At 71.2% G+C, this 55,938-nt stretch carries 56 protein-coding genes and 1 pseudogene (1 of these 57 running past the window's edge); 35 read left to right on the top strand and 22 right to left on the bottom strand.

The features are described 5' to 3' along the window. The first annotated feature begins 327 nt into the window (after positions 1 to 327). From AC4BDD_RS31910 to AC4BDD_RS31885, 6 genes are all read left to right on the top strand, one after another. The gene (locus tag AC4BDD_RS31910; RefSeq protein ID WP_490692121.1) at positions 328 to 1,005 is read left to right on the top strand and encodes a ScbR family autoregulator-binding transcription factor; all 678 of its coding nucleotides are present in this window, start codon (positions 328 to 330) and stop codon (positions 1,003 to 1,005) included. A gap of 115 nt (positions 1,006 to 1,120) precedes the next feature. Beyond that, a complete protein-coding gene (locus AC4BDD_RS31905) occupies positions 1,121 to 2,365 on the top strand; it encodes a cytochrome P450 family protein (protein WP_490692120.1) in 1,245 nt (414 codons plus the stop codon). A 158-nt stretch (positions 2,366 to 2,523) separates the two neighbouring features. Continuing rightward, positions 2,524 to 2,733 (top strand): acyl-CoA carboxylase subunit epsilon, encoded by a 210-nt coding sequence (locus AC4BDD_RS31900; RefSeq protein WP_490692119.1) that lies wholly within the window; start codon positions 2,524 to 2,526, stop codon positions 2,731 to 2,733. 133 nt (positions 2,734 to 2,866) lie between these two features. Further along, positions 2,867 to 4,459: an acyl-CoA carboxylase subunit beta gene (locus AC4BDD_RS31895; RefSeq protein ID WP_490692118.1), complete on the top strand. Its 1,593-nt coding sequence runs from the start codon at positions 2,867 to 2,869 to the stop codon at positions 4,457 to 4,459. A 31-nt stretch (positions 4,460 to 4,490) separates the two neighbouring features. Beyond that, positions 4,491 to 5,093 carry a ScbR family autoregulator-binding transcription factor gene (locus tag AC4BDD_RS31890; protein ID WP_490692117.1) on the top strand — a complete coding sequence of 201 codons (603 nt, stop codon included), beginning with the start codon at positions 4,491 to 4,493 and terminating at the stop codon, positions 5,091 to 5,093. A 525-nt stretch (positions 5,094 to 5,618) separates the two neighbouring features. After that, positions 5,619 to 6,449, top strand: coding sequence for an AfsR/SARP family transcriptional regulator (locus AC4BDD_RS31885; protein ID WP_490692116.1), 831 nt, complete (start codon positions 5,619 to 5,621; stop codon positions 6,447 to 6,449). 85 nt (positions 6,450 to 6,534) lie between these two features. On the opposite strand, the gene AC4BDD_RS31880 is transcribed toward AC4BDD_RS31885, so the two are convergent. Then, the gene (locus AC4BDD_RS31880; RefSeq protein ID WP_490692115.1) at positions 6,535 to 7,590 is read right to left on the bottom strand and encodes an AfsR/SARP family transcriptional regulator; all 1,056 of its coding nucleotides are present in this window, start codon (positions 7,588 to 7,590) and stop codon (positions 6,535 to 6,537) included. A 206-nt stretch (positions 7,591 to 7,796) separates the two neighbouring features. Then, a complete protein-coding gene (locus AC4BDD_RS31875; protein WP_490692114.1) occupies positions 7,797 to 8,087 on the bottom strand; it encodes a hypothetical protein in 291 nt (96 codons plus the stop codon). A 276-nt stretch (positions 8,088 to 8,363) separates the two neighbouring features. Between AC4BDD_RS31875 and AC4BDD_RS31870 the strand changes: the two genes are divergently transcribed. Further along, positions 8,364 to 9,185 (top strand): AfsR/SARP family transcriptional regulator, encoded by an 822-nt coding sequence (locus AC4BDD_RS31870; protein WP_490692113.1) that lies wholly within the window; start codon positions 8,364 to 8,366, stop codon positions 9,183 to 9,185. 83 nt (positions 9,186 to 9,268) lie between these two features. Here AC4BDD_RS31870 and AC4BDD_RS31865 read toward each other — a convergent pair whose 3' ends face one another. Then, a complete protein-coding gene (locus AC4BDD_RS31865; RefSeq protein WP_490692112.1) occupies positions 9,269 to 9,697 on the bottom strand; it encodes a DUF6059 family protein in 429 nt (142 codons plus the stop codon). 104 nt (positions 9,698 to 9,801) lie between these two features. Continuing rightward, complete coding sequence (locus AC4BDD_RS31860; protein WP_490692111.1) at positions 9,802 to 10,557, bottom strand: helix-turn-helix domain-containing protein; 756 nt, start codon at positions 10,555 to 10,557, stop codon at positions 9,802 to 9,804. A gap of 223 nt (positions 10,558 to 10,780) precedes the next feature. On the opposite strand from AC4BDD_RS31860, the gene AC4BDD_RS31855 reads away from it, so the two are divergent. Genes AC4BDD_RS31855 through AC4BDD_RS31845 form a run of 3 tightly spaced genes read left to right on the top strand, consistent with a single transcriptional unit; the run spans position 10,781 to position 13,221 of the window. Then, on the top strand, positions 10,781 to 11,452 hold the full coding sequence (locus AC4BDD_RS31855) for a DUF4097 family beta strand repeat-containing protein (RefSeq protein ID WP_490692110.1): 672 nt from the start codon (positions 10,781 to 10,783) through the stop codon (positions 11,450 to 11,452). A gap of 30 nt (positions 11,453 to 11,482) precedes the next feature. Next, positions 11,483 to 12,439, top strand: a complete 957-nt coding sequence (locus tag AC4BDD_RS31850) for an ATP-binding cassette domain-containing protein (protein WP_490692109.1) — start codon at positions 11,483 to 11,485, stop codon at positions 12,437 to 12,439. Further along, positions 12,436 to 13,221 (top strand): ABC transporter permease, encoded by a 786-nt coding sequence (locus AC4BDD_RS31845; RefSeq protein ID WP_490692108.1) that lies wholly within the window; start codon positions 12,436 to 12,438, stop codon positions 13,219 to 13,221. The genes AC4BDD_RS31850 and AC4BDD_RS31845 overlap by 4 nt, the downstream gene beginning before the upstream one ends. 206 nt (positions 13,222 to 13,427) lie before the next feature. On the opposite strand, the gene AC4BDD_RS31840 is transcribed toward AC4BDD_RS31845, so the two are convergent. Next, complete coding sequence (locus tag AC4BDD_RS31840; RefSeq protein ID WP_490692107.1) at positions 13,428 to 14,159, bottom strand: dienelactone hydrolase family protein; 732 nt, start codon at positions 14,157 to 14,159, stop codon at positions 13,428 to 13,430. 273 nt (positions 14,160 to 14,432) lie between these two features. Here AC4BDD_RS31840 and AC4BDD_RS31835 point away from each other — a divergent pair, with 273 nt between their 5' ends. Then, complete coding sequence (locus tag AC4BDD_RS31835) at positions 14,433 to 17,180, top strand: SRPBCC family protein (protein WP_490692106.1); 2,748 nt, start codon at positions 14,433 to 14,435, stop codon at positions 17,178 to 17,180. A 111-nt stretch (positions 17,181 to 17,291) separates the two neighbouring features. Then, positions 17,292 to 18,107, top strand: coding sequence for a 4'-phosphopantetheinyl transferase family protein (locus tag AC4BDD_RS31830; protein WP_490692105.1), 816 nt, complete (start codon positions 17,292 to 17,294; stop codon positions 18,105 to 18,107). A 24-nt stretch (positions 18,108 to 18,131) separates the two neighbouring features. Here AC4BDD_RS31830 and AC4BDD_RS31825 read toward each other — a convergent pair whose 3' ends face one another. Beyond that, on the bottom strand, positions 18,132 to 18,821 hold the full coding sequence (locus AC4BDD_RS31825; protein WP_490692104.1) for an LbetaH domain-containing protein: 690 nt from the start codon (positions 18,819 to 18,821) through the stop codon (positions 18,132 to 18,134). Between the two features lie 88 nt (positions 18,822 to 18,909). Between AC4BDD_RS31825 and AC4BDD_RS31820 the strand changes: the two genes are divergently transcribed. Beyond that, positions 18,910 to 19,785: a glycosyltransferase family 2 protein gene (locus AC4BDD_RS31820; protein ID WP_490692103.1), complete on the top strand. Its 876-nt coding sequence runs from the start codon at positions 18,910 to 18,912 to the stop codon at positions 19,783 to 19,785. Here AC4BDD_RS31820 and AC4BDD_RS31815 read toward each other — a convergent pair whose 3' ends face one another. Next, on the bottom strand, positions 19,786 to 20,883 hold the full coding sequence (locus AC4BDD_RS31815; RefSeq protein WP_490692102.1) for an NAD-dependent epimerase/dehydratase family protein: 1,098 nt from the start codon (positions 20,881 to 20,883) through the stop codon (positions 19,786 to 19,788). It lies immediately after the preceding gene. Positions 20,884 to 20,915: 32 nt separating this feature from the next. After that, positions 20,916 to 21,158, bottom strand: a complete 243-nt coding sequence (locus tag AC4BDD_RS31810) for a hypothetical protein (protein WP_490692101.1) — start codon at positions 21,156 to 21,158, stop codon at positions 20,916 to 20,918. Between the two features lie 476 nt (positions 21,159 to 21,634). Between AC4BDD_RS31810 and AC4BDD_RS31805 the strand changes: the two genes are divergently transcribed. After that, the gene (locus tag AC4BDD_RS31805; protein ID WP_490692100.1) at positions 21,635 to 21,784 is read left to right on the top strand and encodes a hypothetical protein; all 150 of its coding nucleotides are present in this window, start codon (positions 21,635 to 21,637) and stop codon (positions 21,782 to 21,784) included. Continuing rightward, positions 21,781 to 22,698, top strand: a complete 918-nt coding sequence (locus AC4BDD_RS31800) for a beta-propeller fold lactonase family protein (RefSeq protein ID WP_490692099.1) — start codon at positions 21,781 to 21,783, stop codon at positions 22,696 to 22,698. The genes AC4BDD_RS31805 and AC4BDD_RS31800 overlap by 4 nt, the downstream gene beginning before the upstream one ends. A gap of 114 nt (positions 22,699 to 22,812) precedes the next feature. On the opposite strand, the pseudogene AC4BDD_RS31795 reads toward AC4BDD_RS31800, so the two are convergent. The 7 genes and pseudogenes from AC4BDD_RS31795 to AC4BDD_RS31765 form a co-directional block, all read right to left on the bottom strand. Next, a pseudogene (locus tag AC4BDD_RS31795) lies at positions 22,813 to 23,163 on the bottom strand (GNAT family N-acetyltransferase); the annotation flags it as partial. After that, complete coding sequence (locus AC4BDD_RS31790; protein ID WP_490692098.1) at positions 23,160 to 24,002, bottom strand: serine/threonine-protein kinase; 843 nt, start codon at positions 24,000 to 24,002, stop codon at positions 23,160 to 23,162. The pseudogene AC4BDD_RS31795 and the gene AC4BDD_RS31790, both read right to left, overlap by 4 nt. Beyond that, positions 23,927 to 24,622: a hypothetical protein gene (locus AC4BDD_RS31785; RefSeq protein ID WP_490692097.1), complete on the bottom strand. Its 696-nt coding sequence runs from the start codon at positions 24,620 to 24,622 to the stop codon at positions 23,927 to 23,929. The genes AC4BDD_RS31790 and AC4BDD_RS31785 overlap by 76 nt, the downstream gene beginning before the upstream one ends. Beyond that, complete coding sequence (locus AC4BDD_RS31780; RefSeq protein WP_490692096.1) at positions 24,619 to 25,026, bottom strand: hypothetical protein; 408 nt, start codon at positions 25,024 to 25,026, stop codon at positions 24,619 to 24,621. Before AC4BDD_RS31780 ends, AC4BDD_RS31785 begins: the two co-directional genes overlap by 4 nt. Before the next feature lie 80 nt (positions 25,027 to 25,106). Next, positions 25,107 to 25,355, bottom strand: a complete 249-nt coding sequence (locus tag AC4BDD_RS31775; RefSeq protein ID WP_490692095.1) for a hypothetical protein — start codon at positions 25,353 to 25,355, stop codon at positions 25,107 to 25,109. Next, a complete protein-coding gene (locus AC4BDD_RS31770) occupies positions 25,352 to 25,705 on the bottom strand; it encodes a hypothetical protein (RefSeq protein ID WP_490692094.1) in 354 nt (117 codons plus the stop codon). The genes AC4BDD_RS31775 and AC4BDD_RS31770 overlap by 4 nt, the downstream gene beginning before the upstream one ends. Beyond that, positions 25,702 to 26,016: a hypothetical protein gene (locus tag AC4BDD_RS31765; RefSeq protein ID WP_490692093.1), complete on the bottom strand. Its 315-nt coding sequence runs from the start codon at positions 26,014 to 26,016 to the stop codon at positions 25,702 to 25,704. The genes AC4BDD_RS31770 and AC4BDD_RS31765 overlap by 4 nt, the downstream gene beginning before the upstream one ends. 140 nt (positions 26,017 to 26,156) lie before the next feature. Between AC4BDD_RS31765 and AC4BDD_RS31760 the strand changes: the two genes are divergently transcribed. The 6 genes from AC4BDD_RS31760 to AC4BDD_RS31735 all read left to right on the top strand — a co-directional run bounded on the left by AC4BDD_RS31760 (position 26,157) and on the right by AC4BDD_RS31735 (position 35,952). Beyond that, on the top strand, positions 26,157 to 27,410 hold the full coding sequence (locus tag AC4BDD_RS31760; protein WP_490692092.1) for an NsdA family TPR-like regulatory protein: 1,254 nt from the start codon (positions 26,157 to 26,159) through the stop codon (positions 27,408 to 27,410). 263 nt (positions 27,411 to 27,673) lie between these two features. Further along, the gene (locus AC4BDD_RS31755; protein ID WP_490692091.1) at positions 27,674 to 28,954 is read left to right on the top strand and encodes an acyltransferase family protein; all 1,281 of its coding nucleotides are present in this window, start codon (positions 27,674 to 27,676) and stop codon (positions 28,952 to 28,954) included. Between the two features lie 588 nt (positions 28,955 to 29,542). After that, entirely contained in the window at positions 29,543 to 33,337 is a 3,795-nt protein-coding gene (locus AC4BDD_RS31750) for a condensation domain-containing protein (RefSeq protein ID WP_490692090.1), read from the top strand. 231 nt (positions 33,338 to 33,568) lie between these two features. Then, positions 33,569 to 33,721, top strand: coding sequence for a hypothetical protein (locus AC4BDD_RS31745; RefSeq protein WP_490692089.1), 153 nt, complete (start codon positions 33,569 to 33,571; stop codon positions 33,719 to 33,721). A gap of 176 nt (positions 33,722 to 33,897) precedes the next feature. After that, a complete protein-coding gene (locus AC4BDD_RS31740) occupies positions 33,898 to 35,394 on the top strand; it encodes an MFS transporter (RefSeq protein ID WP_490692088.1) in 1,497 nt (498 codons plus the stop codon). Positions 35,395 to 35,535: 141 nt separating this feature from the next. Continuing rightward, positions 35,536 to 35,952 carry a pyridoxamine 5'-phosphate oxidase family protein gene (locus tag AC4BDD_RS31735; RefSeq protein WP_490692087.1) on the top strand — a complete coding sequence of 139 codons (417 nt, stop codon included), beginning with the start codon at positions 35,536 to 35,538 and terminating at the stop codon, positions 35,950 to 35,952. An 83-nt stretch (positions 35,953 to 36,035) separates the two neighbouring features. Here AC4BDD_RS31735 and AC4BDD_RS31730 read toward each other — a convergent pair whose 3' ends face one another. From AC4BDD_RS31730 to AC4BDD_RS31720, 3 genes are all read right to left on the bottom strand, one after another. Continuing rightward, on the bottom strand, positions 36,036 to 36,959 hold the full coding sequence (locus AC4BDD_RS31730) for an RNA polymerase sigma-70 factor (RefSeq protein ID WP_490692086.1): 924 nt from the start codon (positions 36,957 to 36,959) through the stop codon (positions 36,036 to 36,038). A 67-nt stretch (positions 36,960 to 37,026) separates the two neighbouring features. Then, entirely contained in the window at positions 37,027 to 37,500 is a 474-nt protein-coding gene (locus AC4BDD_RS31725; protein ID WP_490692085.1) for a carboxymuconolactone decarboxylase family protein, read from the bottom strand. A gap of 188 nt (positions 37,501 to 37,688) precedes the next feature. Further along, positions 37,689 to 38,141, bottom strand: a complete 453-nt coding sequence (locus AC4BDD_RS31720; protein ID WP_490692084.1) for a nuclear transport factor 2 family protein — start codon at positions 38,139 to 38,141, stop codon at positions 37,689 to 37,691. Between the two features lie 166 nt (positions 38,142 to 38,307). Between AC4BDD_RS31720 and AC4BDD_RS31715 the strand changes: the two genes are divergently transcribed. Both AC4BDD_RS31715 and AC4BDD_RS31710 read left to right on the top strand, forming a co-directional pair. Next, the gene (locus AC4BDD_RS31715; protein WP_490692083.1) at positions 38,308 to 39,777 is read left to right on the top strand and encodes an FAD-dependent monooxygenase; all 1,470 of its coding nucleotides are present in this window, start codon (positions 38,308 to 38,310) and stop codon (positions 39,775 to 39,777) included. Between the two features lie 65 nt (positions 39,778 to 39,842). Beyond that, positions 39,843 to 40,538: an antibiotic biosynthesis monooxygenase family protein gene (locus AC4BDD_RS31710; RefSeq protein WP_490692082.1), complete on the top strand. Its 696-nt coding sequence runs from the start codon at positions 39,843 to 39,845 to the stop codon at positions 40,536 to 40,538. Positions 40,539 to 40,844: 306 nt separating this feature from the next. Here AC4BDD_RS31710 and AC4BDD_RS31705 read toward each other — a convergent pair whose 3' ends face one another. Next, positions 40,845 to 41,846: a methyltransferase gene (locus AC4BDD_RS31705; protein WP_490692142.1), complete on the bottom strand. Its 1,002-nt coding sequence runs from the start codon at positions 41,844 to 41,846 to the stop codon at positions 40,845 to 40,847. Between the two features lie 821 nt (positions 41,847 to 42,667). On the opposite strand from AC4BDD_RS31705, the gene AC4BDD_RS31700 reads away from it, so the two are divergent. Then, positions 42,668 to 43,699 (top strand): AraC-like ligand-binding domain-containing protein, encoded by a 1,032-nt coding sequence (locus AC4BDD_RS31700; protein ID WP_490692081.1) that lies wholly within the window; start codon positions 42,668 to 42,670, stop codon positions 43,697 to 43,699. Between the two features lie 49 nt (positions 43,700 to 43,748). Further along, on the top strand, positions 43,749 to 44,000 hold the full coding sequence (locus AC4BDD_RS31695) for a hypothetical protein (protein ID WP_490692080.1): 252 nt from the start codon (positions 43,749 to 43,751) through the stop codon (positions 43,998 to 44,000). 82 nt (positions 44,001 to 44,082) lie between these two features. Here AC4BDD_RS31695 and AC4BDD_RS31690 read toward each other — a convergent pair whose 3' ends face one another. The 3 genes from AC4BDD_RS31690 to AC4BDD_RS31680 all read right to left on the bottom strand — a co-directional run bounded on the left by AC4BDD_RS31690 (position 44,083) and on the right by AC4BDD_RS31680 (position 45,082). After that, positions 44,083 to 44,268 carry a hypothetical protein gene (locus AC4BDD_RS31690; RefSeq protein ID WP_490692079.1) on the bottom strand — a complete coding sequence of 62 codons (186 nt, stop codon included), beginning with the start codon at positions 44,266 to 44,268 and terminating at the stop codon, positions 44,083 to 44,085. Between the two features lie 52 nt (positions 44,269 to 44,320). Beyond that, positions 44,321 to 44,635: a hypothetical protein gene (locus AC4BDD_RS31685; RefSeq protein WP_490692078.1), complete on the bottom strand. Its 315-nt coding sequence runs from the start codon at positions 44,633 to 44,635 to the stop codon at positions 44,321 to 44,323. A gap of 249 nt (positions 44,636 to 44,884) precedes the next feature. Continuing rightward, a complete protein-coding gene (locus AC4BDD_RS31680) occupies positions 44,885 to 45,082 on the bottom strand; it encodes a hypothetical protein (RefSeq protein ID WP_490692077.1) in 198 nt (65 codons plus the stop codon). 528 nt (positions 45,083 to 45,610) lie between these two features. On the opposite strand from AC4BDD_RS31680, the gene AC4BDD_RS31675 reads away from it, so the two are divergent. The 10 genes from AC4BDD_RS31675 to AC4BDD_RS31630 all read left to right on the top strand — a co-directional run. After that, entirely contained in the window at positions 45,611 to 45,940 is a 330-nt protein-coding gene (locus tag AC4BDD_RS31675) for a TcmI family type II polyketide cyclase (protein WP_490692076.1), read from the top strand. Continuing rightward, positions 45,937 to 47,208: a beta-ketoacyl-[acyl-carrier-protein] synthase family protein gene (locus AC4BDD_RS31670; RefSeq protein WP_490692075.1), complete on the top strand. Its 1,272-nt coding sequence runs from the start codon at positions 45,937 to 45,939 to the stop codon at positions 47,206 to 47,208. Before AC4BDD_RS31675 ends, AC4BDD_RS31670 begins: the two co-directional genes overlap by 4 nt. Further along, positions 47,205 to 48,473 carry a ketosynthase chain-length factor gene (locus AC4BDD_RS31665; RefSeq protein ID WP_490692074.1) on the top strand — a complete coding sequence of 423 codons (1,269 nt, stop codon included), beginning with the start codon at positions 47,205 to 47,207 and terminating at the stop codon, positions 48,471 to 48,473. The genes AC4BDD_RS31670 and AC4BDD_RS31665 overlap by 4 nt, the downstream gene beginning before the upstream one ends. Positions 48,474 to 48,528: 55 nt before the next feature. Then, positions 48,529 to 48,798: an acyl carrier protein gene (locus tag AC4BDD_RS31660; RefSeq protein ID WP_490692073.1), complete on the top strand. Its 270-nt coding sequence runs from the start codon at positions 48,529 to 48,531 to the stop codon at positions 48,796 to 48,798. A gap of 13 nt (positions 48,799 to 48,811) precedes the next feature. After that, on the top strand, positions 48,812 to 49,609 hold the full coding sequence (fabG, locus tag AC4BDD_RS31655; protein WP_490692072.1) for a 3-oxoacyl-ACP reductase FabG: 798 nt from the start codon (positions 48,812 to 48,814) through the stop codon (positions 49,607 to 49,609). 32 nt (positions 49,610 to 49,641) lie between these two features. After that, positions 49,642 to 50,577, top strand: coding sequence for an aromatase/cyclase (locus AC4BDD_RS31650; protein ID WP_490692071.1), 936 nt, complete (start codon positions 49,642 to 49,644; stop codon positions 50,575 to 50,577). 3 nt (positions 50,578 to 50,580) lie between these two features. After that, on the top strand, positions 50,581 to 52,095 hold the full coding sequence (locus AC4BDD_RS31645; protein ID WP_490692070.1) for an FAD-dependent monooxygenase: 1,515 nt from the start codon (positions 50,581 to 50,583) through the stop codon (positions 52,093 to 52,095). A 199-nt stretch (positions 52,096 to 52,294) separates the two neighbouring features. Further along, positions 52,295 to 53,821 (top strand): FAD-dependent monooxygenase, encoded by a 1,527-nt coding sequence (locus AC4BDD_RS31640; RefSeq protein ID WP_490692069.1) that lies wholly within the window; start codon positions 52,295 to 52,297, stop codon positions 53,819 to 53,821. Then, complete coding sequence (locus AC4BDD_RS31635; RefSeq protein WP_490692068.1) at positions 53,818 to 54,723, top strand: alpha/beta hydrolase; 906 nt, start codon at positions 53,818 to 53,820, stop codon at positions 54,721 to 54,723. Before AC4BDD_RS31640 ends, AC4BDD_RS31635 begins: the two co-directional genes overlap by 4 nt. Positions 54,724 to 54,836: 113 nt before the next feature. Then, on the top strand, positions 54,837 to 55,938 hold the 5' portion of the coding sequence (locus tag AC4BDD_RS31630) for an MFS transporter (protein WP_490692067.1). 170 nt of this gene lie beyond the right edge of the window; 1,102 of the gene's 1,272 nt are visible here — the first part of the coding sequence; it begins with the start codon at positions 54,837 to 54,839; its stop codon lies beyond the right edge, outside the window.

Raw genomic sequence — 55,938 nt, 5'->3', positions numbered from 1 at the left:
TCCGGAAGTGCAGCACAGGAATGGGGTATTCCGGGCTCTGACTGCAGGAAGCTGCCGATCGTGTCGGTGATGAGCCGCCGGCCGAGAAACGATCATGACCCAAAGCCCTTGAAAAACCGGTCACCTGGTTTTATTGTGGCACTCGGCCGATGGGTCGACGTGCGCCTGCCGTCGTGTATCGGGACATCGGGGGGCGGCGCACACGGGGGGAGTGGCGGCTGGCAGGATACGTACCGGACGGTTTTGTTTTTCTCCTCGCGATCCACCCAGGACCTTGAAGAGCCGATGGGTCATGTCCTGGCAGGCGAGGCGGTACGGAGGTGAGTTGTGGCGCGACAGGAGCGGGCCATCAGGACGCGGCGGGCGATCCTCGTCGCGGCGGCCGAGGTCTTCGACGAGGTCGGATACGAAGCAGCGACCATCTCCGAGATCCTGACGAAGTCAGGGGTGACCAAGGGCGCCCTCTATTTCCACTTCGCGTCCAAGCAGGAGGTCGCGCAAGGGGTGCTGACCGAGCAGCTCGGCGCGGTCCCCGAGGCCCCCGAGCAGGAGCTGAAGCTCCAAGAAGCGGTGGACCGGGCCCTGATGCTCGCCTACCTGCTGCGGACCGACCCGCTGCTGCGCGGCAGCGTGCGGCTCACCGTGGACCAGGGATCGCCCAACGACGGACTGGACCGCAGCGCGCCCATGCAGGCGTGGCTCGACTCCAGCCTGGAGCTTTTCGAAAAGGCCAAAGCCGAGGGGGAGATGCTTCCGCATCTCGACCTCGACGCCGTCACCAAGATGTTCGTCGGGGGCTTCACCGGGGTCCAGATCCTGTCGAAGACGATGACCGACCGGGATGACCTCCAGGAGCGAATGGCGGATCTCTACCGCCATCTGATGGCATCCGTGGCGGTCCCCGGAGTGCTGGTGCGGCTGGACTTCGGACCGGGACGCGGCCAGCGGGTATACGAAGAGGCCCTCAAGACCTGGCAGCCCGCCACGCAGCCCGAACCTTACTGACCCATTCAGACGGAAATGATCCATTGCGGGGGATAGAGAGGGCTTGAGCCCTCTTTCGTGCGCACGTGTTGGAACGCTCCATGCAATGACCAACCGATCGGAGTGCACTGCACTGATGGAAACAACCGCTTGCCCGTACGCGCTGGACGTCACCGGGCGCGATCTGGCGGGAGAGGCCGCGAAGCTGCGCAGACAGGGAACGGCGGTCCAGGTCGAGCTGCCCGGGGGCGTGCTCGCCTGGGCGGTCACCCGCCACGCCGTCATCAAGCAACTGCTGACCGACCCGCGGGTCTCCCGGGACGCCCGGCAGCACTGGCCGGCCCTGCGGGACGGCCGGATCACCGAGGAATGGCCGCTCTTCCACTGGGTGACCGCCGAGACCATGCTCTTCTCCTACGGCCAGGAGCACACCCGGCTGCGCCGGCTCATCGCCGGCGCCTTCACCGCGCGGCGCACCGAAGCCCTCCGGCCGCGCATCGAGCAGATCGTCACCGAACTGCTCCAGGACCTGGCGTCCGCCCCGGCCGGCGAACCGGTCGACCTGCGGACCGCCTTCGCCGAGCCGGTGCCGCTGCGGGTGATCTGCGAGCTGTTCGGCGTCGCCGAGGACGCCCGGGCCGAGCTGTGCGCCGCCATCGCCGCGACGCTGAGCACCACGGCCGCGGCCCAGGAGGTCTACGCGGCCCAGACGAAGGTCGTCGGGATGCTCGCCGAACTGGTGGCCGCCAAGCGCGCCCGCCCCGGTGACGACCTGACCTCCGCCCTCATCGCGGTCCGGGACAACAGCGAACGGCTCACCGAGGAAGAGCTGGTGAGCACCCTGAACCTGATGATCGGGGCGGGTCAGGAGACGACCAGCAACGTGATCAGCAACGCCGTCGCCGCGCTGCTGAGTCACCCCGAGCAACTGGAGCACGTGCGCGCCGGGCGTGCCGACTGGGCGGACGTGATGGCCGAGACCCAGCGGACGCACAACCCCGCCGCCTACGTGCCGATGCGGTTCGCGGTGGAGGACATCGCACTGGACGGCGTGCTCATCAAGAAGGGGGACCCGATCCTGGTCTCCTTCGCCGCCGCCGGCCTCGACCCCGAACAGCACGGCGAGGACGCCGCCGACTTCGACCTGCTGCGCGCGCGGGAGCGCAGCGGCGGCGAGAGCCTGGCCTTCGGACACGGCGTGCACTACTGCCTGGGCGCCCCGCTGGCCCGGCTGGAGGCGGGGATCGCCCTGCCCGCGCTCTTCGAGCGCTTCCCGGAGATGACGCTGGCCCGCCCCGCCGAAGCGCTCGAGCCGCTGCCGTCGTTCATCATCAGCGGCTACGACTCCCTGCCGGTGCTGCTCCGCGCTCCCGCGGGCTGAACCGGGCGAGCACCGACCGAGTGACCCGACCGAGAACTCCGCGGCCTGTGGCGGCCGCGGAGTTCTCGGCCTGCCGGGACGCGGGTGACCCTCCACCGCTGTCCGAGCCCGCTTTGAGTACCGGCGCTGACCGTAAGCGGCAGGCGAAGGAGGGCCAAGTGGACGATCTGCAGAGCGCCGGCCCGGTGGTCCGCGTCGAGCGGGGCCGGGCTGATGAGGCGGAACTGGCCGCCGTCACCGTGGTGTTGCTCTCGAGGCTGGCCGCACAGGGCGGGCCGGCAGCGCAGAGCGAGGAGAAGCCGGCCACCGCACCCTGGCGGCGGTGGGAGCGCGCGGCAGCGTATCGCTCGCCGCACAGCTGGCAGTAGACCCCGTCGGGGCCGGTCCCCGCGGACGATTCTTGCGTGAACCACCTTTTCCGTTATTTACAAACCGCAGAGGCGGTTTGTTATCGTGGGTGTATCCGAATCGGCCGCACTCACACCGAGGGAGGGACCTGTCGTGACGTTGCTGGATGACATTTCTCCCGCCTCTGTGGAGGCGGCGGACGCCCGGGGGCGAGTGGCCGAACTGCACGCGGTCCGCGAGCAGGCCGTGCGCGGGCCGAGCGAGAAGGCGACCGAGGCCCAGCACGCCAAGGGCAAGCTGACGGCGCGCGAGCGCATCGAACTCCTGTTGGACCCGGGCTCCTTCAACGAGGTCGAGCAGTTGCGCAGGCACCGGGCCACCGGGTTCGGGCTGGAGGCGAAGCGGCCGTACACCGACGGTGTGGTCACCGGCTGGGGCACCGTCGAGGGCCGCACGGTCTTCGTCTACGCCCATGACTTCCGCATCTTCGGCGGTGCGCTGGGCGAGGCCCACGCCACCAAGATCCACAAGGTCATGGACATGGCGATCGCCGCGGGGGCGCCGCTGGTGTCGCTGAACGACGGCGCCGGCGCCCGTATACAAGAGGGCGTCTCCGCGCTCGCCGGCTACGGCGGCATCTTCCAGCGCAACACCCGCGCCTCCGGCGTCATCCCGCAGATAAGCGTGATGCTCGGCCCGTGCGCCGGTGGCGCGGCCTACTCGCCGGCCCTGACGGACTTCGTGTTCATGGTCCGCGACACCTCGCAGATGTTCATCACCGGCCCCGACGTCGTCAAGGCCGTCACCGGCGAGGAGATCACCCAGAACGGACTGGGCGGCGCCGATGTGCACGCTCAGACCTCGGGCGTGGCGCACTTCGCCTACGACGACGAGGAGACCTGCATCGCCGAGGTCCGCTACCTGCTGTCGATGCTGCCGCAGAACAACCGCGAGTACCCGCCGTGCGTGCCCTGCGACGACCCCGCCGACCGGCGCACCGAGACGCTGCTGGACCTGGTGCCGGTCGACGGCAACCGGCCCTACGACATGCACCAGGTGATCGAGGAGATCGTCGACGACGGCGACTTCCTGGAGGTGCACGAGAGCTGGGCCCGCAACATCGTCTGCGCCCTGGCACGGCTGAACGGCCAGGTGGTGGGCATCGTCGCCAACCAGCCGCAGACCCTGGCCGGGGTGCTGGACATCGAGGCCAGCGAGAAGGCGGCCCGGTTCGTGCAGATGTGTGACGCCTTCAACATCCCGATCATCACGCTGCTGGACGTGCCCGGCTTCCTGCCCGGCGTCGACCAGGAGCACGGCGGCATCATCCGGCACGGCGCCAAGCTGCTGTACGCCTACTGCAACGCCACCGTGCCGCGGATCTCCCTGATCCTGCGCAAGGCCTACGGCGGCGCGTACATCGTGATGGACTCCCAGTCCATCGGCGCCGACCTGACCTACGCCTGGCCCACCAACGAGATCGCCGTGATGGGCGCCGAGGGCGCGGCCAACGTCATCTTCCGCCGCCAGATCGCCTCGGCCGAGGACCCCGAGGCCATGCGCGCCCGCATGGTCAAGGAGTACAAGGCCGAACTGATGCACCCGTACTACGCCGCCGAGCGCGGTCTGGTCGACGACGTCATCGACCAGGCCGAGACCCGGTCCGTCCTCATCCGGTCCCTGGCGATGCTGCGCAACAAGCACGCCGACCTGCCGTCCCGCAAGCACGGCAACCCGCCGCAGTAACGGAGTACTGATGGTCCGACAGGAACGCGCAGTGCGTACGCGTGAAGCGCTGATCAGGTCCGCGGCCGAGATCTTCGACCGGGACGGCTTCACCGTGGCGTCGCTCTCCACGATCAGCTCGCAGGCCGGGGTGAGCAACGGCGCGCTGCACTTCCACTTCTCCAGCAAGGCCGCTCTCGCCGCCGCGGTCGAGGCGGCCGCGGCGCAGCGGCTGTGCGGCATCACCGAGCGCGGGCAGCGGGAGCGGACGCGCAATCTGCAGATGCTGGTGGACGTCACGCACGCCTTCGTCCGCGGGCTCCGCGAGGACGTGGTGCTGCGGGCCGGGTTCGAGCTCAGCGGGGACGCGGCCCGCACCGCGGAGACCTGTCTGCGCCGGTGCTGGCACGACTGGGTCGAGGGGATCCTGAAACGGGCCGACAGTGAGGGGGAGCTGCGGCCGGCGGTGGTGCCGAAGGCCGCGGTCACCACCGTGGTGGCGGCGACGGTGGGGTTCGAGGTGCTCGCCACCCAGGACGCCGGGTGGCTCTCCCGCAGCACCGTCACGCAGTTCTGGCAGTTGCTGCTGCCGAACCTCGCCGCCCCCGAGATCCTCGGGGAGCTCCTCGCCGAAGGCAGCGGCGGGACGCCGTGACGGCCCCGCGGCCGGCTGCCTAGTCCGTACCAACCCACCTCAACAACAGGCAGTCCGGTCTCTTTTTTGAGCCGTTTTTAGGCCCTTTTGTGTGCGCCGGACTTCTGGCGCGCCCTCGAACTCCTCAGCGAGCCACGGGCGCTCGCCACCACCCCTGAACGGCGCCGGCGCACCCGCCAAAAGGGCGGGGGAGCTGCCGATTCCGGTCGATCCGAACCGCCACAGGGCCCGAGGGCAAGGCGCACGGGCGTGCGAGGGCGCCGACCCGACCAGCGCCTTACCCGCGGTCGCATCGGGGGCCGACCCATATGCCGTGGGAAGGGGCCGATGGCAGGATCTCTCTCCTGGATGGACCGCCTGACTCGTTCATGGTTGACAAACCGACTGTGCTGTTTTTTTATCATAGGGTTCGTTTCGTTTGTGTGTTCGTGTGCGTCAGGTGCCGCAAGCCACCTCATCCCAGGAGGTGGCGCGGCGAGTCGCAGGCCCTGCCCTGGCCCTGCATGCCCGACTTGGGGGAGAAACATGGACATCGAAGTGCTGGGCGCACTGTCTGTGCGAGAAAACGGAGTATCCATCGCACCCACCGCGCCAAAGCCGCGGCAGGTGCTCGCCCTGCTCGCGCTCCACGCCGACCAGGTCGTGCCGGTCGCGACGCTGATCGAGGAGCTGTGGGACGGCAATCCGCCGCGCAGCGCCCGTACCACCATGCAGACCTACGTGCTCCAGCTGCGCGAGCTCATCTCCGAGGCGCTGGCCCGCGGTGAGAACGAGCGGATCACCGCCAAGGACATCCTCGCCACCCTGCCCGGCGGCTACCGGCTGGAGACCCGGGGCGGCACCGTCGACTTCCGGGAGTTCGAGCGCCGTGCCGGCGCCGGCTACCGGGCCATGGACGCCGAGGACTTCGCCGGCGGTGCCCGCCGGCTGCGCGACGCCCTGTCCCTGTGGACCGGGCCCGCGCTCACCGACGTCCAGGCCGGCAGCCAGATCGACATCGAGATCAAGCGACTGGAGGAAGCCCGGCTGTGCGCCCTGGACCAGCGGATCGAGGCCGAGCTGCGGCTGGGACGCCACCGGGAGCTGCTCTCGGAACTGACCGTGCTGGTCAACCAGTACCGGATGCACGAGAGCCTGCACGGCCAGTTCATGCTGGCGCTGCACCGCTCCGGCCGGCGCGGCGAAGCCCTCAACGTCTACCAGCGGCTGCGCACCACGCTCGTCACCGAGCTGGGTCTTGAGCCCTCGGCCGCGCTCATCCGCCTCCAGCGCTCCATCCTGATGGCCCACCCCGAGCCCGCGGCCGCCATGGGCCCCGAGGCGGGCGGTTCACGGATCGTCGCCCGGGTGGGCTGAACCCGCCCCGGTTGTCCGCGTCCAGGGTCCCGGAGCGCGTCCGGGAGGCCCTGGAACGCGCCGCGCCTAGGGGGTGTCCGGTGGGTCACTGTCCCGCCGCGGGGCGGGCCGACAGCTGGTCGAACCGGTTGATCAGGTCCTCCTGCTCGCGGGAGAGCCGCTCGATATGGCGGCGCAGCCGGGCGATCTCACCGCGCAGACTCAGCACGGTCGCCTCGGAGTCGGAGGTGGCGGCGGCCGTGGCCGGAAGGTGTTCCCCGCAGGATGCCGGCACCGGGCGTACGGGACCGCCCGGGCCACGGTGGGTGGCCAGGCCCAGCTCCGGATCGTGGTGGAGGATCGACTCCATCCGGCCGCGCAGCACCGGCCCCGGCTCCACCCCCAGTTCGTGCACCAGCCGTTTGCGCGCCCGGTCGTACACGCTCAGCGCCTCCGCCTGCCGCCCGCACCGGTACAGGGCGGTCATCAGCAGGTCGTAGAAGCGCTCCCGCAACGGGTGATCGGTGGTCAGCTCCTCCAGTTCGCTGATGATCTCGCCGTGCCGGGAGGCGCGCAGGCACGCGTCGTACAGCGTCTCCAGCGCGATCAGCCGGCTCTCCTGGAGCTGCGAGGCCTCGGCCGAGCAGATGTCCCCCCGCCCGCTGCCCTCCAGGGCGGGCCCGCGCCACAACGCCAGCGCCCGCCGCAGCAGACCGGCCGCGCGCTCGGGGTCGCTGATGGCGACCGCCCGGCCCTCGGCGGCCAGCCGCAGGAACCGCCCCGCGTCGGTGTCCGCCGGGCCCAGCCGCAGCACATAGCCCAGCGAGCGGGAGACGATCCACTCGTGGTGCGGGGTGCCCGAGCCCGGCTCCGGCACCGGCAGCAGCCGGCGCAGCCGGGTCACATGGGCCTGCAGCGCGTTGGTCGCGTTGGCCGGCGGATGCTCCCCCCACAGCTCGTCGATCAGCCGGTGCACGGAGACGACCTGGCCCGCCTTGACGACCAGGGCACCCAGCAGGGCGCGCTGCTTGACGCCGGTGGGGACGGTCCGCAGACCGGTGCGCCCGTCACGGATCTCCACGGGACCCAGAATGCGGAACTCCAGGCCGGCACACCCTCGCTTCGGTGCGGTGGCCGGAAAGGAGTTGATGCCGAATTCCATGAGGTCTCCGTCCGGTGATCCATTTCCGGCTTCCCGGAATAACCACGAACAACTCTTCGACCATCGGACGATAGACGCTCGGAGCGCGGATACCGACTCGGCACCAGCGGTTCACAGGGCGCCGTGGAAGGTTTCTTGAGCCTATTTCAGGGCGCGCGTGCGGCGGATGACGCGGAATACATCGTTCACCTGTGGCGCCGCGCGTCTCACCTGCGGCGCACGGCCGCCGCCGGCCGCGCCATCAGCTCCGGGAAGCCGACCTCGACGCCGCGCCGGTGCCAGGCACAGATCAACCGCATCATGGTCACACTGTCCAGGCTGTCATCGGCCAGATTCCCGCCACCTGCCGGGACCTCGCCGTCACCGGAGGGTTCACCGGGGCGGGAGGGACCGAAGGGAAGCGGCCGCGCGCGATGTGCGAGCATCTGCCGCAGCAGTCGGCGGGTGAGCGGATCCGCGCCGCGCGGCGCGCCATCCCATCCCGTATCCGTGTTCATGGCGCGGAAACCTAACAGCCGCTCGCAGCCCCGGGAAAGGCTCTTCTGCTACGCCTCATTCTCTGGTCAGCTGTTTGTCAGCGGCGCGTCAGAGTCTCCGATTGGAGAACTGCTCAAAGAATGCTGGAGATTGCCGGAGCGGAAGGTCCACGGAGGATACGGTGCCTCTCGTTCATGGCTTGTGGGGAAAGGACAGAGAAGTCCGGGAGGCGACAGTATCGGCGCCTCAGGTACCGGCTCGGAAACGGCGGGGGCCGGCAAGGTACGGAGGAAACCGTGAAGATTCAGGTTCTGGGTCCACTGAGCGCCGAGGTCAACGGGGTCTCGATCGTTCCGACGGCGGGCAAGCCCCGGCAGATCCTGGCACTGCTCGCCCTCTACCCGGGTCGGGTCGTGCCCGTCCCGACCCTCATGGAGGAGATCTGGGGCACCGATCTGCCGCAGAGCGCCCTCACCACTCTCCAGACGTACATCCTGGAGCTGCGCCGCAGGCTGGGCACCGCGATGGGCCCCGATGTGCCGGGCTCCGCCAAGGACGTACTGGCCACCCGGTACGGCGGGTATCTGCTGCAGATCCCCTCCGAGGCGGTGGACGTGCACGAGTACGAGCGCCTGGTGGCCGAGGGGCAACTGGCCTTCGACGAGGGCGAGGACGAGCGGGCGGCACAGGCCTTCCGCCAGGCCCTCGACCTGTGGGAGGGCCCCGCGCTGGTGGACGTGCGGGTCGGCCCGATCCTGGAGATCGAGGTGATGCGGCTCGAGGAGAGCCGCCTGGTCACCAGGGAGCGCCGCATCGACGCCGATCTGCGGCTCGGCCGGCACACCGAACTCATCGCCGAACTCACCGATCTGATCGCCCGGCACCCGCACCACGAGGGCCTGTACTCGCAGGCCATGGTGGCGCTCTACCGCTCCGGGCGGCAGGCCACCGCGCTTGATGTCTACCGGCGGCTGCGCAGGCGGCTGATCGAGGACCTGGGGGTCGAGCCCTCGCCGCAGCTCCAGCGGCTGCACCAGGCGATGCTCGCGGTCGACCCGCAGCTGGACGTCGTCGCGGGCCCGCGGCGCAGCTCGACCTTCGACCTGTACGCGGCCTGAGGCGAGCCGGGAGGCGGGGCGAACACGAGGCCGCGCCGCCGGTCGCGAGGCCGCAGTCAGGCTGCCGTCGCGGAGCCGCCGCCTCAGGACGCCTCGTCAGCCGTGGGCGGCAGCGGCCGCCGGCGCGGCGGTGGCTCGGTGCGGCCCTCCGCCCCGTCATCGCCGCGGCCCGCGTCGCCCGCGTCGGCACGGTCGGCACCGTCAGCGCCCGGGTTGCCGTCGGCCGCGATCCCGAGCTCCCGCTGGAGCGCGAGCTCCAGCGCGGTCGGCGGGATGTCCGGGCGCAGCCGCTCGGGATGACCCGCCGGCGGCGCGTCGAGCAGCAGGGCCCGGACGGGCGGAACCGGTCCGGGCGGGGCCGGCAGGGGCGATGCCTGAGCGGACGAGGCACCTTCCGCCCGCTGCATCTCCCCCTTCACATACATCGTGCCGAGGGCTACCAGCCCACCCCACACCGCACGGCACAGGCGCTCGGGGAAGCGCCGGGGGTGGTCCTTCACATCTGCCGCCACATCAGTCGCCTCCCTGGCCGGATATCGGGTCCGGTCACCGTCGGCCACGGGAGTCGAAGTCGGCTCGCAACCGGGTCGAGCGCGGGGATGCGCGGAACGGCTGTCTACCCCTGGTCCGGGCCTGGCTCGGCGGTGCCGCCCGGGTCCGCCTTCGCTTTGGTGGAGAGGACTTCGCGGGCCTGCTCCGCGGCGCGGACGATGCTCTCGGAGACGAAGTCGAGGAAGCGGGCGGTGTTCTCCAGGCGCGTGGCGGCCGGGGTGCCGGGGCCGAGGACGCCGACGCCCTGCCGCGCGGTCTCGGCGACCTGGGCGGTGGAGCGGGCGCTGGCCATCATCGACTGGTACATGATGTCGTCGTCCACGACGTAGCGCTCGCGGCGGCGTTCGTCGCGTTCCCGGCGGACGAGGTCCTGGCTCTCGAGGAACGCGACCGCCTTGGAGACGGACGCCGGGCTGACCTGGAGGCGCTGGACGAGTTCGGCCGCGGTGAGGCTGCCCGCGTCGCTGATGGTGAGACAGGCCATCACCCGGGCCGTCATCTTGGGCATGCCCGACTGCATGAAGACGGTGGTCAACGTCTCCTCGTACTCGCGCACCGCCTCGGCGTCCCGCCCGTAGGCCAGCGCCGGCGCCTCTGGGCCCCGGGGCGCGGCGTGCCTGCGCCGGTGGGCGCGGCGCTCGGTGGCGCGCTGGGCCAGGTCGGCGCGGTAGGCGGTGGGGCCGCCATTGCGCATCACCTCACGGGTGATCGTCGAGGTGGGACGGCCGAGGCCCCTGGCGATCTCCGCGTAGGCGAGCCCGTCGGCCAGCCCCAGCACGATCCGCTGGCGTTCGGACTGGGTGAGCCTGCCTCCCGGCATCGTGATCTCCCTTCGTGGTTCCCCGCTGCCCCCAATATAGCGTTCACGCTCAGTCCATTGCAACGGTCGAGTGAGTGACGTTGCGTTAAGCAACAGCATCATTGCAATGATTTTATGGACTTGACCTGCGCTTATGTCGTTCGTGTGCAACAGGGTTGTTGCTGGATCTGTGAACGCAACGTAGCTTTTCCGTTGTCAGAAACAACGAGCGCAGGAGCACACGATGCAGAAGTTCGCCACCCCCACCCCGATCTCCGCCGTCCTCGACATCCCCGCCGGACGCATCCAGGTCATCGCCGCCGACCGGGCCGACACCGCGGTCGAGGTCCTGCCCGCGAACGCCTCGAAGGGCCGCGACGTGAAGGCCGCGGAGCAGGCCACGGTCGAATACGCCGACGGCGTCCTGCGGATCGACGCCCCGGCGGCGAAGAACCAGTACTTCGGCCCCTCCGGATCCCTGGAGGTGACCATCCAGCTGCCCGCCGACTCCCGCATCGAGGTGCAGGCGTCCTGCGTGGAGTTCAGGGCCGTCGGACGCCTCGGCGACGTCGTCGTGGACGGCGCGCACGGCGCGACCAAGATCGACGAGGCCGCGAGCATGCGTCTCACCGCCGCCGCCGGTGACGTCTTCGTCGGCCGCCTGGGCGGCCCCGCGGAGATCAGCACGCAAAAGGGCGACATCCACATCGCCGAGGCGGTGCGCGGCACGGTCTCGCTGACCACCCAGATGGGCGACCTGTCCGTCAGCGCCGCCCACGGAGTGTCCGCCGTCTTGGACGCCGGCACCAGCTACGGCCGGATCCGCAACGCGCTCAGCAACGCCGAAGGCGCCGCCGCCGGCCTGAACATCAGCGCGACCACCGGCCACGGCGACATCACCGCCCGCAGCCTGTAGACCCGCAGCCTGGTAAAGAGGAGCACCCCCATGACCGACCTGGCCATCGCGGCGAACGGGCTGCGCAAGTCCTACGGCGACAAGACCGTCCTGGACGGCGTGGACCTCGCCGTCCCCACCGGCACCGTCTTCTCCCTGCTCGGCCCGAACGGCGCCGGCAAGACCACCGCCGTCAAGATCCTCTCCACCCTGATCGGCGCCGATGCCGGCGTGATCCGGGTCGGTGGCCACGACCTGGCCACCGACCCCCAGGCGGTGCGCGCCGCGATCGGCGTCACCGGACAGTTCTCCGCCGTCGACGGGCTGATCACCGGCGAGGAGAACATGCTCCTCATGGCGGACCTGCACCACCTCTCCCGCCGCGAGGGCCGGCGCACCGCCGCCGAACTGCTGGAGCGCTTCGACCTCACCGAGGCCGCGAAGAAGCCCGCCTCCACCTACTCCGGCGGCATGAAGCGGCGCCTGGACATCGCCATGACCCTGGTCGGAAGCCCGCGGATCATCTTCCTCGACGAGCCGACCACCGGCCTGGACCCGCGCTCCCGGCACAACATGTGGCAGATCATCCGGGAGCTGGTCTCCGACGGCGTCACCGTCTTCCTCACCACCCAGTACCTGGACGAGGCGGACGAACTCGCCGACCGCATCGCCATGCTCAACGACGGGAGGATCGCCGCCGAGGGCACCGCCGAGGAGCTGAAGCGGCTCATCCCCGGCGGGCACGTCCGGCTCCGCTTCACCGACCCGGCCGCCTACCGGTCCGCCGCCTCCGCCCTGAGCGAAGCCTCCAGGGACAACGAGGCCCTCGCGTTGCAGATCCCCTCGGACGGCAGCCAGCGCGAACTGCGCTCCATCCTCGACTGGCTGGACGCCGCCGGCGTCGAGGCGGACGAGCTGACCGTCCACACCCCCGACCTCGACGACGTGTTCTTCGCCCTGACCGGCGGCACCGGCGTCCCCGACCGACCCGAGAAGGCTGCCCGATGAGCTCCCTGTCCCTGGCCGTGCGCGACTCCTCCACGATGCTGCGCCGCAACCTGCTGCACGCCCGGCGCTACCCGTCGCTCACCCTGAACCTGCTGCTCACCCCGGTCATGCTGCTGCTGTTGTTCGTCTACATCTTCGGCGACACCATGAGCGCGGGCATCGGCGGCGCCGACCGCTCCGACTACATCGCCTACCTCGTGCCGGGCCTGGTGCTGATGACCATCGGCAGCACCACGATCGGGACCGCGGTGTCCGTCTCCAACGACATGACCGAGGGCATCATCGCCCGCTTCCGCACGATGGCGATCCATCGCGGGGCCGTGCTCGTCGGGCACGTCGTAGGCAGCGTCATACAAGCCATCATGAGCGTGGTCCTGGTGGGCGCCGTCGCCGTGGCCATCGGCTTCCGCTCCACCGATGCCACGGCCCTGGAGTGGATCGCGGCGTTCGGGCTGCTCACGCTCTTCGCCCTGGCGCTCACCTGGATCGCGGTCGGGATGGGCATGGTCAGCCCGAACGCCGAGGCCGCCAGCAACAACGCGCTGCCGCTGATCTTCCTGCCGCTTATCTCCAGCACCTTCGTCCCGGTCGACGCGATGCCGGGCTGGTTCCAGCCGATCGCCGAGTACCAGCCGTTCACGCCCGCCATCGAGACCCTGCGCGGCCTGCTGCTGGGCAGCGAGATCGGCCACAACGGGTGGCTCGCGATCGCCTGGTGCCTGGCGCTGACCGTCCTTGGCTATCTGTGGTCGAAGTCGGTGTTCAACCGCGACCCGAAGTAGCCGACATGAGCCCGCGGGCCGCCCCCGGCAACACCTCCCGCAATTGCACCCCGCACTACGTTCCGCAACGCATCCCGCAACGCATCCCGCCCGAGGGCGGCGTACCCGACACCACGTCGGCGTACGCCGCCCTGCCGGCGTTTGAGGGCTGCCCGGGGTGCCCGTCCCTGTCGCCCCGGTACGGGACCTGCCGAAAGCGGTCGGTATCAGGCGAGGTGACGGGAGAAGAACGCCACCGTGCTGTCCAGCTCGAATGCCGGGATGTCCCCGTGCTTGCCGGGGTTGGCGTGCAGCGTCTTCTCGGCTGAGGCCAGAGCGTCGAACAGTGCCAGGCTCTGGTCACGCGGCACCCGCTCATCGTCCCACTGGACCAGGAACTCCACCGGGACGGTGATCCGAGCGGCGTCCTCGGCCGAGGCCAGGGCCCCGCCCAGGCCCAGCACCGCCGCCCGGACCCGGGGCTCGGCGGCGACGAACGGAATGCCGAGGCCGCACCCCAGCGAGACCCCCCAGTAGCCCACCGGGCCGGCGCCCACATGCTCCAGCCGCTGGACCGCGTCCAGGACCGCCTGCCATTCCGGGACGGTCTGGCGGGCAACGAGCGCCTGGAAACCGGCGATCAGCGGAGCGAGGTCTTCCCCGGCCTCCACGCGAGCCTGGTTCTCGGTCGCGATCCGGTTGTACTCCTCGTCCACCGGCCGGTCGCCGTGGCCGGGCACGTCGACCGCCACCACCGCGAAATCGCACTCGGCCGCGAGACGGCGCGCACGGGCCAGGATGCCAGGGGCCTTCTTGTGCTGACCGCCGCCGTGACCCATCACGATGAGCGGACGAGTTCCGGCGGCGCCTTCCCGCGTCCACAGCACGCCGGGAATCCCACCGAGGGTGAAGAGCTGTTCGCGGACGCCGTCGGACGACGTCTCAGAAGTGAAGCGCATAGCGTTTGGAACCTTTCGGGATGCCTTCTGCGGGCACTCCCTGGGCCATGCGGGGGAGGGAGGCCCGACCTGTCACAGCGTTGATCGCCTCTCACCTCCTCGGTTCGCAGCAACGCACGGCGGCGCCGAAGGTATCACGATGGCTATAGCGATCCTCCAGTCCCCTTCGTCCGAGCTGCGAGCAGGACGGAAGACGGTCTGAACCAGGGGCGGCCGCGCACCGGCCGCGTCCGACCGACTTCCGGCCCAGCTGACACGACAGGGGTGATGCAGATGTCCCACCCGCGTGTGCACCGTACGAGGCATGAGGTGGAGGTGGCCGCCCCCGCGGGCGTGCTCTACGGGCTGATCGCCGACACCCTGCGGTGGCCGCTGTTCTTCACGCCCAACGTGCACGTCGAGCAGCTGGAGTTCGACGGGTCGCGGGAGCGGCTGCGGATGTGGGCCACCGCCAACGGCGAGGTGAAATCCTGGACCTCGGCCCGGTCGCTGGACGTCGAGCGGCGCCGGGTGGACTTCCGGCAGGAGGTGCCCGCCTCCCCGGTGGAGTCGATGGGCGGCTCCTGGATCGTGGACTCCCTGGGCACCGGGCGCTCCCGGCTGACGCTGCTGCACTCCTTCACCGTCGCCGGGGACCGCGCCGAGGACGTGGCATGGGTGGAGCGCGCCACCGACACCAACAGCCGCGCCGAACTCGCCGACCTCAAGCGGCTGGCCGAGCAGTGGACGCACCTGGACGACCTGGTGCTCTCCTTCGAGGAGTCGGTGCGCGTCGACGGCCCCGCCGTGCTGGTCTACGACTTCCTCTACCGGGCCGCGGACTGGCCGCAGGCCGTCCCGCACGTGGACCGGCTCGACCTGCGGGAGGATGAGCCGGGCGTCCAGCGCCTGACCATGGACACCCGTACCGCCGACGGCGCCGGGCACACCACCGCCTCGGTGCGGATCTGCTTCCCGCACGCCGGACGCATCCTCTACAAGCAGACCCAGACCTCCGCGCTGATGGCCGGGCACACCGGCGAGTGGTCGGTCGAGCCCGACGAGAGCGGGGTGACGGTCACCGCGCGCCACCACATCCTGCTGCGCGAGGAGAGCTTCGAGCGGGTGCTCGGCGAGGGCGTCGATGTCTCCCGGGTCCGCCGCCATGTGCGGGACGCGGTCGGCCGCAGCAGCACCGCCGTGATGAACCTCGCCAAGCGGCACGCCGAGAGCGCGGTCCGCACGGTGCGGCGCGCGGCGGACCGCGGCACGACGGCGCGGCACCACACCGGCGAGGCCGACCGGGCGCCCGTCACCGCCGGACGGCCCGGCGGCCGCCCGGTGCCCAGCGCCGCCGAGCCCGAGCGCGCCGCGCGCCTGGAGACGCTGCTCGGCGACCCGTTCGACGCCGCCAACCCGCACGGCCACCTGGCGCTGCTGCGGGCGGACGACCGCCGCGAGGTGCCCGAGCCCACCGAGGCGCTGCTGGCCGAGGAGGACCTGGCCGCCGAATTCGTACCCGCCGAGCTCGGCGGGCGGCTGGCCGGGGCCGAGGAGCTGGCCCGGGTGCTGCGCCCGGTCTTCCGCCGCGACATCGGCCTGGGCTACGGCTTCGGCATCACCTCACTCTTCGCCGCCTCCGCCGTGTGGACCGCGGGCGACGACCGGCAGCGCAAGGAGACCGCGCGGCTGATGCTCGACGGCAGCCGGGTCACGATCCTCCACCGCGAACTGGCCCACGCCAACGCCATCCTGCGCGACGAGTTCACCGCGCGCCCCGACCCCGCCGGCGGCGGCTTCCGGCTCAGCGGCCGCAAGGACGTCGTCATCAACGCCGACCGCGCGGACGCGTTCGTGATGTACGCCCGCACCGCGCCCGCGCACGGCCCGGGCAGCCACTCCGTGCTGCTGCTCGACCCCGACCGGCTGCCGCCCGACGGGCTGCGCCGGCGGCCGCGCGTGCACACCTCCGGCATGCGCAGCACCCGTTTCGCGGGGCTGGAGTTCACCGGCGGCCCGGTGCCCGGCGACACCCTCGTCGGCGCCCTCGGTGACGGCGTGCCGCTGGCGCTGCGCACCTTCCAGATCAGCAACTGCCTGATCCCGGGCACCGTCATCGCCGGGGTGGACGGGGTGCTGCGGCAGGCCGTCCGCGCCGCCACCGAAGGACGGGCCGACGGCATGCCCGCGCGCCGCTGGCACAAGGCGCTCGCCGGGGTCTTCGCGGACCTGCTGGCCTGCGACTCCATGGCCGTCACCGGGCTGCGCGCGCTGAGCCTGCTGCCCGACAGCGCCTATCTGCTCGCCGCCTCCGTCAAGTACACGATGCCCGACCTGCTCCGCGAGGACCTGGAGGAGCTGTCCACCGTGCTGGGCGCCCGCGGCTACGACCGCGGACCGCTCTACGGCGGCTTCCAGAAGCTGGTGCGGGACCTGCCGGTGGCCGGTCTCGGACACGCCGGCACCGCCGCCGTCCAGGCGGTCCTGGTGCCGCAGCTGCGCGCGCTGGCCCGCACCTCGTGGTTCCGCACCCCCGAGCCGGCCGCCGGGCTCTTCGCGCCCGGCACCCCGCTGCCGCCGCTGGACTGCCGCAAACTCACCCTCACCGGCACCGACGACGTGCTCACCGCGACCCTGGTCGGCGCCGCGGGACGGCTGGGGGGCCTGCGCTCGGGCGGACCGGTGTGGGCCGCGCTCGCCCGGCTCGCCGAGGCGTTCCTGCACGAGATGCGCGCGCTGCGCCACCAGTGCGCGGCACTGCCCGGCGACGTCGACCCGCAGGCGAACGCGCTCGCCGACCGCTATGTGCTGGTGGCGGCCGCCGCGGCCTGCCTCGGCATCCGGGAGGGGCAGGGCGGCACCGGCTCCTTCCTGGAAGACCCGTGCTGGACCGTGCTCGCGCTCAGCCGGATCGGCCGCAGGCTGGGCGTGCCGGTGCCCGAACTGCCCGGCGACGTCACCGCGACCGTGCTCGCCGAGGTGCTCGGCCGCTACCGGGACGGCCGCAGCTTCGACCTGTACGACACACGGCTGGCGGGCTGAGACCTGTACGACAGACGGCCGGCGGGCTCAGACCCGTACCAACCACGGCCGGCGGGCTCAGACCCGTACGACACACGGCCGGCGGGCTGACCGGCCGGACGGGGGAGGACGATGGACGGGCCGAGAATCGCCGCGCCGATCCATGTGCCACGGCCCGACGGACCATGGCACGGCGTACACGAGAACCTGTCGGAGACGGGGACGGTCGTGGTCCACACGACCTGGAGCGAGTGGCTGCCCAGCGTGCTCACCACGCCGCGGCTGCGCCCGCTGCTCGGCCGCGACTGGTCCCGCTACCGCCGCACCCCCGACCCGGTGGTGCGCTACCGCTTCGCGGCCGCCCGGCTGCTCATCAAGTACACCGCGGCCGCCACGCTGCGCACCCCGCCCGAATCCCTGGACCTCGGCTACCGGCTGGGCGGCCGACCGTACCTGCGCGGCTTCGACCAGCTGGAGCTGAGCCTGTCCCACACCGGCGACCTGCTGGCGGTCGGCATCAGCCGGATCGGCCGGATCGGCGTCGACGTGGAGTCCACCGACCGCCGGATGCGCCTGGACCTGCTGCGCTCCCAGATGCTGACGCCCACCGAGGCGGCGGAGCTGGAGTCCTTGCCCGAGGACGAACAGGCCGCGCACACCCTGCGGTTGTGGACGCTGAAGGAGGCGTACACCAAGGCCCTCGGCCAGGGGCTGCGGCTGGGCTTCACCGAGTTCGGCTTCAGCCTGCGCAACGGCCGGCTGCTCGCCCCGGACGGCACCGCGGCCTCCCGGGGCGAGTGGGGCTTCGCCACCCATCCGGTGCTCGGCCGCTACCTGATCAGCGTGGCCTGCCATGACGCCGGACTCGGCACGGCGGGCGATACCTCGGCACGCACCATGCTGGACGAGGGCTTCCTGTCGGCGATGGCGCAGCGGTCGGCCGACTAGTACGCCCACCGACCTGGAACTGGCTCAGCGTGCGGGTCGCTGGCGGACGTGGACGTCAGAAGTGTGCGGTGCGGTGATGACGCTGTGGTCGGGGAGGGTGCGTGCGGTGAGGGTGACGCCGCTGGCGATCCGGCAGTCGCGGCCAAGCGCGAGACCGGGGCCGAGGCTGATGCTGTTGCCGGTCTGGACCCGGTCCCCGATCAAGGCGCCGAACTGCGGTGTGCCGCAACGGTAGAGGCCCTCGGGTGTACGCAGGATGATCTCCCGTTCGGGGTTGCTCATGTGGGGGCTCCACATGCTGATGGCCGCGACGGTCAGGTTGGCTGACAGGTGGGCGTCGGCACCGACGAGGGTGCGGTTGATCCCGATGCGGTGGCCGAGGATCGCCCGCTCGCCGACGAACGTGCGGGTGACCTCGCAGTTGAAGCCGACCGAGACGTCGGAGCACAGCACGGAGCCGGCACGAACGGTGGAGAACTCCCACACTCGTACGCGGGGGCCGATGATCACATCGTCGCCGATAATCGCGGTCGGGTGGATCTGCGCGGTGGGGTGGATGCGGTGCGGGAGCCGGGCGAGGGCCTGGCGGTGCCAGGTCTCCCAGAGCGCAAGGAAGTCAGCCAGTTCCGTTTTCTCCATGTGGTGGTACGGCGTGCCGTCCAGCATTCCGCTGGTGGGGCCGGTGAGGTAGTCGCCGAGGCGGATAGTGGGCATCGGTGGCCTTCCGGTGGTGTGGTCGGCGGCCGTTTCTCGGGGCGGCTAGCATCACCGGCACCGGACCCGAGTAACGGAGAGTTCATCCGTGCATCACCCGCGCGTAGGCGTCGCCATCTTGACCATGGGCACGCGGCCCGCCGAGCTGGCCGAGCTTCTTGAGTCGGTCGCCGGGCAGGACACGCCTGCTGCACGGGTCGTGGTCGTCGGCAACGGCTCGCCGCTGCCGCCCCTGCCCGAGTGGGTGACAGCTCTCGAACTGCCGGAGAACCTGGGTGTCTCCGGTGGCCGGAACGCCGCACTGGCCCGGCTGCGGGAGTTCGGGGATGTCGACGTGGTGGTGGACCTGGACGATGATGGCCTGCTGATCAGCCCCGACGTCTTCACCCGGCTTACGCAGCTGTACGCGGCGGACGAGCGTCTGGGAATCGTCGGTTTCCGCATCGCCGACGAGCGAGGCCGCACCCAGCGCCGTCACGTTCCGCGCCTGCGCGCGGCGGATCCGATGCGAGGCGGCCCGGTGACAACGTTCCTCGGCGGCGGGCACGGGCTGTCCATGCGGATGCTGGACCAGATCGGTGGCTGGCCCGAGCCGTTCTTCTACGCGCATGAGGAGACCGACCTGGCCTGGCGGGCACTGGACGCGGGCTGGAAGGTGATCTACGAGCCCGAGCTGGTGCTCCGGCATCCGTGGACCTCGCCGACCCGGCACGCGGTCTACTACCGCATGGTCGCCCGTAACCGGGTCTGGCTCGCCAAGAGGCACCTCCCCGCCCTCCTCGTCCCCGTCTACCTGGGTATCTGGACCGCGATGACCGTGGCCCGCACCCGGTCTGCGGCGGGGCTCCGGGCCTGGTTCGGCGGGTTCGCCGAGGGCCTGCGCACCCCGTGCCCGCCCCGCCGGCCGATGAGGTGGTCCACGGTGTGGCGGATGACCCGCCTGGGCCGACCGCCGGTCATCTGATCAGGCGATCGCGGCCTCGGCCCGCAGCCACGTCGGGATCGCCTCGGGGGTTCTGTCCAGCCAGTCCGCGTAGCGGGTCACCCCCTCCCTGACGGTGACCGTCGGCCGCCAGCCGAGCACCGCTTCCATGCGATGGGCGGCCGCATAGCCACCGAGGGGGTCACCGGGCGGCATCGGCGTCTCCACGAACCGGGTCTCCGGGTACTGCTCGGCAACCAGCTCGGCCACCTTGCGGATGCTGGTGGGGACACCGGTGCCGATGTTGATCGTCTCGTTGTGGGCTCGCGGGGCGACGAGGGCCCGCACGGTGGCGGCGGCGATGTCGTCGACATGGACCAGGTCCCGGATCTGGTGGCCGCCGCCATTGAGGTGCAGGGGCAGGCCGAGGGCTGCGCGGGTGGCGAACCAGGCCACTACCCACGAGTGGCTGTTCACCTTGACCACCTGCGGATCGCCGTAGACGGAGAAGTACCGCACGACCGTGTACGAGGTACCCACCGCGCCCAGGGTGAGAGCGGTCTGCGTCTCGCCCCACGCCTTGGTGTTGGCGTAGACGGACATCGGCCGCAATTGCGTGTGTTCGTGGAACTGCGGCGGCACCCGGCCGTAGACGGCTTCCAGCAGCTTCCGCACGGTCCGGTGCTCCTCGCACGGGCGTGCCCATTCCTCCGGGTTGCCGTTACCGTAGACGCTGGCTGAGGAGACGAAGACCAGGCGACGGACGCGCTCGCAGGCGGCTACCGCCTCGAGCAGGACCTGGGTGCCGGTGATGTTGGTGTGGATCGCCGCCATGGGCTTGCGGGTGCAGGCGGCGACGTCGGCGAGAGCAGCGGCGTGAATCACGTAGTCGGACTCAGACACCGCCTTCTTGACCAGGACCGGGTCCTGGATGTTGCCGACGATGACGTCCGGGTCGGCGGGGTCGACACCGAACAGGTCGCGGTAGGTGTGCCGGGGGTAGGCGTCCAGCATGCACAGGGAGATCGGCCGGGCCCCGACCTGGCGCAGGTAGCCGGCGATCCGGCTGCCGATCAGCCCGGCACCGCCGGTGACCAGCACGGTCCGGCCCGCGAGTTCCTTCAACTGGGTGTCGTGCACAGTGCCTCCATGTCGTGGTGAGGTCTGCGGTGTCACCGACCCGCCCGGCGGGCCTGCTCGCGCTTGGCGATGAGCCGCTCGAACTGGATGGCGTACGGCTCCACCTGGTCCGGGGTCAGGACCAGCACCGACTGAGTGATCTGGCCGTCGGTGTGGTGCACCTCGATGCCCAGGGCGGCCTGCTGGGCACGGTGGTCATACACCGCGTCCCGCTTCACCGGCGTCGCGTGGGTGACCGACGCCCACACGCCCTGGAGGCCCGGGTTTTCCTTCATCTCGCTCACCCCTTGGGGGTCGTGTGCGGCCCGCTCTGGTACGCGCCGCCCGTGGTCACGAGGACACCGCAGCCCGTCCGGCGAGGGGAGGTACAGCCCCTCGGCACGCACAGGTTTGCGCGGCGCCGTCATCAGAGTGATCCGGCGGCGTAGTCGCAGGTAGTGAGAGGTAACCGCCCTCAGCGGGCAGTGCAGCCGCCCGCTGAGGGCGGCGGGTCCGCCCTCGCAGAAGGGTTTGTTCGCGTGCCAGGGCAGGCAGGAGGTCGTTGGTCACCATTAGCGGCGCAACCCGGCGCCGCCTCGCCGTCGTAGTCGATCACCTGAACCCCCGTCCGTGCGCCACGCGGCGCACCCCGCGGGCGTCGTCAGCCTTCCGGCCGAACCCGCCTGGCGGCGCCGGGAGCCGGACCGAAGGATGCCACTGATGGCCGCTACGAGAACTGTGCCGGGTCGAGGAGATGTGTCGAGGAGATGTGATGTCAGCCCTTCATGACCACGACCAGCCCGGTGTCCCGGAGGAGAGTGCCGGCACGAGGCCCCCGCAGGCGCGGCACCGGCGACGGGCGCCGGCCGCTGCGCGCAGCGCTCTGCTCTCCGGCGGCATGCCGCCCGCCCAGCGGCGGTGAAGCAGGTGGTCCCAGCCGTCCCCCGGGCCTACGTGGCCAACTTTGAATCGGGCACCGTGTCGGTGGTCGACACCGAAGTCAATACCGTGTATGCCACCATCTCCGTCGGCAAGCACCCGTCCGGGGTGGCCGTGGACCGGACCCGATCCCGGGCCTACGTGGCCAATCAAGGCTCGGACACCGTGTCGGTGATCGACACCCAGACGAACACCGTGACCACCACGATCCCCATCGGCGACGACAGCGCCCCTTTCTGGGTGGCCGTGGACCCGGCCCGGGGCCGGGCCTACGTGGCCAATCCGCGCTCGTACTCCGTGTCGGTGATCGACACCGACACCAACACCGTGACGGACACCATCCCCTTCGGCTTCGGCAACGCGCCATTCGGGGTGGCCCTGGTCCCGAGCCAAGCCCGCGCCTACGTGGCCATCCACGCCACCGGCGGCAGCGTGTCGGTGATCAACACGAACACCAACACCGTGACCGCCACCATCCCCCTCGACGCACGCGCGGTCTACTTGGATGTGGACCCGACCCGATCCCAGGTCTACGCGGTCATCGCTTCTTCCAACGCCGTGTCAGTGATCGACACCAACACCAACACGGTGACCGCCACCATCCCCCTCGACCCCGCCCCGTTCGGGGTGGCCGTGGACCCGAGCCGGGCCTACGCCTACGTAGCCAACGGACCCGCGGACGTCGTGTCGGTGATCGACACCAACACCAACACCCTGGCTTCCACGATCCCTGTCGGCTCCTGGCCGTTCGGGGTGGCCGTGGACCTGGTCTGGGCCCGCGCCTTCGTGATCAACGGCGCGGACAGGACCCTGTCGGTGATCGACACAAAGACCAACACCGTGACCGACACCATCCCCGACCTCGGCGAATTCCCCTGCGCGGTGGCACTCGGGTGAGTGCCGGGCACTGAGCCGGTAGCCGACGAATCCGCCGTGCAGGCCCTGGCACCCGAATCCGGCCTTCACCAGGACCCGGCCGGAGGCAAGGTTGTCGGGGTGATGCCTGGCGCCGAGTGTGACCAGCCCGACAGCAGCGAAGCCGAAGCGGACGAGCTGTCTCACAGCGGCGGTGGCGTGGCCGCGGCCCCAGGTGTCCGCGCGCAGGATGTAGCTGACCTGGCCGAGGCGCTCGGGCAGGCAGCGCAGTTTGACGACGCCGACCAGGTCGCCGACCACTTCTACCCCGAGGACGTACTGCTCCACCGTCTCCTGGTGGGCCCACTCCTCGGCTCGGGCGATGTAGTAGACCGCCTCGTCCCGCGTCATCTCCGGGCGTCCCAGGAACTGTAGGGAGGGGCCGCTGTAGATCCTCTGGACGTCGGCGGCGTCAGCACGGGTGAGGGCGCGCAGGGCCGGTGTCACGGCTCCGCCAAGATGTCGGCGAGCTCGGCGGCGGTGGGCCGGTCGCGGTGCTTGGCCAGGAGGATCTCGCGCAACGGCCGTTGCAGGGCGGGCCAGGTATCGGCGGCGTGAAGGGGGACACGGCGATTGGCGATGTGGGTGCGCAGTTCAGCGGGGGTGAGCTGGCCGGGGTCGATTCCCGCGGCCGTGTAGTCGAGGGGCCACTGGCCGGTGATACAGGTCCACAGGGTGCCCGCCAGGGCGTACACCTCGGCGGCAGGGCTGGGGGCGACGGGCTGGATGCCGACGTTGATGGATGCGGCGAGCTCGGGTGCGACGAGGTGGGTGATGCCGCCCCGGAAGCTGACGGGTGGCTCGAAGCCCCGCCGCCACGCCCAGGACAGGTCGAGGAGACGCACGCCGGTGACCGTGTGGATGCCGTGGGAGGGCTGAAGGTCGGAGTGGATCCAGCCGGAGGCATGGAGGTCGGCCACCGCCCGACACAGCTCCACCCCGGCGGCCAGGGCCTGGTCCAGGCCGCTCCCGTCCTGGCGCGGGGCAGCGAACGCGTCCCAGGTGGAGGGGCCTCCGATCCAGGGAGTCACCATCCAGCAGCCGCCCGGGTGCGTGTCGTACTGCGCGGTGTAGCCGTCGAGCATGTCGAGGACGGCGGCCTCCCTGGTGGTGGTCTCCGTGCCCTCGCCGTAGCCGAGCTTGATCGCAGCGGCGGCCGCCGGACCGTTGGCCCGCCACACGGCCGAGCCGCGCCGGTCGGTGATCGGCGTCAGCTCGATGGTGCCGCCGCACGCCTGCTCGGCTGCTGCCAGGGCCTCGGGGGGAGGGGGAGGGAACCCGCCCACTGCTTCACCTGCTTCCAGTCATGGGGGAGATGGAAATGGTCGAACACATCGCGGCCGTCATCGACGGCTGAGGCCAGCGCGTCGGCCAGGTCGGGGGTGTCCTTCAGGAACCGGGGGTCGATGGGCCGGATCGCGGTTCGTACGGGCATGAACGACACCGGCGGTGCGGGAATGCGGCGGCCTTGGCGGTCGCGGCGTTCCTCGCCGTGCTCGAACTTGCCGACCATCAGCCCAACCGGCCCGTAGAGGTGTTTGAGCGCCCAGTGCGGCCAGCCCATCACCGCCCGGTGCGATATCGGTTCCATGCTGCCGGTGATGACGACGTTCTCGCAGGCGATCGCGGACCGCGGCCGCGTCATGAGCGTCCGGATCCGCTCCGCGACCTGGACGGCGGCCCAGAACACCTCTGCCTCGACGGCGTCCACGTCGCCGGCGATCTCGTAGACGGTCCACCCGGTCAAGCCTCGCTCGACAGAGGGCCGCAGGTAGGGGCAGTGGGCGGTGATTGCCTCGGTGTAGGCGGTGACGTCCACCGTCGTCGGGCAGGGGGTGCGGGCCTCAACGAGGCGGAGCGCCCCGGCGGTGGGCCGGGGCGCTCCGCCGGTGCGGTGACCGGTCACCGCACCGACTGCTCCTTCGGTGCTGCGTCGTCATCCGGCTGCTTGGGCGCGCAGTTCCACTCCGCCCACACCACCTGTCCCGTCTGGCGGTAGCGGGCCGCTGCCTCGGTGTCGAGGACGCCGTGGGCATCGGCGAACCAGATGTCCGGGAGCGGGCCGTACAGCTCCTCGTACTCGGTGATCCAGGTGACCGGGCCCGCACCGCAGATCTCCGCGTGGGCGATGAGCTGCCCGGCCGTCTCGGCGCACAGCTGCGGGTAGTCCGGGTCGTCCAGCAGCCGGTGCCATGCGGCGTCGATGGCGCCGGAGAACATCTCCGGCGCGCTGCCGCCGTTGTCGAACCGGCGTCCGGTGATAGTCAGGAAGCGGCCGAGTTCGACACGCTCCAAGGTGGCGGTGCTCATGGGTGTTGCTCCTCTCGGTTCAAACACGTCACTTGATGGCTGTCGGATGGCTTGCCGACGGCTGTGAGTCGCCGGGGTGGTCAGCGGCGGAGGCTGGGGCTGCGCTGGATGGGATACCGGCACTCCGGCGAGAAGTCGGGGATCGGCTGGCCGTCCAGCGCGTGGCAGAGCGCGGCGTGCAGCTGCTCGGCCTCTGCGGTGGTCATCACCAGTTCCGAGGTGGCGATGAACTCGCCCTCACGGGCGATCCACATCGGCAGAGCGAGGTGCCCGTCCTCTTCCCGGCTGAGCCACCGCCCAGGTACCCGGCCGAGTTGCCAGTCCGTCACGATGGCTCCCTCTCCGCTCCGACCTGGTCGCTGCCGTGCGGGCCCGGCTGATCGGCCGGTGCGCCGGCATCCACCTCCGCCGCCAGCCGCATCTCCCGGCTCTCGGCGATACGCAGCGCATCCGTCAGCGCCTCGGACAGCCGGTGAACCACGAACCGCAACTGCTGTTCGTCCGCCGCACGCTCATCGAGAAGCGCCCGCGCATACTCCAGAAAGTCGGAGCCCATCCGGAGCTGCACCGCCTCCATCTCGTCAGCGACCCGCCACACGACACTGTCCGGGCCGCTCGACGAGAACAGGCGCTGCCCGGCCGAGCCGGACCACGGCAGCAGACGCGGCCCCTCGCTCACCGCCCCACCACCTGCACCACGCGAATCCAGCACGGACCGCCGTCGACCCCACGGACCGCGAGCCACAGCGTCCGCCGCCGCGCCCTCTGCCGCGCCGCTTCCATGCGACGCTCATGAGCGACGCGGTACGGACGCACAAGAGCGACGTCCTCATCCCGTAACGGGGGCACGGGCACGAGCGGCAGGGGCTTGGTCGGTGCATCGGCGCGCAGAGCGGCGGACGGGACCTGATCAGCCGACCGGTGGCGCCCCGACGACGGGATCACCATCCGCATCAGCATTTCGAAGATCCACGCGATAGCGTGGTGCATGTCTTCAACCTCCCGGGGTTGAGGGCCACGCCCCCGGACCGGTCGCTCGGTCGCGGGGGTTTTCCGTCACCAAGACCCTTGCGGCTGACGCCATGTCGATCCCATCCCATGGCCCTATAGAGCCGCCCTATATTTGAGATATGGGGGAAACTCCCGAGGGCCTGTGGTCCCACCCAGAGCTGGCAGCGGCGGTCACAAGCGAAGACTGGGGCGCCGTCTTCCGTACGTACCGGAAGCTCACCGGCTTGAGTCAAACCAAGCTCGGAGAACGCGTCGGTCTTGTCCAGCCCGATGTGTCCGACATCGAGCGCGGTCGTCGCCGCGTCACCTCTGTGGAGGTGCGGCAACGCATCATGGTGGGGCTCGGCGTTCCTCGCGATCTGCAAGCCCTAGCGGCGCAACTGGCCACGGACACAGCCCCGGTCCCGGCGTTGGCTCTGCCCGGGGTCGCGCCGGACGACGACCTGTTGACTCGGGTGACAAGCGTGGTCGATGCCTCGCACCGCGTGGACGCCGCCACCCTCGATTGGCTTGACCGACTGCTCGCCGAGCACCGCCGGGCCGAAGACCTCATTGGATCCCGGCCCCTTGTCGACGTGATGCGCCAGCAGCTTCGTACGGTGGTGGACCTGTACGCGGGCGCGCGTGGCTCTCTCGCCGATCGCGTCGTACGGCTCGCCGCCGAGCATGCCCAGTTCCTCGCATGGATGGCACAGGACCAGGACGACACAGCCACAGCACTGGCCTGGTACGACCGCTCACACGAATGGGCCTTGGAGGCCGGGGACGCCAACATGGCCGCCACGACGCTCAACATGAAGGCACACATGGCGTGGTCCAAGGGGCGCGCCACCCGATGCATCCGCCTGGCCGAGGCTTCCCGCTGGTCGGCCCCGGGCACGTCGCTCGGCGTACGGGGAATGGCTGCGCAGATGGCTGCCAGAGGGCACGCCCTCGACGGGAGGACCGACGACGCCCGCCGCCTGCTCGACGAAGCGCAAGAGCTCATCAGTCAGGCGTCCGAGCGCCCCGAGGACGAGCCGGTATGGATGTACTTCTACGACGAGACATGGTTCACCCTGCAACGCGGCATGGCATCGCTGCACCTGCGCGACTGGCCAGCGGCCGTGGGCCAGCTCACTGTCGGGCTCGACGCCCTGCCCGACGAGTACCGCCGTGACAAGACGTGGTTCCGCGCCTGCCTCGCCCATGCGCTCGCCGGGGCAGGTGAGTCGGCACAGGCGGCCTCCGTAGCCGTGGCAAGCGTCCCCGACGCCGCCGCCGTCGGGCGCCCACACTCCTGGAACGAGTTGCACACCACGGCCGCCGTACTCATGCGCCGAGGGGCGAAGGAAGGGCGCCAGGTCGTCGCTGCCCTCCGCGAGTACGACTGACAGACCCTGGGGGACAGACGCGCCCCAGATCGACTGGTCCATGGTCAGCGTCGATCATGCCGCGCCCATCAGCAAGCCGCCGGGCGCCACACCCGCGCGCGGCCGTGGCACGTCCCGTGGCCGAATAAACGCGTCCGTGACGGCGCAATCCGGCCGAAGTTGGCATCGCCCGAGCCGCGCTCAAGTCGAAAGACCCATATTCGCCTGGCCGTTCGTCTCCTCAGTCGGAGGAGAACTCCCCATTTCCATCAGGAGGGTGTGCCATGACTCACGCCGAGACGACCGGCGGCGGACCGCCACTCACCGCCGTCGATCGCCCTTCCCCGGGGCCGTCCAGCCCGGCGGGGTCCCCGCCCCGGGTGTCGCACACCGCCCTGAAGGGCGATGTCCACCCGCGCTTCGGCAAGATACGGCTCCCCACCCTGACCGGTCTCCGGTTCATCGCCACGCTGCTGGTCTTCATCAACCACGCCGGACTGCCGTTCCCCAATCGGCGGCTGCTGGAAGATGACGACACCGCGATGGACTTCTTCGAGATCATCCGGAACGTCGGCGGGCCGACGATCACCTTCTTCTTCGTGCTCAGCGGTTTCATCATGACCTGGTCCGCCCGGGAGAGTGACACCGCGGGGACCTTCTGGCGCCGCCGGGCGTTCAAGATCTTCCCGAACTACGTGGTCGCCTGGGTGCTGGCCTGGACGCTGTACGCCTCGGCCTACACGCCGGTGGGGACGGGCGTGGCCAACCTGTTCATGGTGCACGCGTGGTCGCCGGAGTGGGACCACTTCAACAGCGTGAACCCGCCGCACTGGTCGATGTGCGCCGAGCTGCTGTTCTACGCCTTGTTCCCGCTCATGTACGCCGTGCTGCGCAAGATCAACCCGGACCACCTGAAGTACTGGATCTCCGGGGTCATCGCCGCGATCCTCACCATCCCGGTCATCGCCGACTTCGTGCTCTCCGACACCCCGTACTTCCCGGGCGGCGCCGAGCTGGACGCGAAGGTCACCGCGACCCAGTACTGGTTCGTCTACTACTCGCCGCCGCTGCGCATCTTCGACTTCGCGCTCGGTGTGCTGATCGCCCTCGCGATCAAGCACGGCCGCTGGTGGAACGTCGGCATGATCTGGTCCGGCCTCGGCGTGATCGGCGCCATCGTGGGCTGCTACTACGTGCCGTTCCTCTACGGGCAGCGCGCCCTGGGCACCATCCCGGTGGCCTTCTTCGTCGCCGCCGCCGCCATCGCGGACATGGAGGGCCGGTTCACGCTCTTCCGGCACCAGGCGCTGGTGTGGCTCGGCGAGATCTCCTTCGCCTTCTACCTCGTCCACGACGTCGTCATCACCTACGGGCGCAAGGCGATAGGCGACGGGTACTACTCGGGAACCGGCACCGCCTTCATCCTGACAGCGATGTTCGCGCTGAGCCTGGGCCTCGCCGCGCTCATGTACTTCCTGATCGAGCGTCCCATCATGCGGGCCTTCGCCACCTCCAAGAAGCGACGCGCCAAGCCGGCAGCGGCGGCGGCAGCGTCAGCTGCCTAGAACCGACCCGGCACCGCACGCCCGGCCCTGGCCGGACAGGACATCCGCACATGTCCTTCCGGCCAGGGCCGCTGTGTGTGCCAGGGGATGCCCACCGGACACCCGGACACCCGGACACACCGACGCCGGGGCACCCGGACGCCCGGACACCGGGTAACCGGGGCACCCCCGAGCCGGTCCCATCACGCCCCCGGCCCGCCACCAGCCGTCCTTGACCAGGTCACCGTTGCCGTCAGCACAGTGTCAGCCTTTCGGCAGCGGCTCCTCTCATGCTGGGCGGATGGTGCGGAGGGGGGAGCGCCTCCTGTCACGGAATCCGCACGGCCGCTTCAGCGTGCCGAGACACCCGGTGCCGCTCCACGGCACCCGTCGGGCTGTCCCGTACCGTGCTGATCCCTACGAGAGCACCACCGGCCCGGTGTTCGCACCGTTCCGCACACTCACCCCCACGGTCCGACGTCACATCTGCTGTCGACACAGCGTCAGCAATCACGGTGGGGGGAACACTTGTGCACGGACAGTGCGGACCGCCGGGACGGCGGGGACAGCCCACGGCAAGCCCTCGGACCTGATTCAGGAGGCCACGCGATGACCATGCTCCGGACCCCCGGCGGGCAGACCAACGCGACCGCCGGTCACGGTATGGACGAGGCGCGCCGGATACCGCTGACCGAGAGCCAACGGAGCCTGCTGGACCGGCACCGCGCCGACCCCGGGGCCGCTACCGCCGACCCCGGCGCCGCCACCTGCAATGTGCCGCTCGCCGTCGACCTGCGCGGCCGGCTGGACAGCGCCGGCCTGGAAGCCGCCCTCGCCCGGCTCGTCGCCCGCCACCCGCTGCTCTCCGCCCGCGTCGTCGAGGACGGCATGGGCGGACCGCCGCACCTGGACGTCGACCCCGCCCGGGTGCCCCGGCTCGAACGGCGCACCGTCGCCTTACCGCGCGCCACGCACCAGTGGCCGGCCCAGGCGGTGCTCGCCGAAGCCCGTCAACAACTCGACCTGGAGCACCAGGGAGTGCTGCGCGCGGTGCTCGCCGACCACGGCCCCGGCCACCACACCCTGCTGCTGGTCGTCCACGACCTCGTGCACCTCGTTGTCGACGCCGAGTCCACCGGCGTCCTCCTCGCGGACCTGCTCTCCACCTACGAGCAGGGCACCCGCACCGGTCCCGCCTGGGACTGCCACGACGAGTACGTCACCGCCCGCGCCCGGGAAGAGGCGAAGGACACCGCCGCCGAGGCGTACTGGCGCGAGCACCTCGACGGCGCCGATCTCACCGTCGACTTCCCGCTGGACACCCCCGGCGACCGGACGCCGCGCGAGGCGACCGTCCCCCTCCGCCCCGGCGCCGAGCTGCGCGCCCGGACAGCCGCCTTCGCCCGCGATCGGCGCGGGTGTCCGGCCGCCGTGCTGCTCGCCGCCTACCTCAAGGCCCTCGGCGACTACTCCGGGCAGGCCGCCCCGGTCGTGGGGGTGTTGTTCGGCGACTTCCACGGACCGGTCTTCGACCGCAGCCTCGGCCGCTTCATCCGCACCCCGCTGGTGCGGGCCCCCGCGCACGACGGGCTCAGCGCCGCCGGGCTGGTCACCGGGGTGCAGAACGAGCTCGCCCGGGCCTTGGAACACTCCCGGCTGCCCTACCCGCGCATCGCGCGCCTCGCCCGGAGCGGCACGGGCGCCTCCGCGCCTTCCCCCTCGCCTTCTCCCGCCCATTCCTCCGCGCATTCTGCCGCGCCTTCCTCGGTACCTTCCTTCTTCCCGCCCTTCAACTGCGCCTTCGTGCTGCCCAGCCGGTCCGAAGCCGCGGCCGCGGCGCTGAGCGGCGCCCGACTGCGCGGCGGGCTGCGCGCCCACTGGCGCCGGGACGTGCCCGCGCCGGGCCCTGGGCTGCTCACCCTGGAGGCGTACGAGGGGGAGGGCGGGCTGTGCGGACGGCTGACCTACGACGCGGCGCGCATCGAGCCCGCCACCGCCGAGGCGTTCACCGAGCACCTCCTCGCAGTCGTCGGGGAGTTGGTGGGTGACCCCGACCGGCCCGTCAGCGGGCTCGCGGGGGGTGCGGTGGGTACGGCGGCGGGCGCGGTGGACTCCGCCCGCCCGGGCTCCGTCCTGCCGGGCTCCCCGGCCGAGGCCGGCGGTCCGCCGCGTGCCGCGCAGGCGCGGGCGCCGGAGACGACGGCCGCCCCGCGTGCCCCGCAGGCGCCCCCCGGGGGCCGCGGTCCGCGCGAGCTGGACGGTCTCCATGACCCGGGCCGTCCCCGCGACCCGGGCGGCCTCCCTGACCTGGACGGCCCCCGCGACCCCGGTGGCCTCCCTGACCTGGACCGCCCCCGCGACCCGGAGGTCGCGGGCCGTGCCGTGCCGGACGGCGTGCAGAACGCGGCGGAGCCGACGGGCGCGGCGGGACCACCCGCTCCCGGCGCCGCCGACCTGGTGGCCGCCACCGACGCGATGGCCCCGGAACTGGTGGCCACTGCGGACCCGGGGGGCCCGGCGAACCCGGCCGATCCGGCGGGCCCGGCGAACCCAGCGGACCCGGTGGACCCGGCAGCCACAGCAGCCGCGGCGGGATCATCCGCCGCCGGTGCCGCCGGCTTGGTGGCCGCCGCCGACGTGGTGGCCTCGGACGTGGTGGCTGCCTCGGACGTGGTGGCCGCCGCCGACCGGGTGGCTCTCCCCGACGTCGTGGCCGCCCCCGACGTCGGAGCCGCCGGCGAGGTGGCGGGTGCCCTCGACGTCGTGCCCGCTCCCGACGTCGGGGCCGTCGCCGATCCCGCCACCGCACAGCCCGCCACCGCACAGCCCGCCACCGCGCAACCCGCCACTGACTCCGCCACCGTCGACAGCGGTGAGCCGCAGCCCGCCGCCGGGGACGGCGGGGGCTGTCCGGCCCCCGAGCTGCTCTCCGGCGCGGGCCACGGCAGACCCCTCACCGGGCGGCCCGTCCCCGGCGGGGTGCACACCGTCCCCGTCACCCCGCAGCAGCGCTGCCTGCTCCTGGACGCGCTCGCCCACCGCGGCACCGGGCGCTATGTCCAGCAGCTCACCTGGCGCTGGCACGGCCCGCTGGACACCGACCGGTTCACCGCCGCCTGGCAGTCGGTCTTCGACCGGGAGACCGTGCTGCGCGCCGCCTTCGTCTGGGCACCTGAGCCGCACGTCGCCCTCCACGACCACGCCACCGCCGAGGTCGTACGGCACGCGGCCGGCACGACCGACTGGGACCGGCTCCGGGAGCGGGACCGGCTGCGCGGCTTCGACCTGCGCCGGCCGGGCCTGCTGCGGGTCACCCTCCTCGACGACCCCGGCCCGCGCCGCGACCTCGGCCGCGTCCCCGCCGCCCGGACCCGGACGGGCGGGCGGCACACGCCCACGTCCACCCGCATCCTGCTCACCTTCCACCACGTCCTGCTCGACGCCTGGAGCGTGTCGATCCTGATCCAGGAGTTCTACCGGGCCTATCTCGCCTACGGCTCGCTGCCCGGCGGCGAGCGGCGCCCCGACTTCCGCGACTACGCGCGCTGGCTGGCCGGGCAGGACACCGCTCCGGCCCGTGAATTCTGGTCCCGGGCCGTGCCGGCGCAGGCGCCCGCCGTGCTGCCCGCCCGGCCCGGGCCCGCCACCGGGCTGAGCGGCCCGGGCCGGGCCGAGGTGCGGCTCACCCCCGCCCAGGCCGACCGGCTGCGCTGCTGGGCGGCGGCCTTCGCCGCCACCGAGTCCAGCGCGGTGCAGGCGGTCTGGGCGATGCTGCTGCACCGGGCCGCGGGCGCGACCGGTCCGGCGCCGGTGGGCTTCGGCGTCGCGGTGTCCGGCCGCGGCATTCCGCTGGAGGCCGTGGAGCTGCTGCCCGGGCCGCTGAGGAACGCGCTGCCGATGGTCCTGGAGGTCGACCCGGCGCACAGCGTGCCGCAGCTGCTGATCACGCTGCGCGACCATGCGCTGGACATGGCCGCCTACGAATGGGTGTCCACCGGGCAGATCCACCGGTGGACCGGGCGCCGGGCGGACGAGAAGCTCGTCGAGAGCCTGGTCGTCGTGGAGAACCACCCGCGCGCCTCCGAGGACCTGCGGACCGCGCTCGCCGCCCACGGCATCCGGGTCGGGCCGCCCGAGGCCGCCGCCGCGCAGACCGGCTTCCCCGTCACCCTGTTCGCCTGCCGGGACGGCGACGGCGGTCTGACCCTCGCCGCGGTCCACGACCGCGCCAGGATCGGCGACGCCGACGCGGACAAGCTCGTCGGCCAGTGCGCGCGGCTGCTGCGCCGGCTGCCCGGCAGCGCCGACGAGGCGACCACCGTCGGGGAGGTGCTGGACGCGCTCGGCGAGAGCGATCTGCCGCGGATCGCCGAGCCTCCCGCGGCGGACGGCCCGCGCCCGTGACCGGCCCCCCGCCCGCCGCTCGCTGATCTCCCACCGTCTCGGCGCCGCCACCTCGGCCGGGCGTCTCGGCCACCGTCTCGGCGCCGCCGCTTCGGCCACCGTCTCAGCCGCCGCCCTGCACCGGTCGCAAAGAGGGCTGATCCGATCCGCCCCGGCACCGCTCCCGCACCACTCAAGGCATGCGCGAGCAGAAGTTGTCACGGTGGCCCGATCGAGCCGAAGGAGGAGCCGGTGCACGACATCAGGGGAGAGAGGGAAGAGCGCGAACGTCCGACGGGTGACCTCTTCTCACTCGTCTCACTCGTCTCCGTGGCTCCTCCGCTCCGGCTCGCCGGGGCGGAGGAGGACGAGACCGAGCTGAACATCGTCCGGGGAATCGACTGACCGACGAAAGCGGCGGGCCGGTGCCCGCGCCGCGCGGCCGTCCCGTCCCGCCTCGCGAAACGCCCGTCTCAAACTCGTTCCCGCCCGCCGGTCACATTCCCTCGCCGGCATCCGTCATGTCAGTGACGTAGGAACCCGCCGGTGACTTGATTTCCGTAGAGCTGAGGAGTTACGCAATGGCTGCCCCCGACTCAATCACGAAGCGTTCAGGGCCGGGCGCCAGTCCCGGGGCGATCCTGGCCTTCGTCTGCATGGGCCAGTTCATGGTCATGGTCGACGCGTCGATCGTGAACCTCGCCCTGCCCTCCATCCAGGAGGGCCTCGACATGTCTGACGTCAGCCTGGGCTACGTCTTCACGGCCTACGCCACCGTGCTGGGTGGATTCCTTCTGCTCAACGGACGGCTCGCCGACACCTTCGGACGCCGCAAGGTCCTGCAGACCGGCTTCCTGGTCTTCGCCCTGGCGTCCCTGATCGCGGGTCTCTCCGTGAACGGCACCATGCTGATCACCGCCCGTGGCTTCCAGGGCTTCGGCGCCTCGCTCATGGCCCCGGCCGCCCTGTCGATCCTGACCACCACCTTCGAAGAGGGCCCGGAGCGCAACAAGGCCCTCGGTGTCTGGGGCGCGCTCTCCGGTATCGCGGCGATCGTCGGTGTCATCGTGGGCGGTGTCTTCGCCGACGGACCCGGCTGGGAGTGGATCTTCTGGGTCAACCTGCCGATCGGTCTGGGCGCCGCGCTGCTGGCCCCGCGCATCGTGCCCGAGAGCCGCGCGGACAAGCGGGAGGGCTCCTTCGACTTCGCCGGCGCCGTGGTCTTCACCGGTGCGCTGCTGCTGCTGATCTTCACCCTCGGTGAGTCCACCAACGTGGGCTGGAGCACCTTCCGCACCATCGGCAGCCTGGTCGGCGTGGCCGCCCTGCTGGCCCTGTTCACCGTGATCGAGCTGAAGGCCAAGGCGCCGCTGATGCCGCTGCGGATCTTCCGGCTGAAGACCATGCGGACCGCGAACATCTCCGCGATCCTGGTCCTCGGCGCCTTCGGCGCGCTGTTCTACTTCGCCAGCCTCTTCATGCAGAACGTCTACGGATACTCGCCGCTGAAGGCCGGCTTCGCCTACGTGCCCCTCGCCGTCTGCGTGGCGGTCGGCGCCGGTGCCGCCTCGGGCATGGTGGCCAAGATGGCGGCCAAGCCCGTGCTGCTGACCGGTCTGGTGCTGACCATCACCGGCCTGCTGCTGCTGTGGCGCGCCCCGGCCGACGGCAGCTACGTCGTCGACCTGCTGCCCGCCTTCATCGTCCTGGGTCTGGGTTGCGGCCTGGTCTACGTGACGCTGCAGATCGCCGCCTTCGTCGGGATCAGCGAGCAGGAGGCGGGTGTGGGCGCCGGCCTCTACAACACCAGCCAGGAGACCGCCGGAGCGCTCGGCCTGGCGATCGTCACCACCATCGCCTACAACGGCCTCAGCGACAAGATGGCTGAGACCGGTGGGGACCCGGCCAAGATCGTGAACGTCCAGGAGAACGCCAACCACGACGCGTTCCTCTCCGCCGCCGGGCTGGCCTTCCTGGGACTGGTCATCGTCAGCTTCCTGATGCCCAAGGGCAAGGCTCCCAAGGCCGAGCCGCCGGCGGCGGAGACCGTCCAGCCCGCCACCGCCGAGCAGGTCTGAGCCCCGCCGGCACCCTCCGTCCGACGACGACGGCACAACCCGCGGCGCTTCCCCGGCCCTGACACCGGGGGAGCGCCGCGCACCGCACCGGGGCCCTCGCCCCGGCGCCCAGCCGCCCCCCAGCCGATAGGGACGAACACGATGACGCTGCCCCAAGAGCGCACCAGCACACCGGTGGTGTCGGCCTCGGTCGACGCGTTCCTGACCGAGCCGCACATCGCCACGCTGACCACCTTCCGGCCCAACGGCACGCCGCACATGGCGCCCGTCCGGTTCACCTGGGACAAGGAGGCGGGGCTGGTGCGGGTCATGACCGTCTCCTCCTCGCGCAAGGCCCGCAACCTGCTCGCGGCCCCCGGCAGCCGGGTCGCGCTCTGCCAAGTCGCCGGGTTCACCTGGGTCACGCTGGAGGGCACCGGTGCGGTGTCCGACGATCCGGTGCGGGTCGCCGAGGGGGTGCGGCGGTACACCGAGCGCTACTGGTCCGCGCCGCCCAACCCGCCCGGCCGGGTGGTCATCGAGATCGCCGTCGACGCGGTGATGAGCCTCAACACCTGAGCCGCGGTCAGGGGTCGCGGCTCAGGTGCTGAGGCTCAGGTGTTGAGGTTCAAGGGGGCGGGGTCATGGGCCGAGGCCCGAGGTCAGCTCAGCTGCCGGCGGGCCTGCTTCCACTCGCGGTCGACGGCCCAGGCGTCGGCGACCGGCCCGAGGTGGTCGAGCTTGTCGGGATTGCTCACCGCACGGAGGGTCTGGATCTGCCCGTCGAGCATCTCGAGGATCAGGGTGTACAGGACCTTGCCGTCCCGGTCGCGGAAGACCGCGCCGGGCTGGCCGTTGATCTCGTGCCGCTCGAGCGTCACGTCGATCCGGAACAGCCAGGGGAAGACCGAGCCCAGCACCCGGGCCACGTTCTCCGCGCCGACGAGCGCCTTGGCCAGCTGCGGGGTCTTGCCGCCGCCGTCACCGACCAGTTGCACATCGGCGGCGAGCAGACTCTGCAGCCCGCCCACATCGCCGTCCTTCAGCGCGTCGAAGAACCGCGTCGCCAGCTCCTGCCGCTCCTGGCGGTCGGCTTCGAACCGCGGCCGCCCGGCCTGCATGTGCCGCCGCGCCCGCACCAGCAGCTGACGGCATGCCGCCTCCGAACGCCCCACCGCCGCGGCGACCTCGTCGAACCCGAAGGCGAACACATCCCGCAGCAGGAAAACCGCCCGCTCCAGCGGGGAGAGCCGCTCCAGCAGCAGCAGCGCCGCCATCGACACCGAGTCGGCCAGCTCAACCGACCGCGCCGGATCCTGGTACGGGTCGCTCAGCAGCGGCTCGGGGAACCACGGCCCGACGTACTCCTCCCGCCGCACCCGCGCGGAACGCAGCACATCGATCGAGATCCGTGTCACCGCGGCCGACAGAAAAGCCTTCGTCGAGACGGGCCGGGTCGGCGAGGCGTCGAAACGCAGCCATGTCTCCTGCACCGCGTCCTCGGCCTCACCCACGCTGCCCAGAATCCGGTAGGCGATGGAGAACAGCAGCGGCCGCAGCTCCTCGAAGTCCTCGACCTTGCTCACGCCGACCCTTCCTCCCCTGAACTGATGATCATCCGTACATCGACGCGCCAGCGTACGCCGCGTCGTTTCAGTGGAGCTGGCCCGGCTCGTAGTCCCCGGCCGGCTGCTGGGCCATGACGTTCAGCCGGTTCGCGGTGTTCATGAAGGAGATCAGCAGCGCCAGGGCGGTGAGCTGCTCCTCGTCGTAGTGCTTGGCGGCCCGCGCCCAGACCTCGTCGCTGACCCCGCCGGCCGCGTCCGCGATCCGGGTGGCCTGCTCCGCCAGCTCCAGCGCCGCACGCTCGGCCTCGGTGAAGACCGTGGCCTCCCGCCACGCCGCCACCAGGTGCAGCCGCACCGAGCTCTCGCCGGCAGCGGCGGCGTCCTTGGTGTGCATGTCGATGCAGAAGGCGCAGCCGTTGATCTGGCTCACGCGCAGCGCCACCAGCTCCTGCGTCGTGGCCGGCACCGACGATTCCTTGATCACCTTGCCCGCCGCCATGAGGTGCTTGAAAGCCTTGCCGGCGGTCGGGCTGGCGAAGTAGTCCAGTCGCGCGTTCATGGTGTGCTCCCTTGGTGGTCGTTGATGGCTACACCCCCGAGACGAGGTAGCCCCACCCCCTGTGACATGGCCGGATGTGACCTGCGTCACCGCGAGAAAAGCCGTGCGGCGGTGCCGGGAGTCCTCTCTCCCGGCACCGCCGCACGGCTGCTCTACACGTGTTCTGACGGCCGCTCAGCCGAACGCGCTCAGCGCGGCGGCGGGCTGCCGATCATCCACAGCAGACGGAACGACAGCAGGCTCAGCCGCCAGCCGTCCGGCGTGCGGCGCGCTTCACCGCTGACCAGACTGCCGTTGGCGAAGATCGGCGACAGCTCACCCTGCGGCGGCACATGCCGGGCCAGATGCACATGGGTGGACTGCAGGTTGGCCCGCAGCGAGGCCCGGTCGCCGTCGACCACCACCACGGCCGGCGAATTGAGATGCTGCGTCGCCTCGAACGCCGCCAAGGCGGTGCGGTGGTACTCGGCCAGGCCGTCGATCCCCTCGTGCCGGCTCATCGGGAACTCGATCACCGCGTCCTGGGTGAACAGGCTCGCCGCCCAGTCGTCGTCGAGCTTGTCGTCGTCCAGGTTGATCAGATAGCGGTCGAGAAGTGCGGCGATTTCGGTGGCGGATTGGGCGGATCGGGTTGAAGTCATGCCTGAGGATGCCGCCGAATCCACCGGGCCACGCAACCCCGCTTGTCGCGGATCTGACGTTCCTGACACAAGCCTGTACTGGCTTTTCAAAGGTCTGTAACAGACTCTATTTACTGGCCGTGACAGCCCTCGCGATACTGAGAAAACACCAGTTGGAAGAGGGCAGATGGACACCTTTGATGCAGACGTCATCGTTGTAGGAGCCGGCCCCACCGGACTCATGCTCGCAGGTGAACTGGGTCTGAACGGAGTCTCGGCGATCGTCGTCGAGCGCCTTGCCGAGCCGATACAGCAGTCGCGTGCTCTCGGTTTCTCGGCGCGCACCATCGAAGAATTCGACCAGCGCGGACTGGTCTCCCGATTCGGCGGAGTGGACGTCATTCCGGTCGGCCATTTCGGCGGTGTGTCCATCGACTACCGGGTGCTGGAAGGCGGCTCGTACGGCGCGCGGGGAATTCCCCAGTCGCGCACCGAGGGCATACTCGCCGGCTGGGCCGCGGAACAGGGCGCGCGGGTGCGCCGCGGCGTCGAGGTGACCGGCATCGAGACCGACGAGGACGGGGTGAGCGTCGAGCTCACCACGCCGGACGGCCCGAGCCGGCTGCGCGCCCGCTATGTGGTGGGCTGCGACGGCTCCCGCAGCGCGGTGCGCAAGCTGGCCGGCATCGACTTCCCCGGCACCGAGGCCGCCATCGAGCTGCGGTTCGCCGATGTGGCCGGCGTCCAGCTGCGGCCCCGCTTCAGCGGCGAGCGGGTGCCCGGCGGCATGGTCATGGTGCTGCCGCTGGGCCCGGACCGCAGCCGCATCATCTACTTCGACCGCAACGAGCCGCTGCGCACCAGCCCCGACCCGATCACCTTCGACGAGGTGGCCGACGCCTTCCAGCGGCTGTCCGGCGAGTCCATCCACGGCGCCACGCCGCTGTGGGTCAGCTCGACCACCGACGTCAGCCGGCAGGCCGCCGAGTACCGGCGCGGGCGCGTCTTCCTCGCCGGCGACGCCGCGCACATCCATCTGCCCATCGGCGCCCAGGGCATGAGCGCGGGTGTGCAGGACGCGGTCAACCTCGGCTGGAAGCTCGCCCTGGACATCAAGGGCCAGGCCCCCGAGGGCCTGCTCGACACCTACCACAGCGAGCGGCACCCGGTCGGCGCCCGCATCCTGACCAACACCCTCGCCCAGCGCATCCTCTACCTCGGCGGGGACGAGATCACCCCGATGCTCGACGTCTTCACCGAGCTGGTGGGCTTCGAATCCGTCCAGCGCCACCTCGTCGGCATGGTCACCGGCCTCGACATCCGCCACGAGGGCGGCCCCGAGGACCACCCGCTGCTGGGACGGCGGCTGCCCGACAAGGAGCTGGTCGTCGAGGGCGAGAAGACCACCGGCTTCGCGCTGCTGCACCCGGGCCGCGCGGTGCTGCTCGACCTCCAGGACGACCCAGCGCTGCGGGAGACCGCCGCCGGCTGGGCCGACCGGGTCACCACGGTCACCCCTGACCGCTTCGACTGCGACGCCCCGACGGACGGCATCCTCGTACGTCCCGACGGCTACGTCGCCTGGGCCTCCCCCTCGGGGTCCGGCACCGCCGGGCTCACCGAGGCCCTCACCCGCTGGTTCGGCCGGGCCAACTGAGCTGGGCCTGACTCCTGCCCCCTCCATTCCCTCATCCCTCATCCCTCATAGGAAGCGAAGGAAGAATGCCCAAGATCTCCACCGAGGCCAAGGACCTGATCGTCCTCAACCTGTTCACCACCGACGCTTCCGAGAAGCAGGGAAGCCTGATCAACGAGATGCGGAAGATCGTCGACGCCGCGGCGTACGAGGGCTGGATCTCCTCCACCGTGCACGCGGGCGTGGACAAGCCGGGCACCGCCAACTTCATCCAGTGGCGCAGCGGTGAGGACCTGGAGAAGCGGTACGCGGGCGACGAGTTCAAGCACCGCACCCTGCCGGTCTTCCGCGAGATCACCACCTCGATCCGGCTGCTGCAGAACGAGATCCCGTTCATCCAGACCCACCCGTCGCTGGACGGCGTCTTCGAGATCTCGCCCAAGCGCGACGACTACACCGTGATCGCGGTCTTCGGTGTGGAGCAGGAGAACCAGGACGAGCTGGTCGACGCCCTGGGCTCCAACCACGACTACCTGCTCGACGTCCCCGGCTACCGCGCCCACGCGGTCCTGAAGGGTCTGCGCGCCCGCTTCCTCGACGGCGCCTTCGTCGTCACCTACGCCCAGTGGGAGAGCAAGGAGGCGTACGACGCCTTCAAGAACACCCCGCACGCGGAGAAGTCCGCGGCCCGGCAGAAGGCCGAGGCCCGCGTCGAGGCCCTGGCGACCTCGGTCGACTCCAACACCTACCGCGTCGTCCACACCCGCGGGGCCGGCGAGTAACCGTCACCGAGCTTCACCACCGGGCCCTTCCGGCCCGAACCACCAAGCTCTTCCGACGCTTCTTCGACGCTTCTTCGACCAGCACCACCGGCAACCCCGGCTGACCGCCGGTGACCACCGGCCACCCCGGCACGGCACCGGCACCCACCGGCAACCCCGGTCACCCTTCGGCGAACAAGCACCGGACAACCCCGGCGCACCCCGGCGAGCACCGGCCACCCGGCAGCCCACCGGCACGCCGACAACGCCTGGCTTCCTTCACGGGGGGAGCCAGGCGTTCCGGTTTCCGGGCCCGTGCTTGTCGGGTCAGGGCGCCGGGGCCGTTTCGATCAGGTGGAAGACGTGCGAGGGCAGGGGAGTGATCGTCGGATCGCTCAGGCCCGCCTCCCGGCACAGCTCGGTGAACTCCTCCCCGGTCCGTTCCCTGCCTCCCATATTCACCAGCATGTTCAGATCGGTGAGGTACGTGACGCTGGAGTCGGCGCCGACGGTCGCCGGCAGCACGGGCTCCACGATCAGCAGTCGGCCGTGCGGCGGGAGCACCTCCCGGCAGTGTCGCAGGATGACAGCGCACCGCTGGTCGTCCCAGTCATGCAGCACGCTCTTGAGCAGGTACAGGTCGCCGCCTTCGGGAACGGAGGCGAAGAAGTCCCCTGCCCGTGTGGAGGCCCGGTCCGCGACCCCCTCCCGGTCGAGCACCGCCTCCGCCTCGGACAGCCCTTCAGCCGTGTCGAACACGACTCCCCGCAGACCGGGATGCGCTTGCAGGACCGCGGCCAACAGCGTGCCGTCGCCACCTCCGACGTCGACGACGTGGGTGAACGGGCTGAAGTCATAGGACCCCGGCAGCATCCTGGCCACCACAAAGGTCCCCTGGCCCATGGCGGCATTGAACCGGGCGGACAGCTCCGGGCTCTGCCGCAGATGAGAGAAGAAGTCGGTGCCGAAGACCGTCGGAAAGGACGTCTCACCGGTACGGACGCTGTCCTCCAGGTACTCCCAGGCGTCCAGCATCGCCGGGTCGCCGAGCAGCCTGACGAACCCCCCGAACGAATCCGGCCGCGTCTCGCTGAGCAGCGCCCCGGTCGAGGTGACGGTGAAGCCGCCGGCACGGGACTGGGCCAGCAGGCCGAGGGACGCCAGCGCGCGCAGCAGCCGGTGCGTCGCCTGCGGATGGGCCCCGCAGTCGCGCGCGACGGCGTCCGCGGTGCGCTCGCCGTCGCCGATCAGGTCGGCGATCCGCATGCGCACTGCGGTGTACACCACCCTCCCCGCCATGGGCCCGAAGGCGAGCCGCACCAGCCCCAGCCGATCCGCCTCGACCCCGGCACCATCGGTTCCGCCGACTGCTACGGGTGCCTCGATTCCGTCGACGGTCCCGTCGACTCCGTCCGCGCGCCGCACCGTCTCGTCAGCCGTCACGGGCGCTCCCTCGCGTCGACGTACCCGCTGTTCACCTGGGCGGATACCCCGGCTGCTACCCACCGTAGAGAGCCGCTCACCAGCTACGCGGACGCGTCTCCGCCTCGCCACCTGTTCAGGCCAACCGTCAGACACCCTTGGCCCACCGGGTCAAGGCGATCTACCTACCGGCCGTTGTTGTTCACTACGTCGCAGCGCTCCTGGAGGGCGGCCGTCGCGGTGATGATGATGGCGAGGAACCCTCGCGGTGGGTGCGATCGATCAGCGTGGGGCATCGAGGTCCTCGCCGTAGGTGACGTTGAGCTGGGCCAGGAGGGCTGAGGCCAGTTCGGGCTCCTGGGCGCGGTCGATGATGACCTTCGAAAGCCGTTCGACACTCGGCCGAGTTCAGTCGCAGCCGCTCCAGGTGGACGCGGGCCGCTCGCAGATTGGTGATCCGGCCGCTGACCAGTCGGGCGTCGGCAAGGTCAAGCGCGCGCAGGTCGGCGTCGGCGTACTGGAAGTTCCTGGACGACTCCCCGGCTCCCTTCGAGGGGCTGGACGTTGGACAGGTACAGGCCGGGCTCGTCGAGGCTGGGCAGGGCCAGCGTGACGCGGCCGATGTTCTCCGGGGGGCCCGAGCGCAAAGCGGCCGAAGCGTCACTGGACTGCGTGCGCTCCCCGTGCCACGTTCACAGCCGCAGGGGTGACCGGGGCTTCCAGGGGAGATGCAGGTGATCGGCTTCAGCACTGAGGTCGTGGCGGCGCCGGAGAGTTTTGGGCTGTGGGAGGTGGCCACCGCGCGGTCGCACATGCGCCACCGGCCGGGCGGCGACGACGGCCAGGGCGACTTCCGCGCCAGGATGCGGGTCCTGGACCTGGGGGAGTTACAGGTGTCGGCGCTGGCCTTCTCGCATCTGGAGGTCGTGCGGACAGCGAAGCTGATCCGGCAGTCCGATCCGGAGGTGTACCAGATCGGCTGTCACCTCGGTTCGCAGGCCGCTCTCTCCCTGGCCGGGCGCGAGACGGTGCTGCGGCCCGGCGACGTCGTCGTGCTGGACAGCAGCCGTCCCTACCACAGCGACGTCCGCGCCGTTCAAGGCAACTGGTCGTTCGTGACCGCGCAGTTCTCTCGCCGGCTGATGCCCCTGCCGGAGAGAACGGTGCAGCGCCTGCTCGCCGCTCCGATCAGCGGGAGCCGCGGCATGGGCGGGGTGTTCACCCGCTGGCTGACCGACCTCAATCGGCGCGTCGACGAGCTCGCCCCGGCCGACATCCCCACCCTCGCCCAGGTCACCCTCGACCTCCTGGCCTCCGTCCTCGCCAACCGGGCGGACGCCGAGGACTCCATGCCCGCGGAGGTCCGCCGACGCGCCCTGAGGCAACGCATCCACGTCTTCATCCAGCAGCATCTCGGCGAACCGGACCTCACCCCCGACAACATCGCCATCGCCCACGGGATATCCACCCGCTACCTCTACGCCCTCTTTCAGGAGGAAGGCCGCACCGTGGCCGCCTGGATCCGCGAGCGCCGTCTGGAACGCTGTCGCCGCGACCTTGCCGACTCCGCCCTGCGCAACCGCCCCATCTACGCCGTCGCCGCCCGCTGGGGCTTCACCGACAAGGCCTCCTTCAGCCGCGTCTTCCGCGCCCGCTACGGCGTGACCCCCAGCGAGTACAGATCCTTCCTCCTGCGCACCGCGACTGTGCAGGAGGAGTCAACAGCCGTGCGAGGACAGTCAACGACACAGCCGGCGTAGGCGCGCAGGATGTCTTCACACATCCACGAAGCCACAGAGGAGAAGACATATGCGCGCACGTCTGTTGCTCACCGGCCTGGCTCTGGGGGCCACCGTGCTGGTGGGCGGCGCCGCCACCGCACAGGCAGCTCCCGCGTCCTCCCAGGCCGGCGCGTCATCCGCCGTGGTTCCGGGCTACTTCAAGTACATGGGCACCTACTCCAAGTCGACGTGCGAAGACCTGAGGGACTCCTACGCCGGCGACGCCTACTGCTCCTTCCGCGACACCAACCGGTACGCCCTGTACGTATGGGTCTACTGACCCCCGCGGTATGAGCCGGATCCGGCCCTTCGATCGGCCCGAAGGGCCGGATCCGCGCTGCCGCGGCAAGCCGGGAGGCGGGCTACTGCGGCTCGCGGATCCCCGGGCCGCGTTCGCGGTGCGGGGGGACCTTGCACACCGAGCAGTACCAGCCCGGGGGGTAGGGGTAGGTGGTGTCCCACCACAGGGTGGCGCGGCAGGTGCCGCAGGTGGGGGGCTTCTGCTGGGTGGGGTCCGGCGGGGGCGGGGTGACCCGGGGGGCGTTCATCGGCGGATCGTCTCGCAGCGACCCGCCGAAGCCGGGGCTCGCCGGGCGAGCCTCACCCCATCGGGCGATACCCGGCCGGAGGGGGAAGGTCCACGGCCGGGTGCGGTTCGTGGACAGGGCGCGGTTGGTGAGCGGGGTGCGGCTGGTGAGCGGGGTGGGGTTCGCGCCGGTTCAGCAGGTGCCCGTCGCCGCACTCGCCGTTGACGCGGAGGGGGACGAACAGGATGGTGACGCCACTGCTGGCGCACGTGTTCACTTCCCGGTCCGGCGACGGGGCCGCCACGGCCGTGGCGGCGGCGGACTGGTAGGCGGTCAGCAGGACGGCGGCGCCGGCGGCAGCGGCGAGCAGGTGGAGCTGGGACGGCATGGCACGGGGTCCTTCCGGGGGGCAGGGTGGCAGGCGGCCACCTTGCAGTACCCGAAGCGGGCGCCCGGGGCATCTGCGCACGGGGCTGGTTCCCTCGCACGGGTGGGTGCGGGGTGCCGGATGGCGCAGAGGCTCCGGCACGTCGGATGGCGCGAGGGCTCCGGCGCGTCCGATGACGCATAGGTGTCAACGCCTCTGACGTGCCGTTACCTGTGCTCGATGAGAGCCGCGGAGAGCCGCCGGAGACCCCTAGTGGGGCGCGTACAGCAGGTGCGCCGTGTCCGGGCAGACGCCGTTGGAATTCTCGGGGATGGCCACGATGCCCACGGGGCTGCCGCATCCTTCCTGTTCCGGCGCGGGCGCGGCCACGGCGGCGGTGGCGGCTCCGTACGTGGCCAGCAGAGCAACGGTGCCGGTGGCGGCGAGCAGAGCGAGACGGGAGGGCATGGGCGGTCGTCGTCCTTCCGGGGAAACGGGTGACGGGCAGTCAGCTTGTATTACTAATCGCTTGGTACCCGTGGCTGGCGTCGGCGCCACTGCCGCGCCGTGCGGTTCCCTCACACGAGTGGCGCGGCGGTTCGGATGGCGCACTCCGACGGGCCGTGAGTCACAGGTCGGTCCATGCCCGGTCTCGAAGACCGGTCCAAGCCCCTCCGTAAAGACTGGGCCTTGTCCGGGCTCAAAGGTCGATCCATGCCCACTCGAGTTCACCCGACGCCCCTCTGCCATCGATTTGTCAGTTCTCTGACATGAATGCAGTGCGCCTGCGGTACCTGACCAAACCGCACCGAGACCTGAATCGCAGCACCTTGAAGGCGGGGCCGGATCCCAAGAGCCTTGGAGAAAAGATCTGGGGCATTGTCCCCGCGGCCGATCCATGTCCGTGCCCGGAGCCTTCGGCTCGGTAAGCCGCCGGCACGCCTGAGTGGCACGGCCGATGCCGGATCAACCGCAATCGCTGAGGAGCGGAACCGTATGCACAGCACGCTGATTGTTGCCCGGATGGCTCCTGCTTCAAGTTCTGATGTCGCCAAGCTGTTCGGCGAATTCGATGGCACGGAAATGCCTCACCGAATGGGCACGCGGCGCCGCCAGCTGTTCTCGTACCGGGGGCTTTACTTTCACCTCCAGGACTTCGACGAGGACAACGGCGGCGAGCTGATCGAGGAAGCGAAGACCGACCCGCGCTTCGTCCAGATCAGCGAGGACCTGAAGCCGTTCATCCAGGCCTACGACCCGGCGACCTGGCGTTCGCCGGCCGATGCCATGGCGAAGCGCTTCTACTCCTGGGAGGCGTCCGCGTGACCGGGCGACGCGTGGTCATCACCGGGATGGAGGTCATCGCCCCCGGTGGTGTCGGCAGGGAGAACTTCTGGAGCCTGCTGAGCGAGGGCCGCACGGCGACGCGCGGCATCACCTTCTTCGACCCCGCGCCGTTCCGCTCCCGGGTGGCCGCGGAGGTCGACTTCTGCCCGCACGACCACGGGCTGAGCCCCCAGGAGTCGCGGCGGATGGACCGGGCCGCGCAGTTCGCGGTGGTCGCCTCGCGGTCCGCCGTCGCCGACAGCGGGCTGGACCTCAGCGGGCTCGACCCGCACCGGGTCGGGGTCACCGTCGGCAGCGCCGTCGGCGCCACCATGGGGCTGGATGAGGAGTACCGGGTCGTCAGCGACGGCGGCCGGCTCGACCTCGTCGACCACCACTACGCGGTCCCGCACCTGTACAACCACCTGGTTCCCAGCTCCTTCGCGGCCGAGGTCGCCTGGGCCGTCGGCGCCGAGGGGCCGAGCACCGTGGTCTCCACCGGCTGCACCTCCGGCATCGACTCGGTCGGCTACGGCGTCGAGCTGCTGCGCGAGGGCTCCGTGGACGTCATGATCGCCGGGTCCTCCGACGCGCCGATCTCGCCGATCACCATGGCCTGCTTCGACGCGATCAAGGCCACCACGCCGCGGTACGACGAGCCCGAGCGCGCCTCCCGCCCCTTCGACGGGACCCGCAACGGCTTCGTCCTCGGCGAGGGCACCGCCTTCTTCGTGCTGGAGGAGCTGGAGAGCGCCAAGAAGCGCGGCGCGCACATCTACGCCGAGATCGCCGGCTACGCCACCCGCAGCAACGCCTACCACATGACCGGACTGCGGCCGGACGGCGCCGAGATGGCGGAGGCGATCCGGGTCGCGCTGGACGAGGCGCGGATGAACGGCGACGAGATCGACTACATCAACGCGCACGGCTCCGGCACCAAGCAGAACGACCGGCACGAGACCGCGGCGTTCAAGAAGAGCCTGGGCGACCACGCCTACCGCACGCCCGTCAGCTCCATCAAGTCGATGGTCGGGCACTCGCTGGGCGCCATCGGCTCCATCGAGATCGCCGCCTCCGCGCTGGCGATGGAGTACGACGTGGTGCCGCCGACGGCCAACCTGCACACGCCCGACCCGGAGTGCGACCTCGACTACGTCCCCCTGACCGCGCGCGACCAGGTGGTCGACGCGGTCCTCACCGTCGGCAGCGGCTTCGGTGGCTTCCAGAGCGCCATGGTGCTGGCCAGCCCCGAAAGGAGCCTGGTATGACCACGTCGGCCACACAGGCGAGGCAGGCCGCGCAGGCCGCGCGGAGGACCTCGGCCACGTCGGTGGTGGTCACCGGCCTGGGCGTCGCCTCCCCCAACGGGCTCGGCACGCAGGACTTCTGGGCGGCCACCTGCGGCGGGAAGAGCGGCATCGGCCGCATCACCCGCTTCGACCCCTCCGGCTACCCGTCCCGGCTGGCCGGGGAGATCCCCGGCTTCGAGGCCGAGCAGTACCTGCCCAGCCGCCTGCTGCCGCAGACCGACCGGGTGACCCGGCTGGCGCTGGTGGCCGCCGACTGGGCGCTCGCCGACGCCGGGGTGAGCCCCGAGGACCTGCCCGACTTCGACATGGGTGTGGTCACCGCCAGCGCCGCCGGCGGCTTCGAGTTCGGCCAGGGCGAGCTCCAGGCGCTGTGGAGCAAGGGCAGCCAGTTCGTCTCCGCCTACCAGTCCTTCGCCTGGTTCTACGCCGTCAACAGCGGCCAGATATCCATACGCAACGGCATGAAGGGCCCCAGCGGCGTCGTCGTCAGCGACCAGGCCGGCGGCCTGGACGCGGTGGCGCAGGCCCGCCGCCAGATCCGCAAGGGCACCGCCCTGATCGTCTCCGGCGCCATCGACGCCTCCATCTGCCCCTGGGGCTGGGTGGCGCAGCTCGCCAGCGACCGGATGTCCACCAGCGACGAGCCGACCCGGGCGTATCTGCCGTTCGACCGTGACGCCAGGGGTTACGTGCCGGGCGAGGGCGGCGCGATCCTCATCATGGAGTCTGCCGAGACGGCCCGCGCCCGCGGCGCCCGCATCTACGGCGAGATCTCCGGCTACGGCGCCACCATCGACCCCAAGCCGGGATCCGGCCGCGAGCCGGGCCTGCGCAAGGCCATCGAGATCGCGCTCGCCGACGCCGGAGCCACCCCCGGCGAGGTCGACGTGGTCTTCGCCGACGGCGCGGCCGACCTGGCCCTGGACCGCATCGAGGCCGAGGCGATCAACACCGTCTTCGGCGAGCGCGCGGTCCCGGTCACCGCCCCCAAGACGATGACCGGACGCCTGTACTCCGGCGCCGCGCCGCTGGACCTGGCCGCCGCGTTCCTCGCCATGCGGGACGGCCTCATCCCGCCGGTCGTGCACGTCGAGCCGTGCCCCGAGTACGCCCTGGACCTGGTCCTGGGCCAGCCGCGCAAGGCGCAGGTGCGCACCGCGCTGGTCCTGGCCCGCGGCCACGGCGGCTTCAACTCCGCCATGGTCGTGCGCGCCGCCGGGTGACCAGAACCCCTGAACACCGGAACGCCGGAACACCGCACCGATGAAGGGAACCACATTGGCCACCAAGCTTTTCACCCTCGATGACCTCAAGCGGATTCTGCTGGAGGCCGCGGGCGTGGCAGAGGGCGTCGACCTGGACGCCGACATTCTGGACACCGAGTTCGAGGTCCTGGGGTACGAGTCGCTCGCGCTGCTGGAGACCGGCAGCCTCATCGAGCGCGAATACGGCATCTCGCTGGACGAGGAGGCGGTCAACGACGCCGACACCCCTCGCGCGCTGATCGATGTCGTCAACGCTCAGCTGTCCACGGCCAGCGCCGCCTGAAGGGGAGAGGGACATGACGCAGAACACCGCCCAGAACACGGCACGGGTCGCACTGGTCTCGGGCGCGACGAGCGGCATCGGCCTCGAAGTGGCCCGGCTGCTGGCCGTCCAGGGCCACCGAGTGTTCATCGGTGCGCGCAACGCCGAGAACGTCACCGCCACGGTCAAGGAGCTGCGGGGCGAGGGGCTTGAGGTCGAGGGCACGGTCCTGGACGTGCGGGACCCGGCCTCGGTCACCGCGTTCGTGCAGGCCGCGGTGGACACCTTCGGCACGGTCGACGTGCTGGTCAACAACGCCGGCCGGTCCGGCGGCGGAGTGACCGCCGACATCGCCGACGAGCTGTGGGACGACGTGATCGACACCAACCTCAACAGCGTCTTCCGGCTCACCAAGGAGGTGCTCAACACCGGCGGCATGCGGCACAAGGACCGCGGCCGGATCATCAACATCGCCTCCACCGCGGGCAAGCAGGGCGTGATCCTCGGCGCCCCCTACTCGGCCTCCAAGCACGGCGTCGTCGGCTTCACCAAGGCGCTCGGCAACGAGCTGGCGCCCACCGGCATCACCGTCAACGCCGTCTGCCCCGGCTACGTCGAGACGCCCATGGCGCAGCGGGTGCGGCAGGGCTACGCCGCCGCCTACGACACCACCGAAGAGGCGATCCTGGAGAAGTTCCAGGCCAAGATCCCCCTCGGCCGCTACTCCACGCCGCAGGAGGTCGCCGGCCTGGTGGGCTACCTCGCCTCCGACACGGCCGCCTCCATCACCGCCCAGGCCCTGAACGTCTGCGGCGGCCTCGGCAACTTCTAAAGCCCTCCCAGGATCCCAAGGAGAAAGTGGTCATGACGACTCGCGAGGTCGAGCACGAGATCACCATCAGCGCCCCCGCCGCCGCGGTCTACCGGCTTCTGGCGGAGGTGACCAACTGGCCGCGCATCTTCCCGCCCACCATCTACGTCGACCAGGTGGAGACCAGCGGGAACGAGGAGCGGATACGCATCTGGGCGACCGCCAATGGTGAGGCCAAGAACTGGACCTCGCGCCGCACCCTCGACCCGGAGGGCCTGCGCATCACCTTCCGGCAGGAGATCCCGGCCCCGCCGGTCGCCGCGATGGGCGGCACCTGGATCATCGAGCCGCTGGGCGAGAGTGAGTCCCGGGTCCGGCTGCTGCACGACTACCGGGCCATCGACGACGACCCGCACGACCTGCTGTGGATCGACAAGGCCGTCGACCGCAACAGCGTCTCGGAGCTGGCGGCGCTGAAGAAGAACGTCGAGCTGGCCCACGCCGCCGAGTCGCTGACCTTCTCCTTCACCGACACCGTGCTGATCGACGGCGCCGCCAAGGACGTCTTCGACTTCATCAACGAGGCCGACCGGTGGCCCGAGCGGCTGCCGCACGTCGCCACCGTCCGCTTCACCGAGGACACCCCGGGCCTGCAGTCGCTGGAGATGGACACCCGCGCCAAGGACGGCTCGGTGCACACCACCAAGTCGTACCGGGTGGCCTTCCCGCACCACAAGCTCGCCTACAAGCAGGTCACGCTGCCCGCGCTGATGACCCTGCACACCGGCATCTGGACCTTCGAGGAGACCCCCGAGGGCACCTCGGCCTCCTCCCAGCACACCGTCACCCTCAACACGGACAACATCGCGAAGATCCTCGGCCCGGACGCCACCGTCGCCGACGCCCGCGAATACGTCCACACCGCGCTGAGTACCAACAGCTGCGCCACCTTGAACCACGCCAAGAGCTACGCCGAGAACAAGAGCTGACCCATGGCGGCGGACCGTATGGACACCCAGGTCATCGTCGTCGGCGCCGGGCCCGTCGGACTGATGCTCGCCGGTGAGCTGCGCCGTGCCGGCGTCGAGGTGGTCGTGCTGGAGAAGCGGCGCGGTCCCACCACGGAGTCCAGGGCCTCCACCCTGCACGCCCGCACCATGGAGATCCTCGACAGCCGGGGGCTGCTGGCCGACTTCGGCAGCGCGCCGAACGACCCGCGCGGCCACTTCGGCGGCATCCCGCTCGACCTCACCCTGCCCAGCCCCTACCCGGGCCAGTGGAAGGTGCCGCAGACCAAGACCGAAGCGGTGCTGGAGGAGTGGGTGCTCTCCCTCGACGCGGACGTGCGCTGCGGCCACGAGCTGCGCGCGCTGTCCGCGCCGCCGGAGGGGGAGTACGTCGAGGCTGTGGCCGCGGGCCGCAAGGGCACGCTGCGCATCCGCGCCCGGTACCTGGTGGCCTGCGACGGCGAGGACTCCACGGTCCGCCGCCTGACCGGCGCCGAATTCCCCGGGCAGGACGCGGCCCGCGAACTGCTGCGGGCCGACGTCGAGGGCATCAAGGTGCCGGGCAGGCGCTTCGAGCGGCTGCCGCAGGGCCTGGCCATCGCCGCCCGCCGGGGCGACGGGGTGACCCGGGTGATGGTGCACGAATTCGGCAGCGTCGCGCGGCCGCGCACCGCCGACGCGGAGTTCAGCGAGATCACCGAGGTCTGGAAGCGGGTCACCGGCGAGGACATCAGCGGCGGAACCCCGCTGTGGGTCAACTCCTTCGGTGACGCCAACCGCCAGCTGGTCCGCTACCGCGACCACCGCGTCCTGTACGCGGGCGACGCGGCGCACCGCCAGATGCCCATCGGCGGTCAGGCCCTCAACCTGGGGCTGCAGGACGCCTTCAACCTGGGCTGGAAGCTGGCCCTGCACGTGACCGGGGCAGCCCCCGCCGAGCTGCTGGACAGCTACCACGAGGAGCGGCACGCGGTCGGTCGGCGGGTGCTGGCCAACATCCGCGCCCAGGCCATGCTGCTGCTCGGCGGGCCCGAGGTGGAGCCGCTGCGCGCGGTGCTGACCGAACTGATCGGACACGAGGAGGTACGCGCCCACCTCGCCGGCATGATCAGCGGCCTGGACATCCGCTACGACCTCGGCGGCCCCGAGCACGGCTCCGCAAGCCCCCAGCCCGGTTCGAGCAGGGGGTACCCGAAGCTGGGCGCCCGGCTGCCGCACGCCGTGCTGCGGGTCGGCGAGCGGCAGGTCTCCACCGCGGAGCTGCTCCGCGGCGGCCAGGGCCTGCTCCTGGACCTGCGGGCGGGCGACGGCGCGCCGCGGCCGGAACGCTGGGGCTGGACCGACCGGGTCACCAGGGTGGCGGCCCGCCCGGAGCCCGGCGGGGCGCTGGCCGGCGTCGGCTCCCTGCTGGTTCGGCCGGACGGCTACGTCGCCTGGGCAGGCTCCGGCGACGACGGACTGGAGCAGTCACTCAAGCGGTGGTTCGGCCCGGCCCGCTGAACCCACCGCCCCCACGCGCCACCCCCCACACCACCACCCCCCACACCACCACCCCCACGCGCCACCCCCCACACCCCCCACACGCACCTCGCACCACCACCCGCCCCACCTCACAGCACGCCGCACCACCTCGTACGACCCGTACCGCCGCGGCATCCCCGCGCATGTGCACGACCCCCACCTAGGAAAGGGACATCCGATGGAAGGCACTGCGGTGGACACCGACGTCATCGTCGTCGGTGCCGGTCCGACCGGACTGATGCTCGCCGGGGAACTGCGCCTCGGTGGTGCACGCGTGACCGTGCTGGAGAAGCTGGAGCGGCCCACCGGGCAGTCCCGCGGCCTGGGCTTCACCGCCCGCGCCATGGAGGTGTTCGACCAGCGCGGACTGCTGCCGCGGTTCGGGCAGGGCGAGACGCTGGAGACCAGCCCGATGGGCCACTTCGGCGGGGTGCAGTTCGACTACACCGTGCTGGCCGACGCCCACTTCGGGGCCCGCGGCATCCCCCAGTCCAAGACCGAGGCGGTGCTGGAGGAGTGGGCCCGCGAGCAGGGCGCCGACATCCGGCGCGGCTGGGAGTTCCTGGAGCTGTCCGACGGCTTCCTCGACGGCGACGGCGTGGAGATCACCGTCTCCACCCCCGACGGCGTACAGCGGCTGCGCGCCTCCTACCTGGTCGGCTGCGACGGCGGGCACAGCGTCATCCGCCGGGCCGCCGGATTCGACTTCCCCGGCACCCCGGCCACCCGGGCGATGTTCCTCGCCGATGTGACCGGCTGCGACCTGCGCCCGCGGTTCCTGGGCGAACGGCTGCCCAACGGCATGGTGATGGCGGCCCCGCTGGCCGAAGGCGTGGACCGCATCATCGTCTGCCCGCACGGCACCCCGGCCCGCGACCGCGACGAGATGGTCTCCTTCGAGGAGGTCGCCGACGCCTGGCAGCACATCACCGGCGAGGACATCCACGGCGGCGGCGCCGAGTGGGTCAGCTCCTTCACCGACGCCACCCGCCAGGTCACCGAGTACCGGCGCGGCCGGGTACTGCTGGCCGGCGACGCGGCCCACATCCACCTCCCGGCCGGCGGGCAGGGACTGAGCACCGGGGTGCAGGACGCGGCCAACCTCGGCTGGAAGCTGGCCGCCGTCATCGGCGGCCGCGCCCCCCAGACCCTGCTGGACAGCTACCACGGTGAGCGGCACCCGGTGGGCAGGCGGCTGCTGATGAACACCCGCGCGCAGGGGATGGTCTTCCTCGGCGGCGAGCAGTCCGAGCCGCTGCGCGAGCTGTTCACCGAGCTGGTCGAGCACGACGAGGTCAAGCGGCACCTGGCCGGCATCGTCAGCCACGTCGACATCCGCTACGACCTCGGCGACGGCGACCACCCGCTGCTCGGCCGCCGCATCGGGCACCGCTCCCTGGTCGGCGCCGACGGGGAGACCAGCACCACCGCTCTGCTGCACCCGGCCCGCGGGGTGCTGCTCGACCTCGCCGACGACCCCGCGCTGCGGCAGGCGGCGGCCGGCTTCAGCGACCGGGTGACGGTGGCGACGAGCGCAGCCAAGCCGGTGGAGGGCACCGACCCGCTGAGCGGCACCCGCGCCGTCCTGATACGCCCCGACGGCTATGTGGCATGGGCCGCCGGCGAGTCCGGCGCCGCCACGGCCGGCCTGACGGACGCCCTGACCCGCTGGTTCGGCGCGCCCACGGCGGACGTCCGCCGATGAACAGCGCCGCACCCGCGGCGGACAGCGCCGCACCCGCCTCGGCCGTCTCCCAGGGGGTCCGCAAGATCACCCTGGACGGGGCCGGCGTCCCGCTGTCCGCCCTGCTCAGCGAGCCACAGCACACCCCTGCCCGCGCCGCCGTGGTCGCCGTGCACGGCGGCGGCATGAGCGCCGGCTACTTCGACGGGCAGGCGCACCCCGACTCCTCCCTGCTGACGCTCGGCGCGAGCCTGGGCTACACCGTCCTGTCCATCGACCGCCCCGGCTACGGGGAGTCCGCCGCCCACCTGCCCGACGGGCAGACCCTGGCCGAGCAGACGATCCACCTGCGCGCCGCGCTGGCCGACTTCACCGCCCGGTACGCCACCGGCGCCGGCCACCTGCTGCTCGCCCACTCCTTCGGCGGCAAACTGGCGCTGTCCACCGCCGCGGAGGCCGGCGAGGAGGACCGGCTGCTGGGCCTGGACATCTCCGGCTGCGGCCACCGCTACGCCGCGATCCCCGACGAGGACCCGCTGCGGCGCAAGAACGTCTCCCGCCACTGGGGCCCGCTGCGCACCTATCCCCCCGCCGCCTTCCGCACCAGCGGCGCACTGGTCTCGCCGATGCCCGCCCGGGAGGCCGGCGAGCTGGCCCGCTGGCCGGAGCTGTTCGCCGAGCTGGCGCCCCGCATCCGCGTCCCGGTGCGGCTCACCTTCGCCGAGTACGAGCGGTGGTGGCACCACGGCGAGCAGGACCTGGCCGACCTGACGGCCCAGCTCACCGCGGCTCCCCGGGTCCTGGTCGACCGCCAGCCGGGCGCCGGCCACAACATCAGCCTGGGCTGGGCGGCCCGCTCGTACCACCTGAGGTCGCTGGCCTTCCTGGAGGACTGCGTCACCCAGGCCGGGCGGCAGGCGTGACCCCCCGTCACACATGAAGGGCGGCGCGCGAAGAAGGGCGGGGCGCGTGATCCTCGGGCACACGGCCCGGGCGGCACGCGTCATCCCCCGCTCCTGACCCGCACACTCACCACATGACCAGCAGACTCGCCTCGACGTTCCGCTCCCTGCGGGTGCGCAACTTCCGGCTCTTCGTGGCCGGGCAACTCGTGTCCGCGATGGGCACCTGGATGATGGTCGTCGCCCAGGACTGGCTCGTCCTCGACCTCGCCGACGACTCGGGCACGGCCCTGGGCGTGGTCACCGCACTCCAGTTCACCCCGCTGCTGCTGCTCACCCTGTACGGCGGGCGGCTCGCCGACCGGTACGACAAGCGCATGCTGCTGACCGTCACCAACCTGGTCTCCGGGGCGCTGGCCCTGCTGCTGGCGGTGCTGGTCTTCACCGACGCCATCCGGCTGTGGCACATCTGCCTGGGCGCCTTCGCGCTGGGCATCGTCAACGCGCTCGAGGTGCCCACCCGGATGTCGTTCGTGAGCGAACTGGTCGGCCCCGACCTGCTGCCGAACGCCTCCGCGCTGAGCGCCGCCTACTTCTCCACCGCCCGGGTGATCGGCCCGGCCATCGCCGGCGTCGTCATCACCGGCTTCGGCACCGGCTGGGTGATGCTCCTCAACGCCGTCAGCTACCCGGCCACCGTGGTGGGGCTGCGCCTGATGCGGCCCGCCGAGCTCCACCGCCGCCCGGCCGGAGACACCCGCCCCCGCGTCGTCGACGGCCTGCGCTATGTCGCCGGCCGGTCCGATCTCCTGCTACCGGTGGCGCTGGTCGCGGTGATCGGCCTGTTCGGGATGAACTTCCAGCTCACCCTGCCGCTGCTGGCCAAGACCGTCTTCGACGCCGACGCCACCTCCTTCGGACTGCTGACCACCGGCCTGGCCGCCGGGTCGCTGCTCGGCGCGTTCGCCGGCACCGCCCGCCGCAGCCGCCCCACCGGCCGCCTGGTGATCGGCTCCGCCCTCGTCTTCGGCGTCCTGGAGACCGCCGCCGGCTGGGCCCCCACCTTCCCCGTGGCCGTGGCTCTCCTCTTCTTCACCGGCTTCGCGTCCATCTTCTTCACCCAGGCCGCCAACCACCGCATCCAGCTGGGCAGCGACCCCCAGTACCGGGGCCGGGTCATGGCCCTGTACACCCTGATCCTGCAAGGCTCCACCCCGCTCGGCGCCCTGCTGATCG

The organism is Streptomyces sp. JLBT605 (assembly GCF_058215555.1).
This window is presented reverse-complemented; position numbering and strand designations above follow the sequence as displayed.

Coding starts and splice junctions, on each gene's coding strand:
- AC4BDD_RS31685 (WP_490692078.1), bottom strand. CDS start 44,635: ATGCCGTCCCAGCTCCACCTGCTCGCCGCTGCCGCCGGCGCCGCCGTC.
- AC4BDD_RS31855 (WP_490692110.1), top strand. CDS start 10,781: ATGCAGAAGTTCGCCACCCCCACCCCGATCTCCGCCGTCCTCGACATC.
- AC4BDD_RS31750 (WP_490692090.1), top strand. CDS start 29,543: ATGACCATGCTCCGGACCCCCGGCGGGCAGACCAACGCGACCGCCGGT.
- AC4BDD_RS31780 (WP_490692096.1), bottom strand. CDS start 25,026: ATGAGCACCGCCACCTTGGAGCGTGTCGAACTCGGCCGCTTCCTGACT.
- AC4BDD_RS31875 (WP_490692114.1), bottom strand. CDS start 8,087: ATGAACACGGATACGGGATGGGATGGCGCGCCGCGCGGCGCGGATCCG.
- AC4BDD_RS31640 (WP_490692069.1), top strand. CDS start 52,295: ATGGAAGGCACTGCGGTGGACACCGACGTCATCGTCGTCGGTGCCGGT.
- AC4BDD_RS31690 (WP_490692079.1), bottom strand. CDS start 44,268: ATGAACGCCCCCCGGGTCACCCCGCCCCCGCCGGACCCCACCCAGCAG.
- AC4BDD_RS31760 (WP_490692092.1), top strand. CDS start 26,157: ATGGGGGAAACTCCCGAGGGCCTGTGGTCCCACCCAGAGCTGGCAGCG.
- AC4BDD_RS31845 (WP_490692108.1), top strand. CDS start 12,436: ATGAGCTCCCTGTCCCTGGCCGTGCGCGACTCCTCCACGATGCTGCGC.
- AC4BDD_RS31715 (WP_490692083.1), top strand. CDS start 38,308: ATGGACACCTTTGATGCAGACGTCATCGTTGTAGGAGCCGGCCCCACC.
- AC4BDD_RS31680 (WP_490692077.1), bottom strand. CDS start 45,082: ATGCCCTCCCGTCTCGCTCTGCTCGCCGCCACCGGCACCGTTGCTCTG.
- AC4BDD_RS31825 (WP_490692104.1), bottom strand. CDS start 18,821: ATGCCCACTATCCGCCTCGGCGACTACCTCACCGGCCCCACCAGCGGA.
- AC4BDD_RS31905 (WP_490692120.1), top strand. CDS start 1,121: ATGGAAACAACCGCTTGCCCGTACGCGCTGGACGTCACCGGGCGCGAT.
- AC4BDD_RS31880 (WP_490692115.1), bottom strand. CDS start 7,590: ATGGAATTCGGCATCAACTCCTTTCCGGCCACCGCACCGAAGCGAGGG.
- AC4BDD_RS31830 (WP_490692105.1), top strand. CDS start 17,292: ATGGACGGGCCGAGAATCGCCGCGCCGATCCATGTGCCACGGCCCGAC.
- AC4BDD_RS31635 (WP_490692068.1), top strand. CDS start 53,818: ATGAACAGCGCCGCACCCGCGGCGGACAGCGCCGCACCCGCCTCGGCC.
- AC4BDD_RS31850 (WP_490692109.1), top strand. CDS start 11,483: ATGACCGACCTGGCCATCGCGGCGAACGGGCTGCGCAAGTCCTACGGC.
- AC4BDD_RS31805 (WP_490692100.1), top strand. CDS start 21,635: ATGTCAGCCCTTCATGACCACGACCAGCCCGGTGTCCCGGAGGAGAGT.
- AC4BDD_RS31885 (WP_490692116.1), top strand. CDS start 5,619: ATGGACATCGAAGTGCTGGGCGCACTGTCTGTGCGAGAAAACGGAGTA.
- AC4BDD_RS31735 (WP_490692087.1), top strand. CDS start 35,536: ATGACGCTGCCCCAAGAGCGCACCAGCACACCGGTGGTGTCGGCCTCG.
- AC4BDD_RS31740 (WP_490692088.1), top strand. CDS start 33,898: ATGGCTGCCCCCGACTCAATCACGAAGCGTTCAGGGCCGGGCGCCAGT.
- AC4BDD_RS31650 (WP_490692071.1), top strand. CDS start 49,642: ATGACGACTCGCGAGGTCGAGCACGAGATCACCATCAGCGCCCCCGCC.
- AC4BDD_RS31755 (WP_490692091.1), top strand. CDS start 27,674: ATGACTCACGCCGAGACGACCGGCGGCGGACCGCCACTCACCGCCGTC.
- AC4BDD_RS31675 (WP_490692076.1), top strand. CDS start 45,611: ATGCACAGCACGCTGATTGTTGCCCGGATGGCTCCTGCTTCAAGTTCT.
- fabG (WP_490692072.1), top strand. CDS start 48,812: ATGACGCAGAACACCGCCCAGAACACGGCACGGGTCGCACTGGTCTCG.
- AC4BDD_RS31710 (WP_490692082.1), top strand. CDS start 39,843: ATGCCCAAGATCTCCACCGAGGCCAAGGACCTGATCGTCCTCAACCTG.
- AC4BDD_RS31725 (WP_490692085.1), bottom strand. CDS start 37,500: ATGAACGCGCGACTGGACTACTTCGCCAGCCCGACCGCCGGCAAGGCT.
- AC4BDD_RS31695 (WP_490692080.1), top strand. CDS start 43,749: ATGCGCGCACGTCTGTTGCTCACCGGCCTGGCTCTGGGGGCCACCGTG.
- AC4BDD_RS31810 (WP_490692101.1), bottom strand. CDS start 21,158: ATGAAGGAAAACCCGGGCCTCCAGGGCGTGTGGGCGTCGGTCACCCAC.
- AC4BDD_RS31645 (WP_490692070.1), top strand. CDS start 50,581: ATGGCGGCGGACCGTATGGACACCCAGGTCATCGTCGTCGGCGCCGGG.
- AC4BDD_RS31720 (WP_490692084.1), bottom strand. CDS start 38,141: ATGACTTCAACCCGATCCGCCCAATCCGCCACCGAAATCGCCGCACTT.
- AC4BDD_RS31665 (WP_490692074.1), top strand. CDS start 47,205: ATGACCACGTCGGCCACACAGGCGAGGCAGGCCGCGCAGGCCGCGCGG.
- AC4BDD_RS31765 (WP_490692093.1), bottom strand. CDS start 26,016: ATGCACCACGCTATCGCGTGGATCTTCGAAATGCTGATGCGGATGGTG.
- AC4BDD_RS31700 (WP_490692081.1), top strand. CDS start 42,668: ATGCAGGTGATCGGCTTCAGCACTGAGGTCGTGGCGGCGCCGGAGAGT.
- AC4BDD_RS31860 (WP_490692111.1), bottom strand. CDS start 10,557: ATGCCGGGAGGCAGGCTCACCCAGTCCGAACGCCAGCGGATCGTGCTG.
- AC4BDD_RS31840 (WP_490692107.1), bottom strand. CDS start 14,159: ATGCGCTTCACTTCTGAGACGTCGTCCGACGGCGTCCGCGAACAGCTC.
- AC4BDD_RS31835 (WP_490692106.1), top strand. CDS start 14,433: ATGTCCCACCCGCGTGTGCACCGTACGAGGCATGAGGTGGAGGTGGCC.